Annotated in this window: 55 protein-coding genes (1 of these 55 running past the window's edge); 18 read left to right on the forward strand and 37 right to left on the reverse strand. The window is 58.3% G+C overall.

Features of this window, described 5'->3' with window-relative positions; genetic code table 11:
• Positions 1-81 precede the first annotated feature (81 nt).
• The 3 genes from ACO0LO_RS16130 to ACO0LO_RS16140 all read right to left on the reverse strand — a co-directional run bounded on the left by ACO0LO_RS16130 (position 82) and on the right by ACO0LO_RS16140 (position 2,402).
• A complete protein-coding gene (locus tag ACO0LO_RS16130; protein ID WP_422965265.1) occupies positions 82-1,038 on the reverse strand; it encodes an ornithine cyclodeaminase family protein in 957 nt (318 codons plus the stop codon).
• 134 nt (positions 1,039-1,172) lie between these two features.
• A complete protein-coding gene (locus tag ACO0LO_RS16135) occupies positions 1,173-1,592 on the reverse strand; it encodes an organic hydroperoxide resistance protein (protein WP_394782077.1) in 420 nt (139 codons plus the stop codon).
• Between the two features lie 342 nt (positions 1,593-1,934).
• On the reverse strand, positions 1,935-2,402 hold the full coding sequence (locus ACO0LO_RS16140; RefSeq protein WP_422965266.1) for a MarR family winged helix-turn-helix transcriptional regulator: 468 nt from the start codon (positions 2,400-2,402) through the stop codon (positions 1,935-1,937).
• Between the two features lie 212 nt (positions 2,403-2,614).
• On the opposite strand from ACO0LO_RS16140, the gene pyrF reads away from it, so the two are divergent.
• Together pyrF and ACO0LO_RS16150 are read left to right on the forward strand one after the other, a co-directional pair.
• On the forward strand, positions 2,615-3,433 hold the full coding sequence (gene pyrF / locus ACO0LO_RS16145; protein WP_422965267.1) for an orotidine-5'-phosphate decarboxylase: 819 nt from the start codon (positions 2,615-2,617) through the stop codon (positions 3,431-3,433).
• A 23-nt stretch (positions 3,434-3,456) separates the two neighbouring features.
• Positions 3,457-4,326, forward strand: a complete 870-nt coding sequence (locus tag ACO0LO_RS16150; protein WP_422965269.1) for a substrate-binding periplasmic protein — start codon at positions 3,457-3,459, stop codon at positions 4,324-4,326.
• Positions 4,327-4,432: 106 nt separating this feature from the next.
• Here the strand turns inward: ACO0LO_RS16150 and ACO0LO_RS16155 are convergent, their stop codons facing one another.
• From ACO0LO_RS16155 to ACO0LO_RS16180, 6 genes are all read right to left on the reverse strand, one after another.
• Positions 4,433-5,188 (reverse strand): SDR family oxidoreductase, encoded by a 756-nt coding sequence (locus ACO0LO_RS16155; protein WP_422965271.1) that lies wholly within the window; start codon positions 5,186-5,188, stop codon positions 4,433-4,435.
• 82 nt (positions 5,189-5,270) lie between these two features.
• On the reverse strand, positions 5,271-5,750 hold the full coding sequence (locus ACO0LO_RS16160) for a carboxymuconolactone decarboxylase family protein (RefSeq protein WP_422965273.1): 480 nt from the start codon (positions 5,748-5,750) through the stop codon (positions 5,271-5,273).
• A gap of 148 nt (positions 5,751-5,898) precedes the next feature.
• The gene (locus ACO0LO_RS16165) at positions 5,899-6,948 is read right to left on the reverse strand and encodes a LysR family transcriptional regulator (protein ID WP_422965275.1); all 1,050 of its coding nucleotides are present in this window, start codon (positions 6,946-6,948) and stop codon (positions 5,899-5,901) included.
• A gap of 234 nt (positions 6,949-7,182) precedes the next feature.
• Entirely contained in the window at positions 7,183-7,620 is a 438-nt protein-coding gene (locus tag ACO0LO_RS16170) for a cupin domain-containing protein (protein WP_422965277.1), read from the reverse strand.
• Positions 7,621-7,643: 23 nt separating this feature from the next.
• The gene (locus ACO0LO_RS16175; RefSeq protein ID WP_422965279.1) at positions 7,644-8,327 is read right to left on the reverse strand and encodes a glutathione S-transferase N-terminal domain-containing protein; all 684 of its coding nucleotides are present in this window, start codon (positions 8,325-8,327) and stop codon (positions 7,644-7,646) included.
• A gap of 214 nt (positions 8,328-8,541) precedes the next feature.
• The gene (locus ACO0LO_RS16180; RefSeq protein WP_422965281.1) at positions 8,542-9,453 is read right to left on the reverse strand and encodes an RNA polymerase sigma-70 factor; all 912 of its coding nucleotides are present in this window, start codon (positions 9,451-9,453) and stop codon (positions 8,542-8,544) included.
• An 86-nt stretch (positions 9,454-9,539) separates the two neighbouring features.
• Between ACO0LO_RS16180 and ACO0LO_RS16185 the strand changes: the two genes are divergently transcribed.
• Positions 9,540-10,562: a GlxA family transcriptional regulator gene (locus ACO0LO_RS16185; protein WP_422965283.1), complete on the forward strand. Its 1,023-nt coding sequence runs from the start codon at positions 9,540-9,542 to the stop codon at positions 10,560-10,562.
• A 32-nt stretch (positions 10,563-10,594) separates the two neighbouring features.
• Here the strand turns inward: ACO0LO_RS16185 and ACO0LO_RS16190 are convergent, their stop codons facing one another.
• Together ACO0LO_RS16190 and ACO0LO_RS16195 are read right to left on the reverse strand one after the other, a co-directional pair.
• Entirely contained in the window at positions 10,595-12,016 is a 1,422-nt protein-coding gene (locus tag ACO0LO_RS16190) for an MFS transporter (RefSeq protein ID WP_422965285.1), read from the reverse strand.
• The gene (locus tag ACO0LO_RS16195) at positions 12,017-12,436 is read right to left on the reverse strand and encodes a (R)-mandelonitrile lyase (RefSeq protein ID WP_422965287.1); all 420 of its coding nucleotides are present in this window, start codon (positions 12,434-12,436) and stop codon (positions 12,017-12,019) included.
• A 105-nt stretch (positions 12,437-12,541) separates the two neighbouring features.
• Here ACO0LO_RS16195 and ACO0LO_RS16200 point away from each other — a divergent pair, with 105 nt between their 5' ends.
• Positions 12,542-13,435: a LysR family transcriptional regulator gene (locus ACO0LO_RS16200; RefSeq protein WP_422965289.1), complete on the forward strand. Its 894-nt coding sequence runs from the start codon at positions 12,542-12,544 to the stop codon at positions 13,433-13,435.
• A 72-nt stretch (positions 13,436-13,507) separates the two neighbouring features.
• Here ACO0LO_RS16200 and ACO0LO_RS16205 read toward each other — a convergent pair whose 3' ends face one another.
• Both ACO0LO_RS16205 and ACO0LO_RS16210 read right to left on the reverse strand, forming a co-directional pair.
• Complete coding sequence (locus ACO0LO_RS16205; RefSeq protein ID WP_422965882.1) at positions 13,508-13,879, reverse strand: VOC family protein; 372 nt, start codon at positions 13,877-13,879, stop codon at positions 13,508-13,510.
• A gap of 164 nt (positions 13,880-14,043) precedes the next feature.
• A complete protein-coding gene (locus ACO0LO_RS16210) occupies positions 14,044-15,054 on the reverse strand; it encodes a threonine ammonia-lyase (RefSeq protein ID WP_422965291.1) in 1,011 nt (336 codons plus the stop codon).
• A 467-nt stretch (positions 15,055-15,521) separates the two neighbouring features.
• Here ACO0LO_RS16210 and ACO0LO_RS16215 point away from each other — a divergent pair, with 467 nt between their 5' ends.
• On the forward strand, positions 15,522-16,184 hold the full coding sequence (locus ACO0LO_RS16215; protein WP_422965292.1) for a thiol:disulfide interchange protein DsbA/DsbL: 663 nt from the start codon (positions 15,522-15,524) through the stop codon (positions 16,182-16,184).
• A 59-nt stretch (positions 16,185-16,243) separates the two neighbouring features.
• On the opposite strand, the gene ACO0LO_RS16220 is transcribed toward ACO0LO_RS16215, so the two are convergent.
• From ACO0LO_RS16220 to ACO0LO_RS16230, 3 genes are all read right to left on the reverse strand, one after another.
• Positions 16,244-16,729: a CinA family protein gene (locus ACO0LO_RS16220; protein WP_422965294.1), complete on the reverse strand. Its 486-nt coding sequence runs from the start codon at positions 16,727-16,729 to the stop codon at positions 16,244-16,246.
• A 194-nt stretch (positions 16,730-16,923) separates the two neighbouring features.
• Positions 16,924-17,880 carry a DMT family transporter gene (locus ACO0LO_RS16225; RefSeq protein ID WP_422965296.1) on the reverse strand — a complete coding sequence of 319 codons (957 nt, stop codon included), beginning with the start codon at positions 17,878-17,880 and terminating at the stop codon, positions 16,924-16,926.
• On the reverse strand, positions 17,861-21,526 hold the full coding sequence (locus ACO0LO_RS16230; protein WP_422965298.1) for a hydantoinase B/oxoprolinase family protein: 3,666 nt from the start codon (positions 21,524-21,526) through the stop codon (positions 17,861-17,863). The genes ACO0LO_RS16225 and ACO0LO_RS16230 overlap by 20 nt, the downstream gene beginning before the upstream one ends.
• A 543-nt stretch (positions 21,527-22,069) precedes the next feature.
• Here ACO0LO_RS16230 and ACO0LO_RS16235 point away from each other — a divergent pair.
• The 6 genes from ACO0LO_RS16235 (at position 22,070) to ACO0LO_RS16260 (ending at position 27,709) form a co-directional block, all read left to right on the forward strand.
• Positions 22,070-23,335 (forward strand): ABC transporter substrate-binding protein, encoded by a 1,266-nt coding sequence (locus ACO0LO_RS16235; RefSeq protein ID WP_422965300.1) that lies wholly within the window; start codon positions 22,070-22,072, stop codon positions 23,333-23,335.
• Between the two features lie 222 nt (positions 23,336-23,557).
• The gene (locus ACO0LO_RS16240) at positions 23,558-24,427 is read left to right on the forward strand and encodes a branched-chain amino acid ABC transporter permease (protein ID WP_422965302.1); all 870 of its coding nucleotides are present in this window, start codon (positions 23,558-23,560) and stop codon (positions 24,425-24,427) included.
• A 9-nt stretch (positions 24,428-24,436) separates the two neighbouring features.
• Positions 24,437-25,525 (forward strand): branched-chain amino acid ABC transporter permease, encoded by a 1,089-nt coding sequence (locus tag ACO0LO_RS16245; protein ID WP_422965304.1) that lies wholly within the window; start codon positions 24,437-24,439, stop codon positions 25,523-25,525.
• Positions 25,522-26,235: an ABC transporter ATP-binding protein gene (locus ACO0LO_RS16250; RefSeq protein WP_422965306.1), complete on the forward strand. Its 714-nt coding sequence runs from the start codon at positions 25,522-25,524 to the stop codon at positions 26,233-26,235. Before ACO0LO_RS16245 ends, ACO0LO_RS16250 begins: the two co-directional genes overlap by 4 nt.
• Positions 26,235-26,939, forward strand: coding sequence for an ABC transporter ATP-binding protein (locus tag ACO0LO_RS16255; RefSeq protein ID WP_422965884.1), 705 nt, complete (start codon positions 26,235-26,237; stop codon positions 26,937-26,939). Before ACO0LO_RS16250 ends, ACO0LO_RS16255 begins: the two co-directional genes overlap by 1 nt.
• Before the next feature lie 8 nt (positions 26,940-26,947).
• Positions 26,948-27,709: a putative hydro-lyase gene (locus tag ACO0LO_RS16260; protein WP_422965308.1), complete on the forward strand. Its 762-nt coding sequence runs from the start codon at positions 26,948-26,950 to the stop codon at positions 27,707-27,709.
• A 194-nt stretch (positions 27,710-27,903) separates the two neighbouring features.
• Here ACO0LO_RS16260 and ACO0LO_RS16265 read toward each other — a convergent pair whose 3' ends face one another.
• The 3 genes from ACO0LO_RS16265 to ACO0LO_RS16275 all read right to left on the reverse strand — a co-directional run bounded on the left by ACO0LO_RS16265 (position 27,904) and on the right by ACO0LO_RS16275 (position 30,114).
• Positions 27,904-28,623: a hypothetical protein gene (locus ACO0LO_RS16265; protein ID WP_422965310.1), complete on the reverse strand. Its 720-nt coding sequence runs from the start codon at positions 28,621-28,623 to the stop codon at positions 27,904-27,906.
• 20 nt (positions 28,624-28,643) lie between these two features.
• Positions 28,644-29,360 (reverse strand): SDR family oxidoreductase, encoded by a 717-nt coding sequence (locus ACO0LO_RS16270; protein ID WP_422965312.1) that lies wholly within the window; start codon positions 29,358-29,360, stop codon positions 28,644-28,646.
• Between the two features lie 334 nt (positions 29,361-29,694).
• Positions 29,695-30,114 (reverse strand): hypothetical protein, encoded by a 420-nt coding sequence (locus ACO0LO_RS16275; RefSeq protein WP_422965313.1) that lies wholly within the window; start codon positions 30,112-30,114, stop codon positions 29,695-29,697.
• Between the two features lie 63 nt (positions 30,115-30,177).
• Between ACO0LO_RS16275 and ACO0LO_RS16280 the strand changes: the two genes are divergently transcribed.
• Positions 30,178-30,786: a TetR/AcrR family transcriptional regulator gene (locus ACO0LO_RS16280; RefSeq protein WP_422965315.1), complete on the forward strand. Its 609-nt coding sequence runs from the start codon at positions 30,178-30,180 to the stop codon at positions 30,784-30,786.
• A gap of 114 nt (positions 30,787-30,900) precedes the next feature.
• On the opposite strand, the gene ACO0LO_RS16285 is transcribed toward ACO0LO_RS16280, so the two are convergent.
• From ACO0LO_RS16285 to ACO0LO_RS16295, 3 genes are all read right to left on the reverse strand, one after another.
• Complete coding sequence (locus ACO0LO_RS16285; protein WP_422965317.1) at positions 30,901-32,097, reverse strand: reverse transcriptase domain-containing protein; 1,197 nt, start codon at positions 32,095-32,097, stop codon at positions 30,901-30,903.
• A 1-nt stretch (position 32,098) separates the two neighbouring features.
• Entirely contained in the window at positions 32,099-32,704 is a 606-nt protein-coding gene (locus ACO0LO_RS16290; RefSeq protein ID WP_422965319.1) for a hypothetical protein, read from the reverse strand.
• A gap of 282 nt (positions 32,705-32,986) precedes the next feature.
• Positions 32,987-33,727, reverse strand: coding sequence for a hypothetical protein (locus ACO0LO_RS16295; RefSeq protein ID WP_422965320.1), 741 nt, complete (start codon positions 33,725-33,727; stop codon positions 32,987-32,989).
• 473 nt (positions 33,728-34,200) lie between these two features.
• Between ACO0LO_RS16295 and ACO0LO_RS16300 the strand changes: the two genes are divergently transcribed.
• Positions 34,201-34,788: a winged helix DNA-binding protein gene (locus tag ACO0LO_RS16300; RefSeq protein WP_422965322.1), complete on the forward strand. Its 588-nt coding sequence runs from the start codon at positions 34,201-34,203 to the stop codon at positions 34,786-34,788.
• A 217-nt stretch (positions 34,789-35,005) separates the two neighbouring features.
• Here ACO0LO_RS16300 and ACO0LO_RS16305 read toward each other — a convergent pair whose 3' ends face one another.
• From ACO0LO_RS16305 to ACO0LO_RS16325, 5 genes are all read right to left on the reverse strand, one after another.
• The gene (locus ACO0LO_RS16305) at positions 35,006-35,530 is read right to left on the reverse strand and encodes a phosphatidylglycerophosphatase A (RefSeq protein ID WP_422965324.1); all 525 of its coding nucleotides are present in this window, start codon (positions 35,528-35,530) and stop codon (positions 35,006-35,008) included.
• A 4-nt stretch (positions 35,531-35,534) separates the two neighbouring features.
• Complete coding sequence (gene thiL / locus ACO0LO_RS16310) at positions 35,535-36,533, reverse strand: thiamine-phosphate kinase (RefSeq protein WP_422965326.1); 999 nt, start codon at positions 36,531-36,533, stop codon at positions 35,535-35,537.
• A gap of 215 nt (positions 36,534-36,748) precedes the next feature.
• On the reverse strand, positions 36,749-37,918 hold the full coding sequence (locus ACO0LO_RS16315; RefSeq protein WP_422965327.1) for an FAD-dependent oxidoreductase: 1,170 nt from the start codon (positions 37,916-37,918) through the stop codon (positions 36,749-36,751).
• A 341-nt stretch (positions 37,919-38,259) separates the two neighbouring features.
• The gene (locus ACO0LO_RS16320; RefSeq protein ID WP_422965329.1) at positions 38,260-38,424 is read right to left on the reverse strand and encodes a rubredoxin; all 165 of its coding nucleotides are present in this window, start codon (positions 38,422-38,424) and stop codon (positions 38,260-38,262) included.
• 39 nt (positions 38,425-38,463) lie between these two features.
• Positions 38,464-38,952 (reverse strand): rubrerythrin family protein, encoded by a 489-nt coding sequence (locus ACO0LO_RS16325; RefSeq protein WP_422965331.1) that lies wholly within the window; start codon positions 38,950-38,952, stop codon positions 38,464-38,466.
• Positions 38,953-39,218: 266 nt separating this feature from the next.
• On the opposite strand from ACO0LO_RS16325, the gene ACO0LO_RS16330 reads away from it, so the two are divergent.
• On the forward strand, positions 39,219-41,534 hold the full coding sequence (locus ACO0LO_RS16330; RefSeq protein ID WP_422965333.1) for an NADP-dependent malic enzyme: 2,316 nt from the start codon (positions 39,219-39,221) through the stop codon (positions 41,532-41,534).
• 828 nt (positions 41,535-42,362) lie between these two features.
• Here the strand turns inward: ACO0LO_RS16330 and ACO0LO_RS16335 are convergent.
• Both ACO0LO_RS16335 and ACO0LO_RS16340 read right to left on the reverse strand, forming a co-directional pair.
• Entirely contained in the window at positions 42,363-43,265 is a 903-nt protein-coding gene (locus ACO0LO_RS16335) for a 5'-nucleotidase (RefSeq protein WP_422965335.1), read from the reverse strand.
• Between the two features lie 253 nt (positions 43,266-43,518).
• Positions 43,519-43,743, reverse strand: a complete 225-nt coding sequence (locus ACO0LO_RS16340) for a hypothetical protein (RefSeq protein WP_422965337.1) — start codon at positions 43,741-43,743, stop codon at positions 43,519-43,521.
• A 329-nt stretch (positions 43,744-44,072) separates the two neighbouring features.
• Between ACO0LO_RS16340 and ACO0LO_RS16345 the strand changes: the two genes are divergently transcribed.
• Positions 44,073-44,738 carry a hypothetical protein gene (locus ACO0LO_RS16345; RefSeq protein ID WP_422965338.1) on the forward strand — a complete coding sequence of 222 codons (666 nt, stop codon included), beginning with the start codon at positions 44,073-44,075 and terminating at the stop codon, positions 44,736-44,738.
• A gap of 68 nt (positions 44,739-44,806) precedes the next feature.
• Here the strand turns inward: ACO0LO_RS16345 and ACO0LO_RS16350 are convergent, their stop codons facing one another.
• The 7 genes from ACO0LO_RS16350 to ACO0LO_RS16380 all read right to left on the reverse strand — a co-directional run bounded on the left by ACO0LO_RS16350 (position 44,807) and on the right by ACO0LO_RS16380 (position 51,772).
• Positions 44,807-45,760 carry a crotonase/enoyl-CoA hydratase family protein gene (locus ACO0LO_RS16350; protein ID WP_422965340.1) on the reverse strand — a complete coding sequence of 318 codons (954 nt, stop codon included), beginning with the start codon at positions 45,758-45,760 and terminating at the stop codon, positions 44,807-44,809.
• A gap of 101 nt (positions 45,761-45,861) precedes the next feature.
• The gene (locus ACO0LO_RS16355; RefSeq protein ID WP_422965342.1) at positions 45,862-46,494 is read right to left on the reverse strand and encodes a glutathione S-transferase family protein; all 633 of its coding nucleotides are present in this window, start codon (positions 46,492-46,494) and stop codon (positions 45,862-45,864) included.
• Between the two features lie 222 nt (positions 46,495-46,716).
• On the reverse strand, positions 46,717-47,181 hold the full coding sequence (locus ACO0LO_RS16360; protein WP_422965344.1) for a carboxymuconolactone decarboxylase family protein: 465 nt from the start codon (positions 47,179-47,181) through the stop codon (positions 46,717-46,719).
• A gap of 181 nt (positions 47,182-47,362) precedes the next feature.
• On the reverse strand, positions 47,363-48,610 hold the full coding sequence (locus ACO0LO_RS16365) for a YbfB/YjiJ family MFS transporter (protein WP_422965346.1): 1,248 nt from the start codon (positions 48,608-48,610) through the stop codon (positions 47,363-47,365).
• A 12-nt stretch (positions 48,611-48,622) separates the two neighbouring features.
• Positions 48,623-49,465: an oxidoreductase gene (locus ACO0LO_RS16370; RefSeq protein WP_422965348.1), complete on the reverse strand. Its 843-nt coding sequence runs from the start codon at positions 49,463-49,465 to the stop codon at positions 48,623-48,625.
• 82 nt (positions 49,466-49,547) lie between these two features.
• A complete protein-coding gene (locus ACO0LO_RS16375; protein ID WP_422965350.1) occupies positions 49,548-50,831 on the reverse strand; it encodes an MFS transporter in 1,284 nt (427 codons plus the stop codon).
• A gap of 212 nt (positions 50,832-51,043) precedes the next feature.
• Entirely contained in the window at positions 51,044-51,772 is a 729-nt protein-coding gene (locus ACO0LO_RS16380) for an SDR family NAD(P)-dependent oxidoreductase (protein WP_422965351.1), read from the reverse strand.
• A 321-nt stretch (positions 51,773-52,093) separates the two neighbouring features.
• Here ACO0LO_RS16380 and ACO0LO_RS16385 point away from each other — a divergent pair, with 321 nt between their 5' ends.
• Positions 52,094-53,005, forward strand: coding sequence for a LysR substrate-binding domain-containing protein (locus ACO0LO_RS16385; RefSeq protein ID WP_422965352.1), 912 nt, complete (start codon positions 52,094-52,096; stop codon positions 53,003-53,005).
• A 221-nt stretch (positions 53,006-53,226) separates the two neighbouring features.
• Here the strand turns inward: ACO0LO_RS16385 and ACO0LO_RS16390 are convergent, their stop codons facing one another.
• Positions 53,227-54,141, reverse strand: a complete 915-nt coding sequence (locus ACO0LO_RS16390; protein WP_422965354.1) for a LysR family transcriptional regulator — start codon at positions 54,139-54,141, stop codon at positions 53,227-53,229.
• Positions 54,142-54,308: 167 nt separating this feature from the next.
• Between ACO0LO_RS16390 and ACO0LO_RS16395 the strand changes: the two genes are divergently transcribed.
• Positions 54,309-54,680, forward strand: coding sequence for a nuclear transport factor 2 family protein (locus ACO0LO_RS16395; RefSeq protein WP_422965355.1), 372 nt, complete (start codon positions 54,309-54,311; stop codon positions 54,678-54,680).
• A 33-nt stretch (positions 54,681-54,713) separates the two neighbouring features.
• A protein-coding gene (locus ACO0LO_RS16400; protein ID WP_422965357.1) for a tautomerase family protein crosses the window boundary here: on the forward strand, positions 54,714-54,815 show its beginning. 126 nt of this gene lie beyond the right edge of the window; the window shows 102 of its 228 coding nt (coding positions 1-102); it begins with the start codon at positions 54,714-54,716; its stop codon lies off the right edge, out of view.

Consider the following 54,815-nt stretch of genomic DNA (forward strand, 5'->3'; position numbering starts at 1 on the left):
TTCTGTCACGAAAGAGACCTGATCACAATGCAAGTTGGCGATGTGGCGTTGTTGCTGAACGTCGCCTGAGAGTCGGCCTTTTTATGAGGCGGCTTTTTGATACTGCGCCCACACCAGGTTGGCGGCGCACAGATCTTCCAGCGCAGTGCCCACCGATTTGAACACCGTAATTTCCTCGGCACTGCTGCGGCCGGCATGCGTGCCTTTGCACAGTTCTGCCAGTTCCGCGACGATGGCGGTGGGGCGTAGTGTGCCGTTGGCCAGCGGCTGCGTCAGGTCGCCGGCTTCCTTTAGTGCGCCGGTGTAGGTATCGACAAAGATGCTGGCGCGGGTGATGGCGGCATTGTCCACTTCGCGCATGTCGGGCTTGAAGCCGCCTACCAGGTCCAGGTGGGTGCCGGGTTCCAGCCATTCGCCGCGTACGACGGGCGTGCGGCTGGTGGTGACGCAACTGATGATGTCTGCACGGCGGCAGGCGCTTTCCAGGTCTGTCGCCACGCAGATGTTGACGTAGCTCGGCAGTTCGCCGCCGGCACGCATGCGCTCGGCGCATGCCTGGGCTTTTTCTTCCGAACGTCCCCACACCGCTACTTCCAGGATGTCGCGCGCGGCGCAGTGCGCGGCCGCCAGGTACGGCGCCAGATTGCCAGTGCCCACCAGCAGCAGGCAGCGGCTGTTGCTGCGCGACGTGTAGCCCGAGGCCAGGGCCGAGGCGGCAGCGGTGCGCCGGGCGGTCAGTTCCTCGCCGTCCATCAGTGCCAGCGGCGCGCCGGTACGGGTGTCGAACAGTACGAAGATCGCATGCACTGACGGCAGGCCCTGGTTCTGCGGGGCCACCGTCACCAGCTTCACGCCCATATTGCCGCCGGCCTGCCACACCGGCATCAGCAGCAGGGTGGAGGCCGGGTCTTCCGACACATTGTGCACATGCCGCTGCGGCGCCTGCATGCCCTCGGCGAAGGCGTCGCGCAACGCGGCGGCCAGCTCGGGGTAGGGCAGGGCCAGTCTGACTTGTTCTTTGCTGAGATGGGGAATCATGGCGGCCCTGGAATGGAATGGTGGACCTATTGTAACAAGGCTTTTTCCCGATGCGCAAAAAGCGAAAGGCCGCGATGGCGGCCTTTTCGGGGAAGCAGCTGCAGCAGAGGCTGCAAGCATTTTCCTATAGGGTATTACAGAACGGTGATGGTCACGTCGATGTTGCCGCGTGTCGCATTGGAGTAAGGGCAAACCTGGTGGGCTTTGTCTACCAGCGCCTGTGCTTCTGCCTTGTCCATGCCGGGGATGGTCACGTTCAGTGCCACTGTCAGTCCGAAACCGCCTTTGTCGTTAGGGCCGATGCCGACCTGGCCGTTGATCGATGTTTCTGCCGGCAGCGTGACTTTGGTTGCTGCTGCGACGAATTTCATTGCGCCGATGAAGCAGGCGGAGTAGCCGGCTGCAAACATCTGTTCCGGGTTGGTGCCTTCGCCGCCGCCGCCGCCGAGTTCTTTAGGCGTAGTCAGTTTGACGGACAACTGGTTGTCGCTGGATACGGCGCGGCCGTCGCGGCCGCCGGTTGCTGTTGCGCTTGCTGTGTAGAGTACTTGCATGGTGTTCTCCTGATGGGCTGAAATAAAGAAGCCGTTGCGAAATGTGCCTGGCGGTATTGCCTGATTTTGCCATGTGGCCCGGCACACTTCGCAGCAGCCTCTGAAAAATACGGCGTCATGTGAGGACTGAAGCCGTGACTGAATCTTGTTACTGCTCAATTTCCAACTGCTGATCTTCCAACTGCTAATCTTCCAACTGCTATGCTGATTTACTGATTTTGCTGCCTGAAGCTGATGAGCGAATTATAGATGGCGATTAGATTGTGTGCAATCTAATTTTGGAAAATATTATTTTCAGCACGCGGAATAAAGCATAATTTCCTTACTGCACTAGCTCTGGCACTAGGATGCGGTTTCCTTGCTCTCCGTCAGATCGTCCCGTATCTCCGACAATTGCTCGCGCAGGCTGATCAGCACTTCCTTGGTCTGGCCGCTGGCGCACATGATCTGCAGGGGGATTTCCTTTGCTGCCTTCTTCAATTGTTTACCTGCTGTTGTCAGCGTAATCCTGACCTGCCGCTCGTCCTGTTCGTCGCGCCTGCGGACGAGGATGCCGGCTGCTTCCAGCCTTTTCAGCAGCGGCGTCAGCGTGCCGGAATCCAGGAACAGCGATTCACCGATGTCTTTGACCAGTATATTGTCCCGCTGCCATAACACCATCATGACAAGATATTGCGGATAGGTCAGGCCTATCTTGTCCAGGATGGGTTTGTAGGTCTTGGTCATCGCCAGCGATGCTGAATACAGCGCAAAGCAGAACTGATTGTCCAGCGCCAGCAGGTCGATATCGCTTACAGGTGTTTTTTTCATTACGGCAAATCAGCCGCGCGCCGGGGCGTGAGGCTGTCAATTGTGTGGATTTGATGAATCATACGCCCGCCCGCCTTAATTGTCCTGCGCTGCGCCGGTTGTGGGGGCCAGGTCTGAGCGGCAAGAAGTGGTGCTGCGCGAATTTTGGCCCTAGTCCGCTTTATAATGCCGGTATATGCTCCACGCATCCAATATTAATAAAAAGGCAAATAATGACCTTCATAGAAAAACTGACTGCCGCCTGGGCTTCCAATAACTCGCTGCTGTGCGTGGGGCTTGACCCCGATGTCTCCCGCTTCCCGGCAGAGATCGCCGGCCAGCCGGACGCCATTTTTGCATTCTGCAAATCCATCATCGACGCCACTGCCGACCTGGCCTGCTCGTTCAAGCCGCAGATTGCGTATTTTGCCGCCCTGCGCGCGGAAGACCAGCTGGAAGCCATCTGCAACTACATCCGCACCAGTTACCCGAACATTCCCATCATCCTCGATTCCAAGCGCGGCGACATCGGCGCTACGGCCGAACAGTATGCCCGTGAAGCCTACGAGCGCTACGGCGCCGACGCGGTAACCGTCAGCCCCTACATGGGCTTTGATTCGGTGGCGCCCTACATGGAGTGGAAGGACCGTGGCGCCATCGTACTGTGCCGTACATCGAATGCCGGCGGCTCCGACCTGCAGTTCCTGGATGTAGGCGGCAAGCCGCTATACCAGCATGTCGCCCAGCTGGTGGCCGACAAGTGGAACACCAACGGCCAGTGTGCGCTGGTGGTGGGCGCCACCTTCCCGAATGAAATTTCGCAGGTGCGCCACATCATCGGCGACATGCCGCTGCTGATCCCCGGCATAGGTGCGCAGGGCGGCGATGTTGCTGCTACTGTCACCGCCGGCAAGACCGCAGCGGGAACCGGCATGATGATCAATTCCTCGCGCGCCATCCTGTACGCCAAACCGGCAGCCGGCGAGTCGTACACGCAGGCCGCCCGCCGCGTAGCCGAAGAAACCCGGAGCGCCATCAACTCCTGCCGCTGATGCCAATAAGAACAGGACGGACGATGCCTGACATCTTCACCGCAGGAGCTTCCTTAAAACGGGTGGCGCGCTGTTTGCTGCCGGTTTGTATCGCGATGGCTGCCATGGCAGCCGGTGCCGGCTCGGCTGAATGTTCACGGCCGTTTGTGGTCCCGGTATCGTCCACCGGTTCCGGTACGGCCATCACCAAAAAACAGTTCGGCAGCATCTATCTTGATGTGTTGCGCAGCGCCGGCAAAAAGAACGGCTGCGAATTTGTGTTTTCTGTGGTGCCGCGTTCGCGCCAGGAAGCGATGTTCCAAAGCGGCCAGTCCGACATACTGCTGCCTGCCATCCGCACGCCGCGTCGCGACGAGGCCGGGCTTTTCGTTCCCCTGCTGTCGGTCAGGGCTACGCTGATCTCGGTTGCAGCGGAACGTCCGGCCATCCGCAGCCTGCAAGAACTGCTGGAGCACCGTGAAATGAAACTGGCGCTGGTGCGCGGTTACGACTACGGCGCCGCCTATCTTGCACTGGTCAGCGAGCTGAAGAGCCAGGGTCGCCTGATACTGGAATCCGACCCTACATCGGTTGCCCGCCAGATGCTATCCGGTGCCGCCAATGCCACCATCATGACATCGCCCATCTTTTCCGATGTCGTGCAGACGGACAAGCGGCTGGAAGCACTGCAAAGCAGGCTGCGGTATGAAGGGCTGGACGATCTGCCATGGATAGACAGCGGCGCCTACCTGTCCAAGACGGCGCTCAGTGCGGAAGACAAGGAGGCGCTGCAAGACCTGTTTGAAAGCATCACCAAGTCAGGTACGCTGCTGAACAGCCTGCGGCATCACGGCCAGGCGGACAGCCTGAAGGACAGCGTCAGGCCTTTTATGGCAGCCAGACCGGCTAACTGATCCGCAAAACCACATCGCCGGATCCCGCAAGCGGCTGCATTGCACCGCGCCTGCAATGATCTGGCAATGCCGCAAAAAAAACCAGCGCGCGGCCTTCACTCCGGCCTTATTTTGCCGCTTGCGACTGGCTGAACCAGGTTGTGTAATTGATTTTTCCTAGGCGCGGATTGTCGCCGGGCACCAGCGTATTGTCTTGCAGTTCCGCGCCGAAGTAGCGGGCATGCACGTCCTGAACGACCTTGCGTGTGTCCTTCGTGGCAATCAGGTGTTGCTGCACCAGTTCCGACAAGCGCATGCGGTCGGGGCCGGCGATTTCCACTACGCCCATCAGCGGTTTGCCCAGTGCATAATCCACCGTCGCTTCGGCCACGTCGTCCGAGGCGATAGGCTGCACAAATGCCGGCGACAGATGGACCTGGTTACCGTCGGCACCGGATTGAGCAATGCTGCCGAGGAATTCAAAGAACTGCGTGGAGTGGACGATGGTGTAGGGGATGCCGGCTTCCCTGATCAGTTTTTCCTGTGCGATCTTGCCGCGGAAATAGCCGCTTTCCGCCAGGCGGTCCGTGCCGACCACCGACAAGGCCACATGGTGCTTGACGCCGGCCACGGCTTCCGCCGCGAGCAGGTTTTTGCCCGAGGTTTCAAAAAATTCCAGCACAGCCTTGTCTTCGAACGAAGGCGAGTTTGCGACGTCGATCACGACTTGCGCGCCGGCCAGCGCTTCCGCCAGCCCTTCGCCGGTGATGGTATTGATGCCGGAAGCAGGCGACGCCGCCACCACATCGTGGCCGGCCTTGTGCAGATTATTGACGACTTTGCTGCCGATGAGTCCTGATCCGCCGATGACAACGATTTTCATGATATCTCTCTCAATGTAAGTCCGCGATCGGGATTGATGCGGGGTGGTGCCTGGTAAAAATTTTCAGTTCAGTCTGTTCAGCTCAGCTCAGCCCGGCCTTGTCCAGCCCGAAGATGGCGTCGGACGAACCCGGCACAGTCTTGAAGGCGATGTTGAGCCGGTTCCACGAACCGTTCGCCATGATGATGAAGGTCAGGTCGGAAATTTCCTGTTCAGACAGCTGGCCGCGCACTCGTTCGTAGATGTCGTCCGGCACACCCTGCTCGGACGGCTTGCTCAGCGCTTCCGTCCAGGCCAGTGCCGCGCGTTCGCGCGGGACAAACAGCGTGGACTCGCGCCAGGCGGCGATATGGTGCAGGCGCAGCTCCCGCTCCCCGTGGATCTTTGCCTGCTTGACGTGCATGTCCAGGCAGAACCCGCAGTTGTTCAATTGGGCAGAGCGGATAGCGACAAGATCGCGGGTTTTTTCTTCAATGGCGCTTTCTTTTGTTTCGCCGATGAACTGGATGAATTTCTTGAACAGTTCGGGGGACTGCTGCACATAGTTGATGCGTTGCGTCATAGACATTCCTTGGTGGGTCTTGCTTTTCCCAGTACGGCTGGGCGCCGTTGTGCGATGCGTTGCGGTACGACAAATTAGATACTCGTTTGCCCCAATGACGGGCGTGTCCGGAGTTAGGCCCCGGCGCTTAAGGGTCACACCCGGGCATTCAAGGCGCCAGGCATGGCGCGCCTGCCAGATCCATGCCTTCCGTCGGCATGGCTGCCGCATCGCGCGCTGAAAAATCGCTCCTGCACTGCAAGTCCAGCGCTCTCATGTGCGCGGTCATGTAGTCGATAAAAACCCTGATCCTGGCCGGCATCTGCTGGCGGCTCAGGTAGCAGATGTAATGTCCCTGGTGCTCCGGCGCATACTTCTCCAGGCATTTCAGCAGCCTGCCGCTACGCAGAAATTCGCAGACCTGGTAGGCCGGCAGCTGTGCGATGCCCCGTCCGTTCAGCACCGCCTGCAGTACGATGTCCGCGTCGTTGAAGGTGCTCATTGCCTTGGGCTGCACTTTATGGGGGCGGTCGCCGGCCTGGAATTCCCATTCGCCGATGCGCCCGGAGGCCAGGCGGGTGTTGATGCAGCGGTGAGCGGCCAGTTCTTCCAGGCTGCGGGGAAGGCCGTGCTCCTGCGCACACTGCGGCGATGCGCACACCAGCATCTGCAGGGGAATCAGTTTCCTGGCGACGACCTGGCTGTCTTCCATGCGGCCATCGCGAAACGCCACGTCCACACGGCCGGCCGTGAAGTCGGCGGGTTTGTCATCCAGCAGGAAATCCAGTGCGATGCCTGGATAAGCAGCATGGAAGCCCTGCAACAGCGGCGCCACCACCTTACGGCCAAAGCCGACGCCTGAGCAGATGCGCAGCCGGCCGCGTGGCGGGCCGTCGCGCAGTTCGCGCATGTCTTCAACCGCTTGCACGATGCGTTCGACACCGGGATGGCAGTTTTTGTAAAAAAGTTCTCCCTCGCGCGTCAGCGAGGTGCTGCGCGTGGTGCGGACGAAGAGCCTGGCATCCAGTTGCGTTTCCAGTTTCTGCACACTGCGGCTGACAGCGGAGCGGCCTATTCCCAGTCGGTTGCCGGCCTTGGCAAAACTGCCCTCTGTCACGACGGTGATAAACGCGACCACACCCGCGTAGCTCGTGGCAAAACTGGATGCAAGCGCGTCGGTATGTTCGCTTTGCAAAAGAGTTGTTGGCTGGCTAGGCATGCTTGCCCTCCGTCTGCATGGCGGAGAGGGTGGGATCTGAATCCGTGATACATGCGGTGCCTTTGGTTTTCTTGCACTGGCGAAAAAGGACAGGCATGCGTCCAGATATAGGGAATAGTCTGTTCATAACCACAAGACGTTTGATCTTGCGGCTTTGTGACAGCATCGCTTATATTTTTTCTGTCGCTTTCAGTGGCGCGCGGCAACTGAACAGCTGCGTGCACAGCTGAAACTTCAGTTCGCAGGCAATACTGCCGCCACGCCTTTGTCTTTTAGCAGGAACACGAGGAACTTTGCCGGCTTGGTTGTGCTGGCATTCCGCCCCACGGTATGGATATCGGCCGGGCCTTCATAGAAAGTCTGGCCCGGCACCAGGGTGACTTCCTTGCCGCCTTTGACGCCCATGACGATGGAACCTTCCAGTACGTATATAAAACCGTGCGCGTCGTGGCGATGCACAGGGTCGGCGCCGCCCGGCGCGTAATCCACGGTAATCATCAGCACTTCCTTGCCGGGAATATTCGCCAGCTCTTTCAGCATCAGCGGGGTGACGACAGGTTCAGGCGCAGCCGGGGCAGCAATAGCAGCAATAGCATCAACCGCTGTCAGCGGCAGGGAGGCCAAGCATGCCAGCATGCACAGCAGCGTTGGGAATGTTTTAAATGTGATCATGGTTTTTCCTTTTGTGAATGAATTCAGGACGATACTGCCAGTGCACCTGTCTCCGGCGATTTCGGGGTGAACTGCAGAAAGGACGGAAACGGCAGTATGGGCGAGCCTTCCGCCGCCAGCGCGGCGCGCACGCCTGCGTCCGTGTTCATGCGGCCGACAAAGCGCGACAGCTGGTGCAGCCCTTGCAGATTGACTTCCTTGCCGATTGCCCAGCGGGCGACGACGTACAGGTAAGGATCGGCGATGGAACGTTGTCCTGCAATCCAGTCGCGGCCGGCCAGTTGCGCGTCCAGCCTTTCCAGGTATTTGCGGATGTGCAGGCGCGCATTGGCAGCCAGCGTTTCCACCAGGGTTTCATCTTCCAGGAAGCGGCCCGGCGTGAAGATGGGCTTGAAGGCCTTGTGCACGTCCGAATTTAAAAAGCCCAGCCAACGCATGACTTCCGCGCGTGCGCGCGGCGTGCCGTCGCCCAGCAGCTGTGCATCGGGAGACAGGTCCGCCAGGTAGCCGAGGATGGCCACGTTTTCGGTGAGCGTGAAGTCGCCATGCTGCAGCAAAGGTACGGTGCCGCCGGCGTTGATGCTCAGGTAGCCGGCTTCCTTCATGCTGTCCAGGTCCATCTGCACTGCCTGGTACGGGGTACCGGCCCACTCCAGCACGATGAGGTCGGCCAGCGAACAGGCGCCGGGCATGTAATAGAGTTTCATGGTTCATCCTTTTGAAGAAACGGCCTGCACGGCTATGGGTGTATTCCTAGCCATAGCTATGGCAGCACGGCAGACGCCAGGGCCAGCGTTTTATGCGATGGCCCTATGCTAAATATTCGCGCCCGGAAGCGGTAGGTAGGTGTGCCGCATCACGGTGTTGCATGCGCGGCACCAATCGGGAAAGCTGGCAGAGTACGGAGGAGAGGGAGTCTGGTTATGCGGCGGGATGCTGCGAACGGGCCGCCTCAAGCCTGGCCCACGCGGCGTTCAGGCGGGCCAGCTTGTCCGGATTGCGCTGCACGTTCACGCGCAGGATACGTTGCCCATCGGTTTCATACGTTTGTGCGGATTCCAGCTTGCCTTCGATAAAACGCAGCAGGCCCCATTCGCCGTTGATTTGAACAAGCTCTATGCGCAGCTCCTTGCCATAGCGCAGGCATGCTGCATAAAAAAGTTGCGCAATACGTTGCCCGCCCAGCATGGGCTTGGGAAAAGTCTGCACCTTGCCGCCGCCGTCGCCAATCAATTGCGCGTTGTCGTCCAGCATCTGCTTTAATGCGGCAAAGTCGCCTTTGACCAGCGCTTCGGCAAAACTGCGCATCAGGCCCTGGTGCGCATCGCGCACTTTGGTCGAGTTGGGGCGCTTGTCCAGCAGCTGCGCCTTGGCGCGATGCACCATCTGCCGGCAGGCTGCCACGCTTTTGCCCACCATCTGCGCCACTTCTTCATAGTCCGTATCGAACACTTCCCGCAGCAGGAAGGCGGCACGCGCCTCCGGCGCCAGTTGCTCCAGCAGCACGAGGAAAGCGACGGAAATATCGTCGGATCGTTCCAGTATCTGTTCCGGCGTGGTCGGCGATTCGGTCAGCATGGGTTCGGGTAGCCACATGCCGGGATAGCTGTCGCGCCTCACCTTCGCCATGCGCAGCCGGTCTATGGAAAGGCGCGTGGTAATGGTGACCAGCCATGCTTCGGCGCTGTCCAGCGTTGCCTGCGGCGCCTCATGCCAGCGCAGCCATGCATCCTGCACAATATCCTCGGCCTCCGCCCTGGAGCCGAGCATGCGGTAAGCCAGGCCTTCCAGCCGGGGGCGCAGGGTGTCGAAAGTACGGGTATATGCATCCATGGAAACTTGGCCGTTGATGAATCGTCGTTGCCTGCTGAATGCAGTTCATTGACTTCATATAGTAGCCATGAAAGAATTCGACGTAAATGACATATACCCCAGAAATCCAGCCAAAACCCGGCGATAAAGACCTCAATAAAGGCCGGCTGGTGCTATTTGTTGCCTTCGACGACATGTGCCTGCTGGATATGACCGGCCCGCTGACCGTGTTCTGGGCCGCCTGCCAGTACATGGAAGAAAGCGGCCTGCCCGCCTACCGGCGCCATACCGTCAGCCTGCGCGGCGGACCTGTATCCACGGTGGAGGGCGTGTCGCTGGACACTGCGGCGCTGGCCGATTTTGACGGCGCCCTCGTCGATACCATCATTGTTCCCGGTTCGCCCCGTATCCAGCAGGTGCTTGCAAAATCGGCGCTGCTGCCGGAGTGGCTGCAGGCAAACTCCGCCAAAGCGCGCCGCACCGCGTCGGTGTGCAGTGGCGCTTTTCTGCTGGGCCAGGCAGGCCTGCTGGACGGCAAACGCGCCGCCACGCATTGGGCAATGTGCGATGCATTGAAGGAAAGCTTTCCCTTGGTGGAGGTAGATCGCGACGCCATCTTTGTGCAGCAGGGCGCGGTCTGGACATCTGCGGGCGTCACTGCGGGCATCGACCTGGCGCTGGCCCTGGTGGAGCAGGATTGCGGCCGCGACATCGCGATGAAGGTCGCGCGTGAGCTGGTGGTGTTCCTCAAGCGGCCGGGCGGCCAGTCCCAGTTCAGCGAGATGCTGCAGTCGCAGGCGCACGATAGTGCCGCCTTCGATGAGCTGCATCTGTGGATCGCCGACAATCTAGACACCGAAAACCTCAGCGTGGAGTGCCTTGCGGAAAAAGTGCGCATGAGCCCGCGCAATTTTTCTCGCGCCTATAAGCAGGCAACAGGCAGGACGCCGGCCAAGGCGGTCGAGATTTTTCGGCTTGCGTCAGCCAGGCGCCTGCTGGAAGAATCGCCACGCAACGTGGACCAGATCGCCCGCCAATGCGGCTTCGGCGACGAGGAAAGGATGCGCGTGACTTTCCAGCGCCATCTCGCTATTTCACCTACCGATTACCGCAAACGGTTTTCGCGCTAGGTGCTTAGTTCTGGTTTCCCTATCCTGGGTAATCAAGCGGGCTTGCCACGCGAAAACGGCTGCACGATCAAGCCGATGACGAGGGTCAACGCCAGCGCCAGCATGACGGCACTGCCGGTCAGCGCCGCGGCGATACGGTGGGTTAACACGTCTGTGGCATTGAGCGCATTTGAGCTGGCGTTCGCGAATATCACGGTCAGGATACCCAGCCCCAGTGAGCCCCCCAGCTGGTGCGCGACGTTGACCAGGCCCGATGCGGCGCCGGCATCTTCTGCAGGAACGCCGGCGATGCCGGCAATCGTCAGCGGGCTGAGCGAGTAGCCCTGGCCCATGCCGATCATTACCATCGGCAGCATCACGCCGATAGCGTAAGGCGTATCGGCAGAAACCCGGCTGAGCACGAGCATGCCTAATAAGGCGATGCCGATGCCGGCCATCATCACAGTCCCGTTACCGAAGCGCCGCGTGAACTTTGGCACCGCCAATGCAGTTGCAAAATTGGCGACGGTCATCGGCAGGAAGGCAAGGCCGGCTGCGAATGCGCTATAGCCTAATACCCCTTGCAGAAACTGTGTCGTAAAAAACCAGAATCCCATCATGCCGCCCAGGAAAAGTGCGCGGGCTGCATAGGCTCCGTTGCGCTCGCGGTTGGCGAACAGCCTCAACGGCATGACAGGCTGTTTTGCGCGCCATTCTATCAGCACGAACAAGGCCAGCAGCGCCACTCCGATGGTGATTGCTCCCAGCGCCCATGCATCGCCCCACCCGGATGCTGCGGAGCGGATGATACCGAACACCAGCGCGCCCATGCCAGCGGTGGAACTGAGCGCGCCAGCTACATCAAAGCGGCCGGGGCGGCGAACTGTCTCGGCCAGGTAGCGGCGGGCGCCTAGCATCAGGGCCATGCCGATCGGCAGGTTGATAAAGAAAGCCAGGCGCCACGATAGCCTGTCGGCAAGGATGCCACCCAGTACAAGGCCTATGCTGGCGCCTATTCCTGCAACTGCGCCGTAGTAGCCCACGGCGCGTGTGCGCTCCTGTCCTTCGGCGAAGTTGATGGACAGCAGTGCCAGCGTCGATGGCGCCAGCACCGCCGCGCCTATGCCTTGCACCGCGCGGGCCGCAATCAGCCACGCGGCGGACTGCGCCGCGCCGATGGCGAGCGATGCGACGGTGAACAGCGCCAGACCGACGATAAACATGAGGCGACGTCCCAAGATGTCACCAGCCCGCGCGCCGAGCAGCAGCAATCCGCCGAAGGTGAGGGTATAGGCGCTCTGCACCCAGCTCAGGCCGGTCGCCGAAAAACCGAGACTGTCGCGGATCTTCGGCAGCGCCGTGATCACGATGGAAATGTCCAGCACGATCATCAGGTAGCTGACGAGGATGATCCCCAGCACAGCTACGCGATGCGGGGTCTGCCGGCAATGGAGAGGGGTAGTGGGGCCTGGCATTTATCTGGCCGCCGGCTGCATGCCTGCGGCCAGATATTGCTCGGCGCTGACATGCTCCATGAAGTCCGCCGTCTTGCCTTCCCACTGTTCCTGGATGGCGATATGGGTCATGCCCGTGTTGGCCGACGCGCCATGCCAATGCTTTTCACCCGGCGCGATCCAGACCACATCTCCGGGGTAAATGGCCTGGACATTATTTCCCTGAAGCTGGATCAGGCCGCAGCCTGCCGTTACGATCAAGGTTTGTCCCAGCGGGTGCGTGTGCCACGCGGTGCGGGCACCGGGCTCGAATGTGACACTGACGCCGAGCGCGCGAGCAGGTTCGTTTGCCTGAAACAGAGGGTCTACGCGCACGGAGCCTGTGAAATATTCCACGGGGCCATGGGCGGAGAGTTGCGAGCCGATTCGTTTGATGTCCATTTGCCTGTCCTTTGCTGATTGCGATTCGTGACAAGCACTGTAGCGTGGATAGCGTTTAGTGATAAGGAGGTATAATCGGCATGATCTTATGAGAAGGATTCATGAATGGCACGGGAGAATTTTAATGACCTGATCGCATTTATCTCCGTGGCGCGGGAAGGGAGCTTCACGCGGGCCGCTGCGCAACTGGGGGTATCGCAGTCGGCGCTGAGCCATACCATACGCGGCCTGGAGACGCGCCTCGGCTTACGGCTGCTGACACGCACGACGCGCAGCGTCTCTCCCACCGATGCCGGAGAGCGCTTGCTCGCAACCGTAGGCCCCCGCTTTGACGAGATCGAGCTTGAACTCGCGGCATTGACAGAACTGCGCGACAAGCCGGCAGGGAATATACGCTTGTCCGCTGCCGACCATGCTGCCAGCACTGTACTGTGGCCCCGGCTGGAAAACTTCCTGCCCGAATATCCCGACATCAAGGTAGAGATCACTGTCAGTTACGGACTCATCGATATCGTGGCCGAGCGTTATGACGCCGGCGTGCGTCTCGGTGACCAGGTGGCGAAAGACATGATCGCCGTGCGTATCGCGCCGGATCTGCGCATGGCTGCCGTCGCTTCTCCGGCCTACTTTGCACACCATGCGCCGCCCTCTGCGCCGCATGAGCTTGCCACCCATCATTGCATCAACCTGCGGCTGCCTACCTACGGCGGTTTGTATGCGTGGGAATTTGCAAAAGACGGCCATGAGCTGAACGTGCGCGTTCAGGGGCAGTTGGTGTTTAATAGCAGCCCTCCCATCTTGAGAGCCGCGCTGGCGGGATTCGGCATTGCCTATATACCGGAAGACATGGCGCGCGAACACATCGCACAGGGGCGTCTGCAGCGCGTGCTGGAAGAGTGGTGCCCGGCTTTCCCCGGCTACCACCTGTATTACCCAAGCCGCCGCCTGTCTTCGCCCGCCTTTGCGCTGCTGGTGGACGCGTTACGCTATCGCGGCTGAACCATAAAGCAGGCAGGGGCGTTCATGCCGCATGGTGCAGTCCATGCGCCGTTTCCACGCAACCCAAATGGATCAGATCGCTGTGAGTTCACTGACCATGACGTAGTACCCGTCGGGATCACGAAGTGCGAATTCCCTGGTGCCCGTAGCGGGGTTCACGCCGGGTTCCTCCTCTATCCTTGCGACAAGCGTGCGCGCCCTACGCAGCGCATCGTCAAAGTCATCCACCCGGAAGAACAAGAGTAGTCCATTACCGGGCTGCGCATGGCCGGGGCTGGCCAATGTCGGATGTTCATGGCTTCCCCACTGATGCAGGCACAGCAGGACCGTTCCGTCAGTGTCGATGATTTGCCCGAAGTAATCATGCGCGGGATGTGTTTTCGCCTGGCCAAACAGCGACTGGTACCACGCGAAGCTGTGCGCGACATCCGCAACGCCGATGATAGTTCACGTCCGTTTCATTGCATCCTCCGGGAGCTGCTGTTCTTTGCTGGATTTTAGTATCGCCAGGAGAGCAGCGTCAATGTTTGCCGCCGGCCGGCAGGCCAATTGGCAGGACAGCTGCTTCAAGGCGGGCCGTTGCCTTTCGTCCCGCAGCAAGCGCCATCTTACGCTGCGCCTCGCGCAATCAGTTCCGCAAACCTCTGCGGCTCCATATTGGAACCGCACACAACCAGGGCCACCTTCCTGCCTTCCAGCTTGAGGCGCAAGGGCTCGGCCATGCCGGCGGCGGCAACTGCGGCGGCCGGCTCCGCCACCAGTTTGACGTCGCGGTACAGCTTGTACATCGCGCGGCAGATCTGGTCGTCGCTGACGCGCACCACATCATCGACGAACAGGCGGCAGACGTTCATGCTGTAGGGCATGGCATACGGTGCGCCCAGGCTGTCGGCGACGGTGTCCACTTTCTCCAGCTTTTCCGGCTGGCCGGAGAGGAAGCTGCGGTACATGATGTCGGCGCCCAGGGGTTCCACGCCATACACCTTGCAGGCGGGGTTGATTTGCTTGACGGCAGCGGCAATGCCGGCGCACAGGCCGCCGCCGCCGATGGGCACGACCACCGCGTCCAGCCCCGGCACCTGCTGCATCAGTTCCAGGCCTATGGTGCCGGTGCCCTGTGCGGTCAGCGGGCCATCGAAAGGGTGGATCATGGTCCTGCCTTCCTGTTCCTGTATCTGCTTTCCCCAGCGGAAGGCTTCATGCACATTGGGTGCAAGCTGCACTTCGGCGCCGGATTCGCGGCAGGCGGCGATGCGCGCGGGGCTGGCATTGTGCGGCATGACGACAATTGCATGCACGCCCAGCAGCTGCGCGGTATAGGCCACTGCCACTGCATGGTTGCCGGCGCTGACGGCGACCACACCCCTCTGCCTGGCAGCGGCATCCAGCGCCTCGAAGCAGTTCAGCGCGCCGCGGAATTTGAAGGTGCCGGTTTTCTGGAACAGCTCCAGCTTCAGCCATACTTCGGCGGGCATGCCGGCCTGGGTTTCCATGGCGCCGGTTTGCCAGCGCCAGACCGGCGTGCTGAGTATCTTACCCGACAGCCGGGCGGCGGTGTGTTGTATGTCTTGCAGTGACGGATAGGCGCACGTATCCGCACGCTCCATTTGTTGGAACATGAGTTTTCTCCAGAAGATGGGCGGAGTTAAGAAATGGGCGAACGCGCGCGCAATAGCTCAGCAGCGCACATCAGCGTGGCATGGCTGTTGAGGGGCGCCCAGCACCGGCAAAGCCGTAGCTCAGCGACCCTGGATAATTCGAATAATGGAGGAGGTGAAAGCGGGAGGGCGACGCGACGGCGCCATGGAGAGACCGGCGAACGACATCGCGCCGGCTGCTGAGCAGGCTGCGTGTGCTTGGTTCTGGTGGGCCGGTAAGGAGGAATGCATTGCTCCATCATGCCAAATTTATCGTTTGGCTGCAACAGGGAATTTATTTCCTGTTGTAGTGTCGAACAAGAATAGCCCGGGATGTACTACGGTGCACGATGGAACATTGCTACCATGCGAGTAGGCTTTGTTTTTTTGTGCAGACGGAAATGCATCTCCGCTAAAAATCTTGAACCCCTTACATGAAAAGGAACTCCATGCGTTATCTCCGCCTTCTCGCTGTTGCCGCGTGTCTTGTTGCCGGCGTTGCTACTGCTTCGCCCGCCAGCCCCAGGGAGGGCGCGGATTATATGACGCTGGCCGCGCCGCAGCCGGCGCAGACGGCCGGCAAGAAGATAGAAGTGATCGAGTTTTTCATGTACCACTGCCCGGCCTGCAATGCGCTGGAACCCGAGCTGCTGGATTGGGTGAAAAAGCAGGGCGATGGTGTTGTATTCCGCCGCATCCATATTCCCCACACGGAGAGTAATGACCCGGAAGCGCATTTATTCCTGACGCTGGAAGCGATGAAGAATGAAGACGCCTTGCACGCCAAGGTTTTATACGCATGGCACGTCGAGCATCGCCGTTTGCTGAGTGATGCAGACAATCTCGATTGGGCTGTCAAAAACGGTCTCGACAAAGCCAGGTTTCTGGAATTTTACAATTCATTCTCGGTCAAAACCAAGTTGCAGAATCTGTCGCGCGTAGCGGCAAGCTACAAGGTCGATAGTACGCCCACGCTGGTCGTTGATGGCCGCTACCTGACGAATCCTGCGATGGTGGACGAGGGCAATCCCGGCACGCCGCGCCCGGCATTGAACAAGGTGACGCTGCAGGTCGTGGATGCGCTGGTGGCAAAAGCCAGGGCAGCGAAATAGGAGGGAAAGGTGGGCCCGGTCCGCCTGGCCTGGCGTGAATTGCGCCGCCTTAGACTTCCTTACACTTCCTTCAGATAGCGGTGCAGCCTGTCCAGCGCATGCACGATAGTCTGCTCGCGCACCGTATGCCGGTCTCCGGCAAACACCAGCCGCTCGGTGTGCGACACCCCGCCCACCAGCCAGCCAAAGCACACGGTGCCCACCGGCTTGCCGGGAACCGCGCCGCCGGGGCCGGCGATGCCGGTCGTGGAGATGGCGACATGCGCTTCCGAATTGGCCAGCGCGCCTTCCGCCATGGCGGCGGCAATCTCTTCGCTGACGGCGCCGTGCTGCGCGATCAGCGAAGGGGAGATGTCCAGCAGTTCGGATTTGGAGGAGTTGGAATACGACACAAAACCGCAGTCGAACCAGTCTGAAGAACCGGCAATCTCGGTAATGGCCTGGCAGATGCCGCCGCCGGTGCAGGATTCTGCCACCGTCAGCAACAGTTTTTTCGATTTCAGCGCTTCACCGACTTGCGCCGCCAGTTCTATAGCGTTGAGCATGGCATGCCTCCCTTTATCTGACTATCTGACTATCTGACTCATGGGATCACTTTACCACTTTGTGTACAGGGTTTTATGTTTTTGTGTTGCCGCTTACAAAACTAAAATCCTGCAAAGACGCCGGGTACGGCATGCTGCAAAGCAAAAAAATCGGAAAGCTGGCAGGCAAGGCATGAAGCGGATATTTCTTATATCTATTTCTTCTTAAGCGCGATAAAAAGCCCGACCACGATCAGCACCATACCCAGCATCAGCGACATCGTCAGCGGCTCGCCCAGCACCGCCACTGCCAGCCCTACGCCCACCACCGGCATCAGCGCGGTAAACATGGCCGCCTTCGGCCCCAGCAGGCGCACTGCCAGGTTAAAGAACAATACCGAGATCACGCTGACGATCACGCCCATGTACAGCGTCTGCACCGCCAGCGCCGTGGTATCCAGGCGGAACACCGACAGCCCTTCAAAGTAGAAGTAAAAAGGCAGGTACAGCAAGCCGCCCACCTGCACCACGGCCACAACGGCCAGCGGCTCGGTATTCCAGCGCCGCATCAGCACGGTATATACCGACCACATCAGCGCCGCGCTCGCAAACAGGATGTCGCCGCGCCAGGCTTCCGGGTTTGCGCCGGCCACCGGATGCAGGATGGCCCCCAGTTTGACCGTCAGCACGCCCGCCACCAGCAGCGCCAGTCCCATGAGGGGAATACGCTGGCGGCCGTCCAGCAGCAGCCTGGCGATCAGCGCGGTGAAAATAGGGGTAAAGGCGGGGTAGATCAGCGAGCTGTGCGTCGCCGGCGCCCATTGCAGGCCGCCTATCAGCACCATGTTGTACAGCGGCCCTGCCAACAGCACGAATACCGCCGCGCGCTTCCATCCGACGCCGCAGGCATTGCCCACGCCGCGGCGGATGAACATGGGCAGCATCAGCAGGCCGCTGACGGCAAAGCGCAGCATCGTCAGGTCCAGCGCCGTCATGCCGGCCTTGTAGCCGAAGCTGGCCACGACAGGCTGCGCCCCCCAGATCAGTGCCACCGCCAGGCCGTACAGGAAGCCGCTCAGGCCCAGCGGCGCCGGCGCGTGGGTCGACGGCACGGCCGGCCCCACCGCAGGCCCGGCCAACGCCGGTCCGGGCTCAGGATTTCCGTGTGCCATAGCCGCCGCCGCCCGGGGTTTCTATCACGAAGATGTCGCCCGCCTGCATTTCGGTGCTGGCAACAAAACCCAGTTCCTCGACGCTGCCGTCCTTGCGGATCACGCTGTTCCTGCCGCGCCGCCCCGGTTCGCCGCCGGCCATGCCGAAAGGCGCGTAGATACGGTTGTTGGACAGGATGGACGCCGTCATGTCTTCCAGGAAGCGTATCTTGCGGATGCCGCCATTGCCGCCGTGCCATTTGCCTGCGCCGCCGGAACCGGGGCTGATCTCATAGCTTTCCAGCCGCACCGGATAACGCCATTCCAGGATTTCCGGGTCGGTCAGCCGTGAGTTGGTCATGTGCGTCTGCACCACGTCGGTGCCGTCAAAGCCTTCGCCGGCGCCGGAGCCGCCGGAAATGGTTTCGTAATACTGGTGTTCTTCATTGCCGAAGGTGAAGTTATTCATCGTCCCCGGCGAAGACGCCAGCACGCCCAGCGCGCCGTACAGCGCATTGGTGATGCAGCTGGAGGTTTCCACATTGCCCGAGACCACGGCCGCAGGGTAGTGCGGGTTCAGCATCGAGCCCGGCGGAATGATGACGTTCAGCGGCTTCAGGCAGCCGGCGTTCAGCGGAATCTCATCGTCGATCAGCGTGCGGAACACATACAGCACCGCCGCCATGCAGATCGCGCTGGGGGCGTTGAAGTTGTTGTTCAACTGCGGCGAGGTGCCGGTGAAATCGATCTCGGCCGAGCGCTGCGCATGGTTGACCCGTATCGCCACCTTGATGACGGCGCCGTTGTCTAGCTTGTATTCGTAGCTGCTGTCCTTCAGTGCGGTGATCACGCGGCGCACCGCCTCTTCCGCATTGTCCTGCACATGCTTCATATACGCCTGCACCACTTCCAGGCCGAAGTGCTGCACCATCTTCAGCAGTTCGTCCACGCCTTTCTGGTTGGCGGCAATCTGCGCCTGGAAATCCGCCAGGTTCTGGTGGATGTTGCGGGCCGGGTATTTGCCGGAAGACAGCAACGCTGCCGCCTCTTTCTCCAGGAAGACGCCGCCGCGCACCAGCTGGAAGTTGTTGATCAGCACGCCTTCTTCTTCCACCACGGTGCTGTTGGCCGGCATCGAACCCGGCGTGATGCCGCCTATGTCCGCGTGATGGCCGCGCGAGCCCACATAGAACAGGATGCGCGTGCCTTCCTCATTGAACGCCGGCGTGATGACGGTGATGTCTGGCAGGTGCGTGCCGCCGTTGTAGGGGTCGTTCAGCATGTACACGTCACCCGGCTGCATCTTGCCGGCGTTTTCGCGGATGATGGTCTTGATGCTGTCGCCCATGGAGCCGAGGTGCACCGGGATATGCGGCGCATTGGCGATCAGGTTGCCTTCTTCATCAAACAGCGCGCAGGAAAAATCCAGCCTTTCCTTGATGTTGACCGAGAACGCCGTGTTCTGCAGCCGCAGGCCCATCTGCTCGGCAATGCTCATGAACAGGTTGTTGAAGACTTCCAGCATCACCGGGTCGGCCGTGGTGCCCATGGCCAGGCGCTGCCGGCGTGCCTCCACGCGGGTAAACACCAAGTGGTTCAGCGCGGTCACTTCGGCGATCCAGCCGGGTTCGATGATGTTGGTGGCGTTCTTTTCGGCGATGATGGCCGGGCCGCGTACGGTGTCGCCGGGGCGCATGTCTTCGCGCAGGTAGAGCGCGGTGTCGTGCCACTGGCCGCCGGAGAACAGGCGCACGGTATCGCCGGCCTGCAGCGCGCCATCGCGTGGCGGCAGCACTTCCGCCGCAGCCTGGGCCGCTTCCTGAACTTCTGCGGAGCTGCCTATGGCTTCCACCGAGATTGCTTCTATGACCAGCACCTTGTCCGGCATCAGGAAGGAATAACGTTTTTTATAGGCGGATTCAAACTGCGCGATCATCGCAGCGGCCTCATCCATTGCCACGACGATGACCGAATCGGTGCCGTCGTAGCGCAGGTGCACGCGCTGCTTTACATGCAGGCGTTCCGCCGCCACGCCTTGCGCCAGCAGGTCGGCGCCGGCCTGGGCGGACAGCTTGTCCAGCCGGGTGTGCAGTTCCGGCAGCGCGTTGGCGGTCAGCGGCAGTTCCATCGCCTGCTCGCGCATCACGGTTTGGTCTGCCAGGCCCATGCCATAGGCCGACAGTACGCCTGCAAACGGGTGCGCAAATACCTTGGTCATGCCCAGCGCATCCGCCACCAGGCAGGCATGCTGGCCGCCGGCGCCGCCGAAGGTCGTCAGCGTATATTCGGTCACGTCATGGCCGCGCTGCACCGAGATGAACTTGATGGCGTTTGCCATATTGCCGACGGCGATGTCGATGAAGCCTTCCGCCACTTCTTCCGGCGTACTGCGTTTGCCGGTGGCCTGTTCTATCTGCGCCGCCATCTCGGTGAATTTCTGTACCACCGCATCGTGGTCCAGCGACTGGTCTGCATTGGGGCCGAACACTTTGGGGAAGTAGCGCGGCTGTATCTTACCCAGCATGACATTGCAATCCGTCACCGCCAGCTGGCCGCCGCGGCGATAGCTGGCCGGGCCGGGATTGGCGCCGGCGCTGTCGGGCCCCACGCGGTAGCGGCTGCCGTCGAAATGCAGGATGGAGCCGCCGCCGGCGGCCACGGTATGAATACTCATCATCGGCGCGCGCATGCGCACGCCGGCAACCTGGGTTTCAAATTCACGCTCGAATTCGCCGGCATAGTGCGACACATCCGTAGAGGTGCCGCCCATGTCGAAACCGATGATCTTGTCAAAGCCGGCCGTCTGCGCCGTGCGCACCATGCCGACGATGCCGCCGGCCGGGCCGGACAGGATGGAATCCTTGCCCTGGAAGCGGTGCGCATCCGTCAGGCCGCCGTTGCTCTGCATGAAGAACAGGCGCACGCCGTGCATCTGTTCGGCCACCTGGTCCACGTAGCGGCGCAGGATGGGGGACAGGTAGGCATCCACCACGGTAGTGTCGCCGCGCGACACCAGCTTCATCATCGGGCTGACTTCATGCGAGATGGAAATCTGCGTAAAGCCGATGCCGGCGGCCAGCTTGCCGATGGCGGCTTCATGCTGCGTATAACGGTAGCCGTGCATCAGCACGACCGCAACGGCGCGGTAGCCTTGCGCATACAGGTCGCGCAGGTCGGCCTCCACCCTGGCCTGGTCCAGCGGCTGGATCACGTTGCCCTGCGCATCGACGCGTTCATCCACCTCGACGACTTTTTCATACAGCAATTCCGGCAGCACAATATGGCGGTCAAACAGGCGCGGGCGGTTCTGGTAGGCGATGCGCAGCGCATCGCGGAAGCCGCGGGTGATCAGCAGCGCCGTCGGATCGCCCTTGCGTTCCAGCAGCGCGTTGGTGGCAACGGTGGTGCCCATCTTCACGGCTTCCACCAGCTCCGGCGAGATCGCCTCGTCGGGGCCCAGGCCCAGCAGGCGCTTGATGCCGGCCACGGCGGCATCCTTGTACTGTTCCGGATTTTCCGACAGCAGCTTGTGCGTCAGCAACTGGCCGTCCGGACGGCGGGCAACGATGTCGGTGAACGTGCCGCCGCGGTCTATCCAGAACTGCCAGCGCTGGCCCGGTTGTTCAGATTGTTTGATTTGTGCATGCTCTTGTTTTGCCTGACTCATGACTCCCCCGTTGTGGCAATCTGCCTGTCTTTATTGGTGCAACCCGTACCCATCCGGTGCGCGCCAGCTATCGCCCTGCACGCTTAAGCCGCATTATTAATGACTTCGCATAAATTGAATATATAAATAAATTATCTGTTGTTTATTGAGATGATTTGTTTATAAAACGTTTGTATATTATATGTGTAAAGTCTATTATTCAACTCAAATCAGAAAAAGCGTGCGGGTTCTTTCATATAAACATCTCATGGTCCGCCCTGCAGAAGCCTGATGGAAAAATTTAAGGCAAAGAAAGTGCTGTAGTGTAAAAGTTGCGACTATTATGTTGACTGCAACACAGGGCTGCAATACAGGACTGTAATACGCGGTGAAGGTCTCGTCAGCAATAACAGGGCCGGCAAGAAGACCGGCAGCCTGAATGAAGTGGCAGGAGTTGGAAGATCGGTCAGGGAATAAAAAAAGAAATAATTGGGATATGCAGCAGAGGCCCTGTTGCTCGGTATTACTCGATGTTACTACTAATAAAAGAGGAGAGGTTTTATCATGATCATCAAGTCGTTCAGAAAAATTGCGATGCTCGGCGCGGCACTGGCCTTCAGCATGTCTGCTTATGCGCAGCAGGAAATCAAGATTGGCGCCGTGTATCCGCTGTCGGGCGCTGCGGCGTCTTCCGGCGCGGAGATGAAGAATGCGCTGGAACTGGCGGCAGACATCATCAACAATGGCGCCAAGGGCATTCCCAACCTACCGTTTTCCGCAGGCGGCGGCTTGCCTGGCCTGAAGGGCGCGAAGATCAAGCTGGTCTTTGCCGATCACCAGGGCAATCCGCAGATAGGCGCCTCTGAAACAGAACGCCTGATCACGCAGGAGAAAGTGGTGGCCGTCATCGGCGCCTACGCCAGCAATGTGACAGCCACGTCCAGCCAGGTGGCGGAACGCTACAAGATCCCTTACCTGAACCCGGAAAGCTCGTCCTCTACGCTGACGCAGCGCGGCTTCAAATGGTTCTTCCGCACGACCGCGCATGACGACCTGTTCGTGCACAACTTCTTCAAGTTCTTCAAGGACCTGGAAGCCAAGAAGGGCATCAAGGTCAAGCAGTTGGCCACCTTCAACGAAAACACGCTGTGGGGCAATGAAACTACCAAGCTGGAAGTCAAGCTGGCGGCAGACGAAGGCTACAACATCGTCAAGAGCATTACCTATCCCGCCAAGAGCACGCAGCTGACATCGGAAATCCAATCGCTCAAAGCCAGCAACCCGCAGGTGGTGATGGAGTCTTCCTATTTGGGCGACGCCATCATGGCGATGAAGACCTATAAGGAACTGGGTTTCTCCCCCGACATGATCCTGGCCAACAATGCTGGCTTTACCGATACCGAATTCCGCCGCACGCTGGGCAAGGATTCCGACTATGTCATCACCCGCGAAGTATGGTCGCCCGACCTGGCCAAGAACAACCCATTGATCAAGCAGGTCAACGACCTGTACAACAGCAAGTACAAGGCAGACTTCACCGGCAATTCTTCCCGCACCTTCACCGGCCTGATGACGCTGGCCGATGCGATCAACCGCGCCGGCTCCACCGATGCCGAAGCGATCCGTAAGGCGCTGTCGGAAACCAATATCCCCGGCAACAAGATCATCATGCCGTGGAAGGGCATCAAGTTTGACGAGCAGGGCCAGAACACTTACGGCTCCGGCATCCTGGTGCAGATCATCGACGGCAAGTACAACACCGTATGGCCGTTCGACATGGCAACCAAGGATGTGGTCTGGCCTATGCCGAAGTGGGATGCGCGTAAATAGTCAGCAAGGTAGGGTGCAGTAGGGGTAAGGTGCAATAGCGCAACGCGCGGATTGCACCGCTTTCCCTGGCACGCGGCCATACCAATAATAAAAGTCCGTTTGAAATAAACAAAACGCGGGAGAGTGGCGCCCGGCCTGGGCGCCCTTGTACCTGGTAGTGCAATACGCTGGCGCTATTGCACCCACGCAATAGATCCGCTGGAAGTTCCGGTTTGGAGAGACATGATGTCCTTGGAAATACTGCTGCAAACCCTGATGTCGGGGGTGCTGATAGGCCTGATCTACGCGCTGGTCGCGATTGGCCTGACGATGATATTCGGCGTCATGGATATCGTGAATTTTTCGCATGGCGAATTCCTGATGTTCGGCATGTACTCCAGTTTCTGGATGTACTCGCTGTATGCGTGGGACCCAATGTTCACGTTGCCGCTGACGGCGCTGTTCCTGTTTGCGCTGGGCGTCATGCTGTACAAGGTGGTGATACGCAAGATCACCAATGCCTCCATGCTGTCGCAGATATTCACGACCTTCGGACTGATGATCCTGTTCCGCGGCATCGCGCAGTTTTTATGGAAACCCGATTTCCGCACGGTGGATCACAGCATCGTCAGCGGCCATGTCTCCATCGCCGGCATACAGATAGGTTCGCCGCAGGTGACAGCCGGCGTCGGCGCTATCCTGGTCACTGCCGGCATCTGGCTATTCCTGACCAAGACCCGTGCCGGCGCAGCACTGGAAGCCACGGCTGCCGACAAGGAAGCGGCGCAGCTGATGGGCATCGATTCGCAAAAGATGTTTGCGCTGGCCTGGGGCATAGGCGCGGCCTGCGCCGGCGTGGCCGGGGCGCTGCTGTCCACCTTTTTTCCCATCTTCCCGGAAGTGGGCGCCAATTTCATCCTGATCGCCTTTGTGGTGGTGAACCTGGGCGGCTTCGGCAGCGTCGTCGGCGCGCTGCTGGCCGGCGTGCTGGTGGGTGTAGTAGAGGTGATGGGCGGCCTGCTGATAGGGCCGCAATACAAGATGGCGCTGGTGCTGGGCCTGTTCCTGGCGGTGCTGATGTTCCGCCCGCAAGGTTTACTGGGTAAGGCTTAAGGAAACGCCATGAGCACAATTAATACTGTAGAAAATACGCCACCGAAGGCGGAGAGCGCGATACCTGTTGCGATACCTGCCGCGACACAGGCCACCGCCGCGCCGAAAAACTTCCAGCGCAAATACATGCTGTGGGTGGTGCTGCTGATCGTCGCGCTGCTGGTGCCGTTCTTCGTGACCGACCCTTCGCACCAGAACCTGGCCATCCTGATCCTGATGGCGGCGCAGCTGGGCGTATCGTGGAACATCATCGGCGGCTATGCGGGGCAGATATCGCTCGGCCATGCAGCCTTTTACGGACTGGGCGCGTACACCTCGACAATGCTGATCACGCTGGCCGGCCTGAATGCCTGGCTGGCCCTGCTGGCCGGCGGCATACTGGCCGCCATCATCAGCGTGGCGATAGGCTGGTCCTGCTTCCGCCTCAAGGGCCACTATTTTGCGATGGCCACGATTGCGGTGGCGGAGATCATCCAGATCATCTTCACCAACTGGGAATACGCTGGCGCCGCGGTCGGCCTGACGATACCGATGGACAAGCAAGGCTGGGGCGTGCTGATCTTCGCCGGCAAGGAGCCGTATTACTACCTGGCGCTGGGCCTGCTGCTGCTGACGCTGCTGGCCAACCTGCTGATAGAACGCAGCTACCTGGGTTATTACTTCCGCGCCATCAAGGATGAGCCGGACGCCGCCCGCAGCCTGGGCATCAGCCTCAGCAAATACAAGCAGATCGCGTTTGCCGTCAGCAGCTTCTTCACCGCGCTGGGCGGCAGCCTGTATGCGCAGAAAGAACTGTATATCGACCCGGCCTCGGTGCTCAACACCGGCCTGTCCATCAAGATGGCGCTGGTGTCCATCCTGGGCGGCGTCGGCACTTTGTTCGGCCCCATCGTCGGCGCCGGCGTGCTGACGCTGATCGAGGAAGGCACACGCATGTTCTTCGGCGGCTCCGGCCGCGGCACCGACCTGATTATCTATGCAGCACTGATCGTCATCATCGCCGTGTACTACCCCAGCGGTGTACTGGGCTGGTTCCGGCAGTTCTTTGCCCGGCGCAAAGTTAATCAGGCTAACCAGGCCAAAGGAGAACAGGCATGAGTCTGCTCCGCGTAGAAAATGTGACCAAGCGCTTTGGCGGCATCACGGCCAACCAGGATGTTTCCTTCAGCCTGGGGGCAGGGCAGATCGTCGGCCTGATCGGGCCCAACGGCGCCGGCAAGACCACGATGTTCAACTGCATTGCCGGCTACGCGCCGCCGACCTCGGGCGACATCTGGCTCAATGACAAGAAAATTTCCGGCTATTCGCCGGAGCAGTGCGCGCGGGCCGGCATAGGCCGCACCTTCCAGGTGGCGCGTACCTTCACCAGCATGACGGCGCTGGAAAACGTGATGGTAGGCGCTTTCCTGATCAACCGCCATGTGCCCACCGCCCGCCAGAGCGCGGCCGAGTTGCTGGATTTTGTCAACCTGGGCCAGTTCAAGGACAAGCCCGCCGGCAGCATGACCATCAGCGAACAGCGCCGCCTGGCCGTGGCGCGTGCGCTGGCCGTCAAGCCCAAGTTGCTGCTGATGGATGAGGTCATGGCCGGGCTGAACCCGACCGAAGTCAAGGAGACCGTGGAAGTGGTGCTGAAGATACGTGGCCAAGGCATTTCCTGCCTGATCGTCGAGCATGTGCTGGAAGGCATCATGCCGATTGCCGACGCCATCGTGGTGCTGGATTACGGCAAGAAGATTGCAGACGGCAAACCGGCCGACGTGTCCAACGATCCCAAGGTGATCGCCGCTTATCTGGGAGATGAATGATGCTGCAGGTACGAAATTTAAAAGTCAGCTATGACGGCGTGCTGGCCTTGTCCAAGGTCGACATCGATGTGCCGAAAGGCAAGATCGTCGCGCTGGTCGGCGGCAACGGCAACGGCAAATCCACGACGCTGCGCGCAGTGGCCGGCCTGAACGCGGCGGACGAAGGCCAGATCACATTCTACGGCCAGCGCATAGAGAAAGTGCACGCCAGCAAGCGCGTGGGCCTGGGCCTGTCGCTGGTGCCCGAAGGCCGCCGCATTTTCGCCCGCCTGACGGTGGAGCGCAACCTGCAACTGGGCGCCTACACGCGCAAGGACAAGCAGGAAGTGGAGGAATCCATCGACACCATGTATGCGCTGTTCCCCATCCTGAAGGAAAGGCGGCACCAGGAAGCCGGCACGATGAGCGGCGGCGAACAGCAGATGCTGGCGATAGGCCGCGGCCTGATGGCCAAGCCCAAGCTGCTGTTGCTGGACGAGCCTTCATGGGGCATCGCCCCCAAGTTTGTCACCAAGGTGCTGGATACGATACAGCTGGTGAACCAGCAGGGCGTGTCCGTGCTGCTGGTGGAGCAGAACCTGCACAAGGCGCTGGCGATAGCCGACCACGGCTATGTGATACAGACCGGCCGCATCGTCATGGAGGGCAGCGGGCAGGAGCTGCTGGGCAATGAAGATGTACGCAAGGCCTACCTGGGAGTATAAGCATGCAGATGGAAAAACTATCCCCGACGGAGCTGCGCGCGTTGTACCGCAGCGCCGCCTACACCGGCCCCACGGCCGGCGTGGCGCGTGGTTTTGTGCAGGCCAACATGATGATCGTGCCGCGCGAATACGCATTTGATTTTTTGCTGTTCTGCCAGCGCAATCCCAAGCCTTGCCCGCTGGTGGAAGTGCTGGAGCCGGGACGCTTCGAACCGCTGTGCGCACCGGGCGCCGACCTGCGCACCGACATCCCCGGCTACCGTATCCATGAAAACGGCCGCTTCGTAGAAGAAGTCACCGATATCAACAGCCTGTGGCGCGACGACCTGGTGAGCTTCCTGCTTGGCTGCAGCTTTTCGTTTGAAAGCGCACTGATGGAAGCCGGCATCCCGTTGCGCCACGTGCAGCAGCAGAGTAACGTCGCCATGTACAAGACCTCTATCCCTTGCGCGCCGGCCGGCCGCTTCCAGGGCAATATGGTTGTCAGCATGCGCCCGATCAAAAGCCGCGACATTGCCGCCGCCGTGGAAATCTCCGGCCGCTTCCCGCAGGTGCACGGCGCGCCGGTGCACATAGGCCACCCCGGACAAATCGGCATAGGCGACCTCGCAAAGCCGGATTTTGGCGATGCAGTGGACATCATGGAAGACGAGTTGCCGGTATTTTGGGCCTGCGGCGTCACGCCGCAATACATTGCGGAGCTGAGCCGCATCCCGTTCTGCATCACGCATGCGCCGGGAAAGATGTTTGTGACGGATATGAAGATGTGAGGATATGCATTGTAGGGTGCAATGGGCCTTACCTATTGCACCGCTTTGCCCGAAAATAAAGCTGGAAGTAAAGTGTGAAGCAGTACGTAAAATTTTTTTTATGAAACAAGCCGGGGGCTAAAGGAGAATGGTGCAATAGGTGAAACCCATTGCACCCTGCGGTATGTACAAGTGCCGTTGCCTGGGCCGGCGTCTTAACTGAACTGGAAGTTCTCCAGGTCTATCCATACCAGTAGCCTGTCGGTATCCGGCTGCAGATCGGCTTTCCTGGAATACGCGCGGCGTTTGCTCGGGAAGATAATACCGCCGGCTTCGACCATGTCATGCACGTACTGTGCGGCCAGGAAGCTGCCGGAGACGTCCACCTGGTAGTCATGGCGGCGCAGTAAAAAATCAGGGCCGAAATAAAATTCCTGCACCGGCGAGTGGCCGGCAAAACTGGCAGGGAATGTAGCGCGCAGCACACGCCACTGTTCCTGCCCTTCCGTCCAGGGGGCGATTTCTTCCACCTCCACGCCCGGCATTGCCAGCAAGAACGGGCTGGCGAGATAAGACCACAGCGCATAGCCGCTGAAATACGCCCGGTGCAAGGGGTCCCAGGGAGTATCTACTGCATGCCCTTCAAAAGCCGCGCGCGGATCGGCGCGTTCCGCAATGGTTTCGCCCTTGCCGTTCTCGATGACAATGCGTTCCGGAACAAAGGTCATCACAAAATCCGGCGCGCCGTAAGGCGACACTGTGGTCCTCTGGCGTCTTGTATCGGCAGTGATGCGGCGCGGTGAAGTATCTACGTGTATTCCTTTGCTTGGCCAAAGTTCGCCACCCGATACTATGGTCGCGCTGATTTTGTCGAAGGAATTCCATTTATCCAGGCCACCGTGTGCCTCCAGCGCCTGTTGCAGTAGTTTGTTCATGCTTGTGCTCCTAAGCTGCTTTACACGATTTCAGGCGGAAAAAGGTAGGCCGGTTCTTTGGACGACAGGCTTTGCCTGATCGCCCGCGTGCTCGCGTCCGCCAACACTTCGTCGGTGCCCGCTTCAAGACCATCCAGTGTTTGCGCGGCAACCTCCTGGGGGCTCACCTTCTGCATATCGAAGCCCTTGGTCATATCAGTATCCATGAAACCCATATGCAATGCCAGCACGTGCACGCCTTTTTCGCGCAGCTCGATGCGCAAGGCATTCGTGAAACTCCAGGCGGCGGATTTCGTCAAAGAATACGCCGCCAGCATGGGCCGGGAGAACCAGCTCGCATCCGACAGCACATTGACGATGGCACCCTGGCCCTGGGCTTTCGATAAGGCAGGGAAAAAAGCTTGGCTCATGGAAATGAGACCATAGAAATTGGTCTCGGCAATGCTCCGTGTTACTGCGATCAGCTCCGCGTCCAGCGTGCTGCCGGTGATCGCCGCAATGCCGGCGTTGTTGACCAGGATGGTCGTGTCCGCGCATGCCGCCGCCGCTGCAGCGACCGATGCCGGATCGGTAACATCCAGTTTCACCTCGACAATGCCAGGTATGGCAGCACCCGAAGGAGTGCGGACGCCGGCGTATACCTTGCGCGCACCCCTGCGCAAAAGTTCCTCCGCTATTGCCAGTCCAAGGCCGCGGTTTGCGCCTGTTACAAACGCGATACTGTCTTTGATTTTCATGCTGCTTAAGCTTTCTATAATTAATACTGCACCGGCATGCCGGTGCAGTAACCTGAATTAATAATTTCAACCGCAATTTATAAATAATAATACTGGTTGCAATGATTGAAGTCAAGCGAGCTTGGGGAAGTGTAAAGTTGGAAACACCATTGTGGCCGGCTGAGGAGGGCCGCAAGCGGAGGCGTAACGCGGGAAGAGAGGGAGTGTTCGAGATAATCGCAGGGTGCGATGGCGTCATCTATCGCAGCGGTTTAGGCATGGGCTAATATTGAACCGCAGAAACCAAGAGGCGAACGCAAATGTCAAAAGTGATGCCTCAGCCGGTAATGCCTGTTCAGCCGCCCAGCACGCCCGCATATTTGGACGCACCCATCATCACAGCGGCAACCACCAGCAGTGCTGATGCCAAGCGGTAGGCAACAAGAATCCGCTCGCCCGCTTTCTCCGTGCTGCCGGTTTCTCTGTGCAATTTCCACACCGCCGGCCCGGCGATGGCAAGCTGCATGGCAAACGCCAGCACCGCGCAAGCAGCGCCTGCCGCCAATGCCTTCTCCGTCGCCTGGAATACGCCTGCATGCACCTTGCACCACAGGTAGCCGCCCGCAAGCACGGCGGCCGTAGCTGCTGCCATCTGCCGTAAAAACAGGGATTTTCCCGGCATGCTACCGCTGGCAGACAGGCCCATCGTCGATCCGGCCCAAAAAATCGCCGCCAGCACATGAAGGGACGTGGCAATGAGGATTACATATTGCATAATGGCCTCCTTGAACGTTTAAATTAACTATACATAGTGTATATTTAAATTGGAGTGCATGCAATGCCCAAGCGTAGCTACGTGAGTCCTGTGCGAACCGATGCGGTAGCGGAGAAGCGAGAACGCATCATCGACGCCGCTGCGCAGTTTTTTCGCGAGGAACACAGCATCCAGGCTTTTTCACTGGACGCCGTCGCCAAGGCCGCCGGCGTGACGCGGCTGACGGTGTACAACCAGTTCGGTTCGCGCAACGGCCTGCTGGAGGCGGTATTTGACGAGATTGCGCAGAAGGGCGGCATCTTCCGCCACAATGACGCCCGCGCAATGGCCGACCCACATCAGGCCTTGCATAGTGCAATCGAGATATTCTGTGATTTCTGGAGCAGCGACCCCGCAATAGGCCGGCTGCACGATGCCATGGCAATGGACCCCGACATTGCGCACGGCCTGACGGAGAGGATGGAGCGCGGCAGGCAGACTATTGCCGCCATCGTCGCGCGCATCGCCGGTGACGGTGCAGCACCCGCCGCCCAGCGGGATGCGGCGGACCTGATCTTTGCGCTGACCGGTTTTGCGAGTTATCGGGTGTTGGCGCAAGCCAGGTCGGGCGAGGATGTGTGCGGCTTGCTGAAGATGGCTTGTGATGATGTGGTGCGGCGGATGCTTGCTTGAATTTGATAGGCAAGGAGTGATTTGATTATCTATTGCGCTGCTGATCGCAGCGGTCAAATGCGTTGCAAGTGAGGCTGTAAGATAAGGGAAAGTAGTGTAAGAGTTATGAGCCTCTTATGTGAGACCTAAAAATGTTCGTGCGTCTGCCCCTATGCTTTTTAGGTTAATACCAAGTCCTTGACCGTAGAGGTTTTTTAGCGCGCGTCGTTCCGCTATGTCAAGTTCCTTGACGACATTATCAATATTCGAGCAAACCGCGTAAGCAGCTAAATAGCCATTACGCTTTGCTGAGACGGATTGCCCTAAAGTTCTCAAGGTAATTTTGCGGCTTAATAATTCTTTTATAGAACCGAAGCTACCTATTTCCTGAGTCAAGCGGTTTAATTGTGTTTCTGATACTCGCAAATCATATCCCTTGGCAGTAACCGAAAGCTCAAGTCCGAGAAATTCGGCGGGTTGTTTTGGATCGTATATCACGGATTTTGAACCTAGCGCTATTGGAGGAACACTTAGTCCGATTTTCCCGAATTCTTCCGAGCAGAAGGATGCCATCTGATGACACTCATCTTCGCTTTCACAAAGAAAAATTAGATCATCCGCATAGCGAACAGCGGTAGCGCCGCTAGAGTGCACTTTTTGATCGAAAGAAATAAGTAGAAGATTTGAGAAAAACGGGGAAAGTGGCATTCCTTGCCTTACTCCTTGGCCCGTTACTATTCCTAGTTTTGCGATGTTGCTTTTTGTCGATCTATTTGTAGTTTCTACTTCCGCATTTAGTGCATTAAATAAAATTGGATGTATTGATCTTTCGCGAATTGTTTTCACAATTGCAGATTGCAGGGTATCCCGTTTAATGGAGTCGAAGAATGAGGCGATATCTGTTTTGTATATCCATGGTTTCTTTACTCGAAGATTGCAGGCGGTTTCCGCTGCCAATCTAACGCCGCGACCTTTTATGAACCCAAAACTAATATTGTTTGCTAAGCGGGTATGGTATTTTTCCGATAGATATTCAACGAGGGCTCGCTGTACGATCCTGTCCCGTACAGTCGGAACACTAATCAGCCGCAATTTGCCATTCGCCTTTGGAATGAGATAAGGGCGAAGAGGCGAAAACTTAAAAGTTCCGGAGCGCACGTCGTGTGATAAACGAGCTAAATGACCTTTGGGATTTGATTGAAAATCGTTGATACTGAAATCGTCGACTCCTACCGTATTACGAGATATAGGTTTGGTTTTTGAATAAAGACGAGTCCATGCAGCCGTGAGGGATGTCTGGGACAATGCGTGATGATAGGCATTAGATTTCATTTTAGGTGAGACGCTGGTGTTGTACCTCCCGGACCAGCGGATAAAGACCACCGTCGGCAGCGTCGCTGAGAGCCTCTTGCGAGTCGTCCCTGCCGCTTACACCGCCGCTAACGCTCACGCGATTGCTCGCCTTTGCGCCATTCTGCCGCATGGTAACGTGCAGCGCAACCTGCAGAGATGCCTGCAGAGCAACTTCCACCCGACCATCGACCACCGAAGTTTGAATGATTCTCATTTCAGCCTTTTCCATTCGCCCGTTGAAGTTAATCGCAACAATGAGCGCAACAATTACGACGAAATTTTGTCGCATTGAAGCAAACGAGGCGAAATGCGGAAATTTCTCGCGCTTCGACGTTTGCAGCGCACCCGCGTCCCTGCTTTGAGACTGCACCACACGTTTGCTATTCGCCTTCCCAACAACTCCGGGAGTAGAAAGCGAAGTACCAAGTGTAGCCCCGTCGGCAGCGTCGCTGAGAGCCTCTTGCGAGTCGTCCCTGCCGCTTACACCGCCGCTAACGCTCACGCGATTGCTCGCCTTTGCGCCATTAGGCCGCATGGTAACGTGCAGCGCAACCTGCAGAGATGCCTGAGGGTGCAACCACTTCATCGATTTTACCTCAATTCAGTATGGATATAGCGCCGCAAAATTGCTTAATTTCTCAGCGAGAATACTGGCGCCATTTTGGCTTTCAAGTCCAGGTACAGTAGCCTAAAGTCTGTTAACTCTCCGGAACCAATACATCAATTTCTATCAGTGGTCGCGCGCTTGTCTGCTTATAAGGAATCTGACGCACGATGTGATCCTCCTTTGATATCAGGTTTCTTAGTATTAAACTCATTGGTGTCCTTACTCAAGTTTTTGTCTTTCGATGCGAGTGAATGTTTGGGGTCAATGCTCCAGCCCAGGCGCATATCGCGCTCTTGTCGGCCTGCTTGTAGGAGGAGAACTGAACTCCTCATCATCGCCATCATCCCCGTTCTCCATCCGCATCAGCTGTGCATGCAGTTCCGCCGTACTCAGCCTTGCCTGTATCTTTGTTATTTTTTGGTGGCCGGGCGCGTCGGCAGCAACGCTGTCGACAGCTAACACGTCAGTGTTAGCGGGGTGTTGACCTTTGTCTTGCTCCTGCTCTTGTTCCTGTTCCTGTTCTTGGCTTCGATGCCCCCTCGAACGGGCTTCCGGCGGGCTTCCTGTCTCCCTGCTGCCCCTTCTGCTGCGGATCAGGCAGAATGCATCGACGTATTTTTCGTAAAAAGCCCCCAGGAAGGGATTGTCAGGGAGCCTGTCATATTCGGACTGTATGCCGGCGCATCTTTTGTCCTTGGGGTTGAGCTGTGCCTCTACCTGGAAGCGCGCCATGTTGGGCACCCACACCATCTGGCTGTCTTCGTCGTACTGGCAAAAGCCGGCCTGTATGCAGCAGTGCAGCGCCTGGTGCACGCTGGCCGCGTCCAGCCCGGTCTCATGCACGATGATGGCTTTGGGCAGGTAGTACAGGCCCAGCATGTTGGACAGCGGCGCGGTCATCAGGTACAGGGCCAGCAGCTGGGAGTGGTCGCCGCGTTTACGCAGTTCGCGGCCGGTGCCGCCTATCCACAAAGACGGAGTCACTTTGGCGTAGGGCCTCATGCGCGGGCTCCTTTGCCGGTGTACAGGCTTGAAAGGCGCTTGGGGTATCTGTTCATGATTCTTCCTTTGTAGTGGGATGTTGTGATTTCATATTTACCGCATGGATTGCCGGTGCATTGATTTTATTCGAGAATGAATATATTATTCAACATGAAATTGCGAAAGTGAAAAATTAAAATTCATTTGAGAATATTTCGACAAAATCAGGCTGAAAAGCGGGTTTTACTTTTGAGGCCATGCCGGACTTGAATAGACGGAATCAAGCGGAGGAGGGTACAGCAGAAGATTTATCGATAAATAGTCTCATTAATTCGGTACTTTTATAGAGAAATAGATCTAAATATATTAGCGTTTCAATCAAAAAATGCGTGTTTAAATCGCCTGCTGCAAGGTAATATGATGTTAAATGTTCGCAAGCCCGGCCGCTATCCGTGGCCGGCCGTCACCTCAACGACATCATCAGGAGACCCCGTATGTCGGCAACAAAAACCAAGAGCAAGGCCAGTCTGAGCCAGGCCACATCTTCTGCCTCCGCTGGCGCGGGAAGCGGATCGGTACCGCGGGTGCCCATCGTTTCCTCCGCACATCTGGCGCAGGGGCGCAGCGCGGAACTGAGCGAATTTGAATTCGGCATGATCATCGCCGGCAATGCCTTCAACCGCTGGGCGGTGCGTTGCATGGCCGCTGCCGGCATGAAGGACATGACGATTACCGACGTGCTGGTGCTGCACCACATCAACCACCGCGCGCGTGAAAAGAAGCTGGCCGACATTGCCTTCATCCTCAATATTGAAGACACGCATATTGTCAATTACTCGCTGAAGAAGCTGCAGGCGCTGGAGTTGGTGCAAACCGAAAAGCGCGGCAAGGAAGTGCTGTATTCGACCAATGAGGCAGGGCAGGCGGTATGCAAGCGCTATTACGATATCCGCGAGCAGGTGCTGGTGTCCGGCCTTACCGGCGACGGCACCGAGAGTTTTGAACTGAGCGAGCTGGCGCGCTTCCTGCGCGTGCTGTCCGGCCTGTATGAGCAGGCGGCGCGGGCAGCGACCTCCTTGTAAGCATCCGCCGCTTTTGCAATAAAAGCCCGTCTATGTTTATCAGGCGGGCTTTTATTTTTTGTAGGGTGCAATAGCAAAGCGTATTGCACCGCTTGCCGTTAAAAAAGAAATGCCTCTATTTTTAATGCATCTATCAACATTACCAGGCAAGGCTGGGCAATGCGGGCCGCCCGGTGCAATACACTTTGCTATTGCACCCTACGGTTTTGCTGGCAGCTTATATCACCCGCCACAGCGCAAACAGCAGCAGTGTATAAAAGGCAGCCACGATATCGTCCCACATTACGCCGAAACCGCCCTTGATGTGCTGGTCGAACCAGCGTATCGGCGGCGGCTTGACCATGTCGAAAAAGCGGAACCAGACAAAGGCCCAGCACTGCGTGGAAAAATCGGCCGGCATGATGAAGATCAGCACCAGCCAGAAGGCGATGATCTCGTCCCACACCATGCTGCCGTGGTCGGAGATGCCCATATTGCGGCCGGTGACCTGGCAGGCCCAGCAGCCGATGAAATAGCCCACGATGATGATGATGGACCAGTTGAAGGCGGTGAACAGTTGCGGCCAGCGCGAGGTCAGCACATCGAAGGCCAGCCACGCGAACAGCGTGCCGGAGGTGCCGGGCATGATGGGCGACAGGCCGCTGCCGAAACCCTGGGCCAGGAAGTGGGCCGGGTGTCCCAGCATGAAGCGCGCGGTGGGCCGGATGATCTTCGCCGTCTGGCCTTGTTCGAGAGTGGTCATGGGTTCAGGCTGTGGTGAAGTGGTCGAAGGAGTGGATGTGCATGTCCACAGGCTGGCCCGCGGCATCCAGCAGGCGCAGCCCGGCCGCCTGTTCTATGCTGCCGATGCGGGTAACGGGCGTGCCGCTGGCGGCACCCGCAGCGATGACGGCGGCGCGGTTTTCTGCGGGGGCGGTGAAGCAGAGCTCATAGTCGTCGCCGCCGGACAGCGTATAGCGCCTGCGGATATCCGGCGCCTGCGTGCTGAGGATGGGGCCGGCCGGCAGTGCATCCAGCTGCAGGCTGGCGCCCACGCCGGAGCGTTCCAGGATATGCCCGAGGTCGCCGGCCAGGCCGTCTGAAATATCCAGTGTCGCATGCGCAATGCCGCGCAGGGCCAGGCCCAGCTCTATACGCGGGCTGGGCTGGTGCATGCGCTGCGCCGCCTGCACATGTTCTCTGGCCTCCATGCGTATCACATCCGGATGTTCCTTCCAGTAACCGGCCAGCGCCAGCCGCGCATCGCCCAGCGTGCCGGAGACCCAGATATCGTCACCCACGCGGGCAGCATCGCGCCGCAACGCCAGGCCGGGCGGGATCTCGCCGAAGATGGTGATGCAGATATTCAACGGCCCCTTGGTGGTGTCGCCGCCTATCAGCGCGCACTGGTAGCGGTCTGCCAGCGCCAGCAGCCCGGCGGAAAACGGCGCCAGCCATTCTGCCTTGGCTTCCGGCAAAGACAGCGCCAAAGTAAAGGCCAGCGGTTTGGCGCCCATGGCGGCCAGGTCGGACAGGTTCACCGCCAGGCATTTATGGCCGAGCATGAAGGGATCGGCGTCGGCAAAAAAATGGCGGCCGGACACCAGCATGTCACTGGAAACGGCCAGCTGCATGCCGGGGGAGGGATTGAGCAAGGCGCAATCGTCGCCTATGCCCAGCGCGATGCGTGGATCAGCCAGCGCAGCAGCCGCCGTTGCCGCGGGGCGGGCGAAATAGTGTTTGATGAGATCGAATTCGGACAGCATGCCGGTATTGTACAGAAGCTTGCCGGGCTGGGGCTGTTTGGCGAGGGATTGCCTGGGACCCTAGCCCGGATGCAGCGTAGCGTAATCCGGGAGCATACCGGCGGCCTGTGGGCCATTTCCCGGATTGCGCTGCGCTACATCCAGGCTACAGAGTTTCGGATTTTTAAGATTGGTTTACCTTATTTCCTCTCCCGCACGCGGGAGAGGGGATATTTCTAGCCTGCCAGTTCGGCCAGCAGGGCCTGGCGCAATGCCGCGTCCTGCGGGGCAATCGCAAAGCCGGACAGCACGTCCTGCTCATTGTAGAAGCGGCAGATGGTGCTGGTCTCGCGCTGTTCCACTTCCCATCGGCCGGTGGGTGTGTGATGCGGCGCGGGGCTGACCAGGGCCAGCGGGTAGCTCGGGGTTTTGACGATGACAGGGCTGGGTTTCAGGTCGATGTCGGTCGGGATGCCGGTCAGCGTTTTGGCGATGGCGCGGGCGGCGCTCATCAGCGGGGCGATGTACGGCAGGATGCGGCTGCTGCCGTCTTCGGAAAACGTGTATTGCGCGCAGTCTCCCAGGGCATACACATCCGGCGCGCTGGTCTTGCCGGTGGTGTCTATCAGGATGCCGCGGTCAGTGACGAGTTTGGCCGCCTCCGCCACGCGCAGGTCTGGTCGCAGGCCGACTGCTGATAAAACCACATTGCTGTCCACGGTGTCGCCATTGGCCAGCGTAATGCTCAGCGCATCGCCGTTCTTGTCTATGCTGGCGGCAGTGGTGCCTAGCTTCAGCTGGATGTTGCGGCCCGTCAGCGCAGTATGCAAGCCCAGCGATAATGCGGCGGGAGCCAAGGCGGCCAGCGGCATGGGGTTGGGGTCGATCAGCGTGACCAGGTGGCCGGCGCCTGCGAGGTCGTCGGCGAACTCGCAGCCTATCAGGCCGGCGCCGAGGATCGCGACTTTGGCCGGATGCGGCAGTTGGGCGATCTGGTCACGGAACACGGTGTAATCGGCGATATCGTTGACGGACAGGACTTGATCGGCCGCGTTGCCTGCAATGTTCAGTCGTATCGGCTTGGCCCCGGTGGCGATGACCAGTTTATCGTATTCAAAATTACCGGCGCTGGTGGCGACGGTTTTGGCAGCGGTGTCGATGTTGTTGACGGTAGTTTTGGTGAGTATCGTGGCGCCGGTCTGTTCCGCCATCTTCTCCACGCTTTGCGTGACCAGCTGCGCGGCCTGCTTGTTCTGCGCGAATGCGTTGGACAGCATGGGCTTGGAATAGAAGCCGCCGTTGTCGGCGGTGATGATCAGCAGCGGCGTGGTTTTATCCAGCTTACGGAATTCCCGGGCTACTGTGTAGCCGGCCAGGCCTGTGCCTATGATGAGGATGGGGGTCATGATGATTATCTTATTTATGCTGCGCTTTATAATTCAAGCACACATCGTTGATACAGATCGGGGGTGGCCCGACAGCCGCTCATTTTTTCTTGCTTAGTCACCTGGGCGACCGCAGACTTGCCCTGCGGGTGATGGGGCAAAGTCCCATCACATTTTGCGCATCATAAAATGCCACATTCCAAGCGGGGTAAGTCAACGGCAGAGGCAACCAGGCCTGCTTTATTCAGTCCTTGCACACTGAGAAATGTAGCCTGGATGGAGCGCAGCGCAATCCGGGAGTGTTCCGCAGGCCGCAGTATACCAGCCGTAAGCCCCAAACTGCCCGCGCCGCCTTCCTTGCTTTAAATCTCAACCATCTCAAAATCCGCCTTGGCGACGCCGCAATCCGGGCATTCCCAGTCTTCCGGGATATCAACCCAGCGGGTGCCTGGGGCCAGGCCTTCTTCTGGCAGGCCGGCTGATTCGTCGTAGATGAAGCCGCATACGATGCATTGGTAAGTTTTCATGATGTTCTCTGGTTTCAATGTAAATGGATGGAGTAAGAATTACGCGGCTTTGGCGGCGTTCAGTACGGACTGGTAGTGGTTGGCATGGCGCTCTTCCACCTTGGCCAGTGCGGCGAAGCGTTTGGCGGCGATTTCCAGCGTGCGTTTGAACTGTTCTGCGTGGACGCGGGATTCTTCTATCTGTTCGTCGTATTCGGCGACCGCGGCGTCATTGCCTTCCTGGATAGCGAGGTGGCGGAATTTTGGATACATTTCTGTGTATTCATAAGTTTCGCCTTCAATCGCTATTTCCAGCGCCTTGACCGGGGTCAGCTGGTTTTTCGGGTACAGCAGGTCCAGGTGGCCGAAGGCATGCATCACTTCCTGGTCGGCGGTGGCTTCAAAGGCTTTTGCCACTTCCTCTGCGCCGGCTTCGCGGGCAATCTTGGCGAAGTAGCGGTATTTGATATGGGCCATGGATTCGCCGGCGAAGGCGGCTTCCAGGTTTTCGATGGTGACGGATTTCACTGCGTTGGCTTGGGTGCTCATGGCTTTTCCTATCAGGGTGGGTGTTCGTGTTTAAATTTGCTATCAATGTGAAGCAGATGATAGGGTAAAGACTATCATCTGAATAATTGATTGTTTATACTGAAGTGATAGTAAATCCCTATATGCCAGTTCCCGATACTCCTAAAAATTGCATTTGTTTATGTTTAAAAGTCATAGCAGTCGTACAAATACGTATGAAGTTAGAGGACTCCCTCTGTTAAAATCGTAAGCTTTCAGTAAGCCAAAAAGAAGGAAGGTTCCTCAGCATGGATTCGTCATCAGCAGATCAAAAAGAACAAATGCGTCAGCAGTTACGTCAGGCAGCCTTGGAATACCATGAGTGTCCGACACCCGGCAAAATCAGCGTCACGCCGACCAAACAACTGACGAACCAACGTGATCTTGCCCTGGCGTATTCCCCTGGTGTGGCGGCTCCTTGCGAAGAGATCGTTGCCGATCCTGCCGCGGCCTTCAAATACACGGCGCGCGGCAACCTGGTGGGCGTGATCACCAACGGTACCGCAGTGCTGGGCCTGGGCAATATCGGCCCTCTGGCGTCCAAGCCAGTGATGGAAGGCAAGGGCGTGCTGTTCAAGAAATTTGCCGGCATCGACGTATTCGACATCGAGATCAATGAGCTGGACCCGGACAAGCTGGTGGATATCATCGCTTCGCTGGAACCGACTTTCGGCGGCATCAACCTGGAAGACATCAAGGCGCCGGAGTGCTTCTATATAGAACGCAAGCTGCGCGACCGCATGAAGATTCCCGTCTTCCATGATGACCAGCACGGCACGGCGATCATCGTCGGCGCGGCGATCCTGAACGGACTGAAAGTGGTCGGCAAGAGCATCAAGGAATGCAAGCTGGTGGTTTCCGGCGCGGGCGCTGCTGCGCTGGCCTGCCTGGACCTGATCGTCGATATCGGCTTCCCGATCGAAAACATTTTTGTCACCGACCTGGCCGGCGTCGTCTACAAAGGACGCGTCGAACTGATGGACCCGGACAAGGAACGCTTTGCGCAGGACACTTCCGCGCGCAGCCTGGCGGAAGTGATTGACGGCGCCGACGTTTTCCTCGGCTTGTCTGCCGGCGGCGTGCTGAAGCAGGACATGGTCAAAAAGATGGCCGCCAAACCGCTGATCCTGGCGCTGGCCAACCCGAATCCGGAAATCCTGCCGGAAGACGTCAAGGCAGTACGCGACGACGCCATCATGGCAACCGGCCGTTCGGATTATCCGAACCAGGTCAACAACGTGCTGTGCTTCCCGTATATTTTCCGCGGCGCGCTGGATTGCGGCGCGACCACGATCACGCGTGAGATGGAAATTGCCGTTGTGCACGCGATTGCCGAACTGGCGCAGGCGGAACAGTCCGACGTCGTCGCTTCTGCCTATGGCATCAGCAACCTGTCCTTCGGCCCTGAATACCTGATCCCTAAACCGTTCGACCCGCGCCTGATGATCAAGATCGCGCCGGCAGTTGCCAAGGCAGCGGAAGAATCCGGCGTGGCCGCCCGTCCTATCAAGGACATGCAGGCGTATGTCGACAAGCTGCAGCAGTTTGTCTACCACAGCGGCACCTTCATGAAGCCGCTGTTCCAGGTCGCCAAGAAGGCCGAAACAGAACGCAAGCGTATCGTCTACGCCGAAGGCGAAGAAGAGCGCGTACTGCGCGCCGTGCAGGTCATCGTCGATGAAAACCTGGCCAAGCCTATCCTGGTCGGACGTCCCAACATCCTGGCGGAACGCATTGTCAAATTCGGCCTGCGCCTGCGTGCCGGCGTGGATTTTGAAGTCATCAATCCGGAGCACGACGACCGCTATCGCGATTACTGGCAGACCTACTACAACATGACCAACCGCCAGGGCAATACGCAGGAATACGCGAAGCTGGAAATGCGCCGCCGCCATTCGCTGATCGGCGCGATGATGATCCACAAGGGCGATGCCGACGGCATGATCTGCGGCACTTTCGGCACTACCGGCCTGCACCTGAAGTACATCAACCAGGTGCTGGGCAAGCGCGAAGGCGTCAATGTCTACGCCGCAATGAATGCACTGATCCTGCCGGATCGCCAGGTTGTGCTGGTCGATACCCACGTCAACGAAAACCCGACTGCGGAACAGATCGCGGAAATCACGATCCTGGCTGCGGAAGAAATGCGCCGCTTCGGCATCCTGCCGCGCGCCGCCTTGCTGTCGCATTCCAACTTCGGTTCCAGCGACAGCGAATCCGCCAAGAAAATGCGCGCCGCGCTGGAGATCATCAAACGCGATGCGCCAGACCTGGAAGTCGACGGTGAAATGCACGGCGACACCGCGCTGGATGCGTCCTACCGTAAGAAAATGATGCCAAGCACCACGCTGACCGGCGATGCCAACCTGCTGGTCATGCCGAATATCGATGCGGCCAACATTTCCTACAACCTGCTGAAAACCACCGCCGGCAACAACATCGCCATCGGTCCTATCCTGCTGGGTTGCGCCAAGCCTGTGCACATCCTCACACCGTCTGCTACGGTGCGCAGGATTGTGAATATGACGGCCTTGTGTGTGGTGGATGCGGTAGCGCAAAGGTAAGCTTTACGCTTGGCGGCTTTGGCTGCCTTGCCTGTGAATGAGAGCCGGGTTCCTTTTTGGAAGCCCGGCTTTTTTTATTTAATATTTCGTTTATTTGAGTGAGCAGATGTTTTTAGATTGCTGGCCGGGGTAGCCCGGCGGCTACTCACGCTCTCTTGGCGGGAATACGTCTGGGTATCTTTACACCTAGATCTTCGTGGGTACAGGCCGGGGGTGGCCCGGCAGCCACTCACTTTTTCTTGCTTCGCCAAGAAAAAGTAAGCAAAAAGAAGGCGACCGCAGACTTGCCCTTCGGGTGATGACACTGCGTGCCATCACATTTTGTGCGCTACAAAAAATGGGAAACAGACGAAACTCGCTACGCTCAAACAACGTCTGTTTCTGATCCATTTTCTGTATCGCACAAAATGCCGCGTCCCGAGCGGATGAAGGGCAACAGCAACAGCAACAGCAACCAGCTTCTCCAATTTTTGATAGCACTAATCTGCTAAAGCCAAGCTGGCCTGGTGCGGCGGTTGGGGTTGTTTTTGACGTTAAATCCGCTGGGGACGCAGCATTTTGTGCGTTACAGAAAATGGATCAGAAACAGACGTTGTTTGAGCCGCAGGCGAGTTTCGTCTGTTTCCCATTTTTTGTAATGCAGCAAAATGTGATGAAGCTTTGCTTCATCACCCGAAGGGCAAGTCTGCGGTCGCCTTTTGTTTGCTTACTTTATTTTGGCGAAGCAAAATAAAGTGAGTGGCTGTCGGGCCACCCCGACGTGCATCCACGAAGTAAAAACGTAATAGTTTCATCCAGACATATTCACGCTTGCACAAAGCCAAAAGCTCACTGCTTAATCGGCACCCTGCCAGTTTGCACAAAACTAGCCGCCCGTATGCAATGTCCATGCTGGTCATCAAAAAACATGTGCGGCTTGAATGCTGCCAGTACCGCTGATTTCGCGACTCCCCCCATGAAAAAGGTTTCGTCGATGGCGATGTTCCAGGCTCGTAGCGTGCGGATCACGCGTTCGTGTGCGGGGGAGGAGCGGGCGGTGACGAGGGCGGTGCGCAGCGGGAAGGCGCGGCCGTCTTCGCTCTTGAAATTATTCTGCAGATAGGACAGCGCCACCAGCAGCCGGGCGAAAGGGCCTTCCGGTAGCGGCTTCAGCGCGTTTTCCCTTTCATGCTGCTCAAAGGCTTCTATGCCCTGCTCCTGGAAGATGCGTTCTGACTCGTCGGAGAAGATGACGGCATCGCCGTCGAAGGCGATGCGGATCTGGCCCAGGTCTTCCATCGCATTGTCGGGCATCTGGTATAGCAGCGCCGAGGCAATGCCGGAGTTGATGGCGGCCTGCACATCATCTTCATGCAGCGACAGGAACAGGCTGACGTTGAAGGCTTCCAGGTAGGGCGACAGCGGCGCTCCACCGGACAGCGCCGCGCGGGTGATGTCCAGGCCGTAGTGGCGGATGGAATTGAAGATGCGCAGCGAGGTTTCGGACGAGTTGCGCGACATGATGACCACTTCGACAAAGCGGTGGTTCGGCGTCAGTTCGTTCAGTTTCAGCAGGGCGCGCACCAGCGCAAAACCGGCGCCGGGTTGCAGCACATTGTTTTCATTGTCCAGCTGGTGCTGCCGGTAAGCTTCCAGGCCGTCGTTCTGGAAGATCGTTTCTTCCGCTTCCAGATCGAACAGTGCGCGGGAAGAGATGCCGATGACGAGCAGGTTGTCCAGGGAAAATGCCATGTGTGCTACCGGGAAGAGGGAATGATCCGATTATAAGCAGGAAAGGCGTCCGGTGCTGGAATAAACCCAGGCTTTTGCAGGCGACGCACGCCGCCGGTGAAAAGTAGGGTGCAATAGCAAAGCGTATTGCACCGTGTGTACCAGGCCGATTGACCAGACCAGGCGCTTGCTTGTGAATGAAAGCGGTGCGATACGCTTTGCTATCGCACCCTACGCATGCTGGTGGCTTACGACGCTGCGCACGGCAACTTGCTTACAGCTCCTTGTTGCGCTTGACGCGGGCTTCCCTGTAGGGCGTATCGCTGAACTTGCGGTCAAATTCGACGACCTTGGAAATCACGCCCGGTATCGACGTTTCATGTTCATGCACGCGTTTGACGCGCACCGACGCTGTCTGGCTTGCAGAAGGCGAGTTCTGCTGGCCGCCAAACTGCGCATTCGGCCAGGATGGTTTTGGATCTGAAGATGCTTTGGGCATACGGGCTCCATAAGAAGGACAAATACCTAAGCTTAGCAGCGGTGTTCGCAGACTTCTGTTAAAGAGTTCACATAAGCCGGATTTTGCGCAGGACTAATGTAGGGGCTGTATATGGTAGCTACGACAAAAGTGGCTTTGGGAATTGTGTTTGGCTTTTAGTGCGAAGTGTTAAAATGTCAATTTTTGTGACCGTTCCTTGCTTCTGCATAGGTGACTTCAATGCTATCGCCGGGCCGATACGCCGCCCACTATGTGCACGCCGCAGACCCGAGACGCCGCAGTTCCCTGTTTCAATTTTTACTGACCGAAAGTGAGTGCTTGAGATGGATATGAGTGGAACATTATTAGCGCTGAGTGCGGTGTCTCTGAATCTGAATCTTGACAATGAGCGCAATGACGAAACGCAATGCATGCTGGTTGTTGCATCGCAACGTACAATATTATTGATTGCCAATAATGACGACAATGTGACTGAGGGCTGGAAGACCAAGTACGAGTTACGTTCAACGGGAAGCTCCCTTCTCGATGATGCCGTGTCACGGGCCCTGTTCCCCAGCCCAGGAAGCGGATCGAAAAAGCTCATCTACAACAATCTACGGGGCGCTTTCGATGCAAATACCTTGGAGCGGCTGAAGCACAAGAAACATAGCGAAGAGTTGGGCCATCTGAACCTGAGTTCGGGAACCAATATCGGTTCAGTCGATCGCAAGGAGATTACGACCATACTGGTGACCGGAAATACCGGTGATTTGAAGACAGTGAGTGGGGTGGTGCATGCAGAGCAAAAACTCATGGCGGCGGTACATAGAATTGAGCAAACAGGCAAATTATCGATTCAGGAAGTCTGGGTGGCAGGATGTAAGAGGGCCTGTAATTTATGTCACACGAAATTGGTGACGTTTCGTCAAGAAAAATCTTTTTCCTATGAGTTTCAGTTTGAAAGTCCACGGCTTACCGCATGCCAGGGATCGCAGCGAACTGCAGCGTACGACTGAGAGTAGCTTCACCATGTTTCACGTTGATCTCCGGCCTGGGCGGAGATCGTATTGAGAGCGCGGGAAGATCACTTGCCGTAGTATGTCGGCACTCTGTGTTCCCGTTCCGCCTTCAGCGCTTCTTTAAAATCTTCAGTTGCGTACAGCGCGGCTCGCTGCAACGGTAATTGAGCAAAGGCTTTCTCCTCGCCCTCGTCAATCGCCAAATGCGCCGACGCCAGTGTATTTTTGATAGACAGCGGTGCGCAAGCGGCGACTTTTGTCGCGATCACGACAGCAAGCTGCAAGGCTGCTTCTGCGCTCGGGGCAAGCTCCTGCACCGTGCCCATGCGTTGTGCTTCCTGGGCAGTCCACCCGTCGCCGGTCAGCAGATAGCGCATCGCCTGGCCCCAGCCCGCTTCGCGCACGAAACGAATCGTGGCGCCGCTGGCCGGCATGCGCGCATGGACGTTTTCCGTCTGCGCAAAGCGGGTGTCCGCTGCAGCGATCCGGATATCGCAGGCAAGAAAAAGCTCATGGCCGACATTCCAGGTATTTCCGTGCGCGGCGACAACCACCGGCTTGCTGAGCCTTGGCCTGGTTTTACCCCAGGGTTCGATAGTGCCGGGCTTGGCTGCCTGGTCGGCGCCTGCGCCAATGACAGCAGCGAATGCCTGAACGTCTATGCCCTGGCAGAAATGATCGCCATGGCCAAATAATACTGCTGCCCGTAAAGATGCATCATGTTCAAACTGGAAATATGCTTTTGACAGCAAAGCGTACGTGTCCGGATCAATTTTATTTTGTTGAGCGGGACGGTTCAAGCCGAACAAGACGATATCACCACGACGCTCGATAGTGAGTAGGGGATTCGTATCATTCGCGGTATCCGCGAGCCGGATTCCCGGCACCGGTTCTTGAGGCGTGGTATCGCTGGCGCGTACAGATGCCGGGAGAGTGGAGAGCGCAGCGCCGACGCCGATGGCGGCACCGGCCTGAAACAGTTGGCGTCGATTCATCGGGCGCATTGGGTCGTCATTCATGGTTTTTCCGGAAATGGAAATGAATTATATAAGAAATCAAATGCGGCAACGATTGCGCTGGCGTTCTCAACGCGCATCGCCTCTCATTGATATCTCTTCCATTATTCTGTAAGTGCAGTCACACGCTCGATTGCTCGGATCACGGCTGGCCTTGTCATCATCTGCTCGTACCAACGCGCAATATGGGGCGTATCGGTCAGCTCCACATTGGCAAACTCGCGACGCCACATCCAGCCGAAGTGTGCAATATCCGCGATCGTGTAGTCGTCTCCTGCGACATAACGTGATTTTGCGAGAACGCCGTCCAGGACGCGAAGCGTGCGCGCAGCCTCGTTACGAAAACGTTCTATTGCAAAAGGAACCGGTTCGGGCGCCTGGCGCTGGAAGTACCCTGCTTGCCCTAAGGCTGGACCGATGCCGGTGCCATGAAAAAGAATCTGCTCAAAGACACGATAGCGTCCTGCACCATCAGCCGGCAAAAGCTTGCCCGTTTTTTCCGCAAGATAAATCAGGATGGCGCCGGATTCCGTCAGCACAAACGGCTTTCCATCGGCAGCTTCAGAGTCGACCAGCACCGGTACTTTTGAATTTGGATTTAATGCGAGGAATGCCTCTGTTTTCTGTTCGCCTTTTCGGACATTCACAGATTTAAGTTCATAAGGCAGATTGAGCTCCTCAAGGGCGATGGGGATACGCACACTGTTGGGTGTTGCAAACGCATAAACTTCCAGCATGATGATTTCCTGTGGGTGAACAAGTCATCATGTTGGCGAAAAATTCTCCAATGAAGAAGACAGCTGGAAGTAATAGTGCTTATTCCTGAGCGGAATAAGCACTCCGGTGATTTGTCACGCCGGTGCGGATGCATCGTCAGCATCAGCAGCGCCGGTTCATTTGATCTGGCAATTGCCGCCTTTAACCGGGCAAAGCCAGATCAGGTCCCGGCGACACCATGCCTAGAAACCGGGCGCAGGTACTTCAGGGATCTGGTTGCGCAGGCTGAGGTTCAGCAGGTTCCAGCCTTTGATGACGGAGATGGCATAGCCTAGCTCAGCAATTTCATTCTCACTGAAATGCTGCGACAGCTCGGCGAAGGCGGTATCGGTGTCATCGCGCTGCGGCAATGCATTGACGGCTTCGGCCCAGCCCAGTGCGGCGCGCTCGCGCGTACTGAAGAACGGCGACTCGCGCCAGCCGGCGATGGAGTTCAGGTGGCGCTGGTCGGCGCCCTGCTTGACCAGGTCGCGCCAGTGCATATCGACACAGACGCCGCAACCGTTGATCTGGGATACGCGCAGGTTGACCAGCTCAACCAGGCGCGCACCGAGCGAGCTTTGCTTGACGGAGCCGGACAGGTTGATCATCGCCTTCAGGTTGGCCGGGGCGAGCTGGAAGAAGGGGATGCGGGCAGAGTGGGACATGGTAAGCCTTTCAGGGAATGTCGGAAGACACCCTGTGTGCCTTCCATACCCGTAAGACGTGTGGTTCCAGCGTTTTGTGACAGATAGTGCGGATATTTTTTTAAAATAGTTTCACTGCCGCATTTTGTTGCAGCTGCGTATCCCGCTGTTTTTACAGAGGCGAAAATTTGTAGGAGCTCAACTATTCTCCATGGGCATTTTTTAGGGCTGACCTGGATCTCAGGAATGAAACAAGCACTTCAGCAAAAAGTGCCAGCATGAGCGCCGCTGCCGCTATTTCAAACAGCAGCCGATGGTTGCCGCCGCTGTAGGCAAAGATGGCCGAATAGGCATAGCCGGCTGCGGCCTGCAATGCGGCGAAAAAGATGGTCGCCTTGCTCCACGCGACATTTTGCAGGGCGCCGTTGCCGGGCGCTTTTTCCCGGATCCATGCGAGGACCAGGGGCACGATACCGGAAGGGAAGGTGCCGGCAACGATGGTCAGCGCGGCGATCAGCAGGCGGTCGCTCAAGAGGGCCAGACCCAGGATCGCCAGCGCCTGCAGCAACAAGACTGCCCGCACGGCAGGTTTTGCGCCGAAGCGGTCCACAAAAAAGCCGTACGACGGAGGCCCTATGATGGCGCCTACGCCATACAGTACCCAGAAAATGGAAGACAGGTGCGTGCCTGCGCCCAACCCCCGCGCGACGAAATCCACCAGGAACACCATGGCCGGAACCAGGCCGGCCGCCATCAGCGCATAGACAAGGTAGATAATGGAGAAATTGGCGAAATTGGATGCAGCGCCGGCACCTGCGGAATTTTTTGCAGCGGCCTTAGTAGGTGCGGCGGCCTCCTTGCCCTGGGGCCAGCCGCTCCAGTTGGCGGCGGTCAATACCACGCAAATCACCCCCAGCCCCATCCAGGTGGCGCGCAGCCCCAGTGTCAGCAGCAGCGGCACGATGGTGCCGGACGCCGCCACGCCCAGACCGATGCCCAGGAAGATCGCGCCGCTGACGATGCCTTTGCGGCTTTCAGGCACATGTGGCAGCACGGTTGCCGCAACCAGTACCATGATGGCGCCGCCGGCCAGGCCCGACAGCAGGCGCCAGGCAAAGAACCAGCTGAAACTGACGGGAAATGCGCAGGCAAAAAAAGCCAGTGCAACCAGCACCTTCATGGCGCGCAGCACGTGCACATTGTTCATACGCGCTGCCAGCGGCCGCCCGGCGATGGCGCCGAGCAGGTAGCCGGCCAGATTGGCAGCCCCCAGGTACACGGCGTCGGAAGCGGAAAACCAGTGCGCGTCGATCAGGGCGGGAAGCAGCGGCGTATAGGCAAAGCGCGCGAGGCCGATGCCGATGAAGCTCGCCGACAAGCCTGCAAAAATCGCCCTCCACACACTGGCGGGCGCTGCTTCGTTGATGGCTTCTGATGCAAGGGAGGACATGGGCTGATCCTTTCAACTGAAATCGGTAGAGAGGGACAGTTCTTCCCACTGGTCTATTTCACGGCTGAGCCCGGCAATTTTCTGGCGTACAAGCGTGATGGCGTCGCTGCCGAGCACCAGGTGGGCAGGAGGATGTTCTGTTTCAACTATCTTCAACAATGCCTGTGCGGCTTTCGCAGGATCGCCGATCTGCTTTCCGCTCTTCGCCGCCCTTGCACGCCGGAGCGGATTAAATAGGCGGTCGTAGTCGGTGATGCTGCGGCCGGTCCTGACCATGGAGCGGCCAGCCCAGTCGGTCCGGAAAGAGCCGAGCTCGAACGCGGTTACCTTGATGCCGAAGTGTCCGACTTCCTCCCCCAGGACTTCCGATATTCCTTCCAGCGCGAATTTGCTGCTGGCGTAATAAGCGATGCCGGGAAATGCCACCAGTCCTGCCATCGATGTGATATTGATGATGTGGCCGCTGCGCTGCGTACGCATTCCCGGCAGCACGGCCTTGATCATTGCTACCGCGCCGAAGACGTTGACATCAAATTGCCGCTGCATTTCCAGCAAGGGAGATTCTTCCAATGTGCCTTCATGCCCGTAGCCGGCATTGTTGACCAGCACATCAATCGGGCCGACGTCCCGGATTATTTTTTCAACCGCCGGGGCCGCGTCGTCAAAGTCGGTGACGTCCAGCACGACGGATCTTGCTCGGCTCGGATTGCCTGCCTCGAACTCGGTTGCCGCGGCCGCATTGCGGACTGTTCCCACGACGACATGGCCGGCCGCCAGCGCGGCGTCGGCAAAAGCGCGGCCCAGGCCGGAACTGACTCCGGTGATCAAAAAAACTTTACTGTGCGGGTTTTTCATCCTATGTCTCTTTGTTAAGCGAATCCATCAAGCAAGCATCAACCAATCATCAACCGACTATCAACCACCCAGTGATTCCACATCAAACGGTTTCTTTCAAGACTGCGCGGCTGACGTAGTGGCTGGCCCACTGATTCAAGGCGGCGCCTATCAGTAGCAGTGCACTGGTCACCAGGAACACCGAACGCATGCCGATCAGCCCGCCGATGGCGCCACCGGCCAGCGGGCCCAGCACCTGCCCGGCATACTGGGCCGATTGTGAATAACCGAGCACCTTGCCGAGCGCCGCGTCAGGCACGGTTTGCCGCAGCACTTTTGCAACGGCCGGCAGCAGGCCGGCCAACGCCATTCCCATCAGGAAGCGCAACGCTGCAAGCTGCCACCAGCTCGTCACGAAAGCTTGCGGAATCATCACAACGCAGGTCGCGGCCAGGCAATAGATAATGACTTTCCAGCCGCCGATGCGGTCGGCAAGGCGGCCGAGGCGCGCGGCCATGAGGATGCTGCCGAAGGCCGATGCCGCCATCACCAGGCCGGCATCCAGAACGACCGATCCGCGGCTGACCTGCAGCACGCCGAGATAGACGGTGATGATGGGTTCAATGGACATGTTGGCGAACAGGACCAGCATCGCGGTGCAAAACATTGCCGCCACGACGAGCGCGGCCGGGCCCAGCGTGCTGATGGCGATTGCCTGTTTTGGATGTACGGTCTTTGGTTTTCTGACGAAGTCTTCCTTGACCAGGAAAATGGTGGCCAGTGCGGCAATGGCGATCATGCCGCCGGAGAAAAAGAAGGTATGCCGTATCCCTATCAGTCCAGGCAGTATGCCGCCGACCAATGGGCCTATCATGGTTCCTGCCAGTGCGCCGGTGGACAATATCCCCAGCGCCCATCCCGCCCGGTCGCGCGGGGTTTGCGTGGCAACGAGCAGCGTGGAGGACGAGGCATAGCCGCCTATCAATCCTGCGACGAAGCGCAGCAGCGTCAGCTGGTAGACATTGTGGGCCATGCCTATCAGCGGCATGACAGCCGCCATGCCCAGCGCCGCCCGCACCAGCATGGGCTTGCGGCCGAAGCGGTCGCTTAAATGACCCCACAGCGGCGCGGTCAGGCCGGTGGCCAGAAAGGTGGCGCCGAAGGCCAGTCCGGACCACTGGACGATGGAAGCGCTGTCTTTGATACCCAGTTCTTCCACGTAAATCGGCAGGAAAGGCAGCAGCAGCGTCAGGCTGACCAGTGTGGTAAAGGAGCCGAATACGCAGACTGCCAGGTTCCGTTTCCAGTGCTGGCTATTCCGCCCTGCATAGGATTGCGCGTCTTCAAGGACGCGCTCAGTGGGGCTGGAGACGGAGATATTGGCCATGATAGGTTCCCGGGGTGGCGAAATGACGGTGGTGCAAAGCTGCTAGAGTGAATCAGATAAAGCTCATCAGGTTTCTGTGAATGTCTTGAGTGAATTGAGTGTGTTGATCGGGCCGGGCGGCTATTGAAGGGGCCGGCGAACCCGGCGCGATTGCACCAGGTGCGCCGGGTTCGCCAGTTCAGCAGCGGCTATCGGCTATTGAATATGACGGATTACCATTTTCCGGAGTGCGAGCCGCCGTCCACGTGGATGACTTCGCCGGTGACTGTTTTTGCTTCGGCCAGATACAGCACGGCGCTGGCGATGTCTTCGGCAGACGAGATCACGCCCATAGGCGACAGGGATTTCAGGAAATCCTTAGGATTGTCTTTATGCATAGGCGTATCGACGATACCCGGCGCAACGGCGTTCACGCGTATGCCTTCCTTCGCATATTCGCTTGCCAGGCTGCGGGTCAGCGATTCCAGGCCGCCCTTGGTGATCATCGGCACAGATGCTGTGATGCCGGCAATAGGATTTTCCACCAGGCTGGTCGTGATACCGGTGATGCTGCCGCCGGTTTTTTGCGCCAGCATCTGCTTGACCGTCAGTTGCGTGACATACAGATAGCCTTCCAGGTTGGTTGCGACCAGCGACCTGAAGTCTTCAGGCGTGAAGTCGGTGAAAGGTTTTGTAAAAAAGATGCCGGCGTTATTGACCAGCGCATCGACCGAGCCGAATTTGCCGACGGCGGTTTCCACCAATTTTTGCGCAGTGGCAAACTGGCTGATATCGCCATCCACCAGGGCCAGGTTTTCTGCCGCTGCAAAGGCGCCCGATTTGCTGATATTGCGCGAGTTGGCGACGACGTTGTAGCCGCGTGCCAGGAAGCCTCTTACGACGCTGGCGCCTATGCCTTGTGAAGCGCCGGTGACGATGACTGTTTTACGTTGGGTTGACATGATTGATTCTCCAATTTGGTTTAAGGTTTGCCCAGAAGCCCGGTGAGGCGCTCTGTTGAAGCAAACTTTACGTCCAGCCCGGCTTGGGATAAAGGCGGCATGGCTACTTTCTGTTGTTACATGAAGGAATAAATGTACTGTTAATGTCCGATTTTTATTGTGTTTGGTAATCAATAATCGGATTTTCATGATCCTTTTGCCTATTCCGGCCATCTAATCCACGTCTGGCTTCACCTATGCGCTAGTTGACATCAGCGATCATGCGCGACATTCAATATCCTGTAAAATGAATTATTCTGATCAAAACTATTCTTAAAAGAGATGGATCTTTCCGAGCTTAAAATCTTTCAGGCAGTCGCAGCCACCGGCAGCGTTTCGCGTGCGGCAGAACAATTGCACCGCGTGCAATCGAATGTCACCACCCGCCTGCAGCAGCTGGAAGAAAAAATAGGCGTGCAGCTTTTCGTGCGCGAAAAGCGCCGCATGACGCTGACGGCGCAAGGGCGCCAACTAATGGAATATGCCGATCGGCTCCTGGCGCTGGCGGAGGAAGCGCAGGCCGTTGTCTCCGGCAAGACGCTGCTGGGCACGCTGCGCATAGGCGCCATGGAAAGCACGGCGGCAGTGAGGCTGCCTGCGATGCTGGCGCAATTCCACCTGGAGTTCCCGGGAATAGAAATTGAGCTGACGACCGGCACCACCAGAAGCCTGCTGGACCAGGTGAACGCCTGCAAGATCGATTGCGCCTTCGTTGCCGGCCCGATAGACGGGGATGATTACCGCACGATGAAAGCGTTTGACGAGGAACTGCTGCTGGTGACGCCTGCCTCGCTGAGCCGCGTCGGCGATCTTTCGCTATTGCGGGAGCAGACGCTAATCGCCTTTGAGGCCGGCTGTGCTTACCGCTCCTGCGTGGAAACCTGGCTGCTGGAAAACCAGGTAAGACCGCGGCGGGTGCTGGAGCTGGGCAGTTATCACGGCATGCTGGCATGCGTGGCAGCCGGCGCGGGGTTTGCCGTGGTGCCCAAGTCCGTGCTGGACACGGCTGCCGCATCGCTTGCGCTATGCTCGCATGCCATCGGCGGCAAGTACCGGCTACGCACGACTTATCTGGTTGCACGCAAGGACCAGAATTCCTCCGCACTGAACCTGTTCGAGAAAAAACTGGCAACGCTGATGAAACCCGCACGCCGTGCTGCACCCGTCAAGCGCCATGCGAAGCTTGAAAGCTAGCGTCCACGCTTTCCCAAAAAAGAGAAAAGTAGCCCGGATACATCGTAGCGCAATCCGGGAGCGAATCCAAATCCCAGAACAGATGCCGGCACCTGCAACTGCAAGGCTTGCGCAATGATCGGAGCTGAAAGGCTCGCCTGCGAGCCATGCCCCGGATTACGCTGCGCTGCATCCAGGCTACGGCGGATGCCTGGCCGCATAGGTTTATATCTCAACACACGCTAGTGCCGCACCAGCTTCTCGACCAGGAAATCCACCAGCGTCCGCACCTTCAGCGACAGATGCCGCGCATGCGGATATAGCAGTATGAACGGGCGCGAGGTGCCGCCAAACTCAGGCAGCAGTTCAACCAGTTCGCCTTTTTTCAGGTCGTTTTCCACGATATAGCGATAGGTCTGGACGATGCCGGCGCCATGCCGCGCAAGGGTGGCAATGCCCAGCACATCCTCGCCGCAGCAGTAGGAGCCTTCCGTCATGAAATCCACGGCCTCGCCATCGACGTTAAATATCCACGGAATAGGGCGGCCGTTGCTTGGCAACTCAAACTGTATGCATTCGTGCTTGAGCAGGTCATCAAGACTTTTGGGCGCGCCTGCGCGCTTCAGGTAGGCGGGAGAGGCCACCAGCACCAGCTCTGCATCTTCCAGCTTGCGGGCGATCAGGTTGGAGTCTGACGGAGATCTGCCGCGTATCGCCAGATCGTAGCGTTCATCCGCAAAATCGATATTGCGGTTGCTGATATGGATATCCAGCTGCACATCCGGGTAAAGCGCCTTGAACTCGGGCAGGACAGGCAGCAGCCGGTAATGGCCATACGGCGTTGGCACGCTGATGCGCAATAAGCCGGAAGGCGAAGTCTGCCCACCGGTAATTTCGCGTTCTGCCTCCACCAGCTGCGACAGCGCTTGTCGGCATTGCTCGAAATAGACTCTTCCACCCTCGGTCAGGCGTATTTGCCGCGTGGTACGGACAAACAGGCGCACGCCCAGCCTTTCCTCCAGCCGGCCTATGGAGCGGCTCACCGCGGCGGCAGTCACGCCTGCCGCCGTTGCGGCCGCGGTGAAGTTGCTCAGCTCGGCCGCCAGGCAAAACAACTCTATGCTGCCGAGCATCATGTCATCAAAATTCCGCTTCATGCTTCTCTCCATTCATTACATCACGTATCAGGTAAATTGCCGGAACGTGTATTTATCGCGTGCGCGAGCATAAGTATAGTGCATTCCATGGTGTCGAAGAGGATGCCGGTAATCCCCGGTTGGCCTAAGCAAGTGAATGGCCGGCGGGGAAATCAAGGAGAGAGCACATGGCGGCGCATGAAGAAGTATTGAAACTGATCGACGACTATTTCACCGGCGTCTATACCGGCAACACCGGTCTGTTGCAATCCTTGTTCGATCCGCATGCCCAGGTCTTTGGCGAGGTGAACGGGCTACATCACCACAAGCCCATTTCCGTGTACCTGGAAGGCGTCGCAGCCCGTAAAAGCCCGAAAGAGCTGAACGAGCCTTTCCGCATGAAAACCCTCGGTATCGATGTCATGGGGGATATCGCCAGCGCGCGCCTGTATTCGCCGATGCTGGGTTTTGAGTACTGCCTGTACCTGACGCTTGCCCACCGTGAGGCCGGGTGGCAGATCGTCAATAAAACTTATGCAGCACCGCTGCTAGCCATCTAGTTCGCACCGCTGCCAACCACTAGGAGAACTGAAATGCCTTATGTCAATATCAAAGTCACCAACGAAGGCGTAACTGCCGCCCAGAAACTGGAACTGATCCAGGGCGTGACCAACCTGCTTACCCGCGTGCTGAAC

The organism is Undibacterium sp. TJN25 (assembly GCF_049339885.1).
Lineage (GTDB): Bacteria > Pseudomonadota > Gammaproteobacteria > Burkholderiales > Burkholderiaceae_D > Undibacterium.

Excerpts from the sequence above, each read along its gene's own strand:
- ACO0LO_RS16130 (WP_422965265.1), bottom strand. The coding sequence starts at position 1,038 with ATGATTCCCCATCTCAGCAAAGAACAAGTCAGACTGGCCCTGCCCTAC.
- ACO0LO_RS16135 (WP_394782077.1), bottom strand. The coding sequence starts at position 1,592 with ATGCAAGTACTCTACACAGCAAGCGCAACAGCAACCGGCGGCCGCGAC.
- ACO0LO_RS16140 (WP_422965266.1), bottom strand. The coding sequence starts at position 2,402 with ATGAAAAAAACACCTGTAAGCGATATCGACCTGCTGGCGCTGGACAAT.
- pyrF (WP_422965267.1), top strand. The coding sequence starts at position 2,615 with ATGACCTTCATAGAAAAACTGACTGCCGCCTGGGCTTCCAATAACTCG.
- ACO0LO_RS16150 (WP_422965269.1), top strand. The coding sequence starts at position 3,457 with ATGCCTGACATCTTCACCGCAGGAGCTTCCTTAAAACGGGTGGCGCGC.
- ACO0LO_RS16155 (WP_422965271.1), bottom strand. The coding sequence starts at position 5,188 with ATGAAAATCGTTGTCATCGGCGGATCAGGACTCATCGGCAGCAAAGTC.
- ACO0LO_RS16160 (WP_422965273.1), bottom strand. The coding sequence starts at position 5,750 with ATGACGCAACGCATCAACTATGTGCAGCAGTCCCCCGAACTGTTCAAG.
- ACO0LO_RS16165 (WP_422965275.1), bottom strand. The coding sequence starts at position 6,948 with ATGCCTAGCCAGCCAACAACTCTTTTGCAAAGCGAACATACCGACGCG.
- ACO0LO_RS16170 (WP_422965277.1), bottom strand. The coding sequence starts at position 7,620 with ATGATCACATTTAAAACATTCCCAACGCTGCTGTGCATGCTGGCATGC.
- ACO0LO_RS16175 (WP_422965279.1), bottom strand. The coding sequence starts at position 8,327 with ATGAAACTCTATTACATGCCCGGCGCCTGTTCGCTGGCCGACCTCATC.
- ACO0LO_RS16180 (WP_422965281.1), bottom strand. The coding sequence starts at position 9,453 with ATGGATGCATATACCCGTACTTTCGACACCCTGCGCCCCCGGCTGGAA.
- ACO0LO_RS16185 (WP_422965283.1), top strand. The coding sequence starts at position 9,540 with ATGACATATACCCCAGAAATCCAGCCAAAACCCGGCGATAAAGACCTC.
- ACO0LO_RS16190 (WP_422965285.1), bottom strand. The coding sequence starts at position 12,016 with ATGCCAGGCCCCACTACCCCTCTCCATTGCCGGCAGACCCCGCATCGC.
- ACO0LO_RS16195 (WP_422965287.1), bottom strand. The coding sequence starts at position 12,436 with ATGGACATCAAACGAATCGGCTCGCAACTCTCCGCCCATGGCCCCGTG.
- ACO0LO_RS16200 (WP_422965289.1), top strand. The coding sequence starts at position 12,542 with ATGGCACGGGAGAATTTTAATGACCTGATCGCATTTATCTCCGTGGCG.
- ACO0LO_RS16210 (WP_422965291.1), bottom strand. The coding sequence starts at position 15,054 with ATGTTCCAACAAATGGAGCGTGCGGATACGTGCGCCTATCCGTCACTG.
- ACO0LO_RS16215 (WP_422965292.1), top strand. The coding sequence starts at position 15,522 with ATGCGTTATCTCCGCCTTCTCGCTGTTGCCGCGTGTCTTGTTGCCGGC.
- ACO0LO_RS16220 (WP_422965294.1), bottom strand. The coding sequence starts at position 16,729 with ATGCTCAACGCTATAGAACTGGCGGCGCAAGTCGGTGAAGCGCTGAAA.
- ACO0LO_RS16225 (WP_422965296.1), bottom strand. The coding sequence starts at position 17,880 with ATGGCACACGGAAATCCTGAGCCCGGACCGGCGTTGGCCGGGCCTGCG.
- ACO0LO_RS16230 (WP_422965298.1), bottom strand. The coding sequence starts at position 21,526 with ATGAGTCAGGCAAAACAAGAGCATGCACAAATCAAACAATCTGAACAA.
- ACO0LO_RS16235 (WP_422965300.1), top strand. The coding sequence starts at position 22,070 with ATGATCATCAAGTCGTTCAGAAAAATTGCGATGCTCGGCGCGGCACTG.
- ACO0LO_RS16240 (WP_422965302.1), top strand. The coding sequence starts at position 23,558 with ATGATGTCCTTGGAAATACTGCTGCAAACCCTGATGTCGGGGGTGCTG.
- ACO0LO_RS16245 (WP_422965304.1), top strand. The coding sequence starts at position 24,437 with ATGAGCACAATTAATACTGTAGAAAATACGCCACCGAAGGCGGAGAGC.
- ACO0LO_RS16250 (WP_422965306.1), top strand. The coding sequence starts at position 25,522 with ATGAGTCTGCTCCGCGTAGAAAATGTGACCAAGCGCTTTGGCGGCATC.
- ACO0LO_RS16255 (WP_422965884.1), top strand. The coding sequence starts at position 26,235 with ATGCTGCAGGTACGAAATTTAAAAGTCAGCTATGACGGCGTGCTGGCC.
- ACO0LO_RS16260 (WP_422965308.1), top strand. The coding sequence starts at position 26,948 with ATGGAAAAACTATCCCCGACGGAGCTGCGCGCGTTGTACCGCAGCGCC.
- ACO0LO_RS16265 (WP_422965310.1), bottom strand. The coding sequence starts at position 28,623 with ATGAACAAACTACTGCAACAGGCGCTGGAGGCACACGGTGGCCTGGAT.
- ACO0LO_RS16270 (WP_422965312.1), bottom strand. The coding sequence starts at position 29,360 with ATGAAAATCAAAGACAGTATCGCGTTTGTAACAGGCGCAAACCGCGGC.
- ACO0LO_RS16275 (WP_422965313.1), bottom strand. The coding sequence starts at position 30,114 with ATGCAATATGTAATCCTCATTGCCACGTCCCTTCATGTGCTGGCGGCG.
- ACO0LO_RS16280 (WP_422965315.1), top strand. The coding sequence starts at position 30,178 with ATGCCCAAGCGTAGCTACGTGAGTCCTGTGCGAACCGATGCGGTAGCG.
- ACO0LO_RS16285 (WP_422965317.1), bottom strand. The coding sequence starts at position 32,097 with ATGAAATCTAATGCCTATCATCACGCATTGTCCCAGACATCCCTCACG.
- ACO0LO_RS16290 (WP_422965319.1), bottom strand. The coding sequence starts at position 32,704 with ATGAAGTGGTTGCACCCTCAGGCATCTCTGCAGGTTGCGCTGCACGTT.
- ACO0LO_RS16295 (WP_422965320.1), bottom strand. The coding sequence starts at position 33,727 with ATGAGGCCCTACGCCAAAGTGACTCCGTCTTTGTGGATAGGCGGCACC.
- ACO0LO_RS16300 (WP_422965322.1), top strand. The coding sequence starts at position 34,201 with ATGTCGGCAACAAAAACCAAGAGCAAGGCCAGTCTGAGCCAGGCCACA.
- ACO0LO_RS16305 (WP_422965324.1), bottom strand. The coding sequence starts at position 35,530 with ATGACCACTCTCGAACAAGGCCAGACGGCGAAGATCATCCGGCCCACC.
- thiL (WP_422965326.1), bottom strand. The coding sequence starts at position 36,533 with ATGCTGTCCGAATTCGATCTCATCAAACACTATTTCGCCCGCCCCGCG.
- ACO0LO_RS16315 (WP_422965327.1), bottom strand. The coding sequence starts at position 37,918 with ATGACCCCCATCCTCATCATAGGCACAGGCCTGGCCGGCTACACAGTA.
- ACO0LO_RS16320 (WP_422965329.1), bottom strand. The coding sequence starts at position 38,424 with ATGAAAACTTACCAATGCATCGTATGCGGCTTCATCTACGACGAATCA.
- ACO0LO_RS16325 (WP_422965331.1), bottom strand. The coding sequence starts at position 38,952 with ATGAGCACCCAAGCCAACGCAGTGAAATCCGTCACCATCGAAAACCTG.
- ACO0LO_RS16330 (WP_422965333.1), top strand. The coding sequence starts at position 39,219 with ATGGATTCGTCATCAGCAGATCAAAAAGAACAAATGCGTCAGCAGTTA.
- ACO0LO_RS16335 (WP_422965335.1), bottom strand. The coding sequence starts at position 43,265 with ATGGCATTTTCCCTGGACAACCTGCTCGTCATCGGCATCTCTTCCCGC.
- ACO0LO_RS16340 (WP_422965337.1), bottom strand. The coding sequence starts at position 43,743 with ATGCCCAAAGCATCTTCAGATCCAAAACCATCCTGGCCGAATGCGCAG.
- ACO0LO_RS16345 (WP_422965338.1), top strand. The coding sequence starts at position 44,073 with ATGAGTGGAACATTATTAGCGCTGAGTGCGGTGTCTCTGAATCTGAAT.
- ACO0LO_RS16350 (WP_422965340.1), bottom strand. The coding sequence starts at position 45,760 with ATGAATGACGACCCAATGCGCCCGATGAATCGACGCCAACTGTTTCAG.
- ACO0LO_RS16355 (WP_422965342.1), bottom strand. The coding sequence starts at position 46,494 with ATGCTGGAAGTTTATGCGTTTGCAACACCCAACAGTGTGCGTATCCCC.
- ACO0LO_RS16360 (WP_422965344.1), bottom strand. The coding sequence starts at position 47,181 with ATGTCCCACTCTGCCCGCATCCCCTTCTTCCAGCTCGCCCCGGCCAAC.
- ACO0LO_RS16365 (WP_422965346.1), bottom strand. The coding sequence starts at position 48,610 with ATGTCCTCCCTTGCATCAGAAGCCATCAACGAAGCAGCGCCCGCCAGT.
- ACO0LO_RS16370 (WP_422965348.1), bottom strand. The coding sequence starts at position 49,465 with ATGAAAAACCCGCACAGTAAAGTTTTTTTGATCACCGGAGTCAGTTCC.
- ACO0LO_RS16375 (WP_422965350.1), bottom strand. The coding sequence starts at position 50,831 with ATGGCCAATATCTCCGTCTCCAGCCCCACTGAGCGCGTCCTTGAAGAC.
- ACO0LO_RS16380 (WP_422965351.1), bottom strand. The coding sequence starts at position 51,772 with ATGTCAACCCAACGTAAAACAGTCATCGTCACCGGCGCTTCACAAGGC.
- ACO0LO_RS16385 (WP_422965352.1), top strand. The coding sequence starts at position 52,094 with ATGGATCTTTCCGAGCTTAAAATCTTTCAGGCAGTCGCAGCCACCGGC.
- ACO0LO_RS16390 (WP_422965354.1), bottom strand. The coding sequence starts at position 54,141 with ATGAAGCGGAATTTTGATGACATGATGCTCGGCAGCATAGAGTTGTTT.
- ACO0LO_RS16395 (WP_422965355.1), top strand. The coding sequence starts at position 54,309 with ATGGCGGCGCATGAAGAAGTATTGAAACTGATCGACGACTATTTCACC.